Origin of the sequence: Pseudooceanicola marinus (assembly GCF_002786295.1) — a bacterium.
Classification (GTDB): Bacteria; Pseudomonadota; Alphaproteobacteria; order Rhodobacterales; family Rhodobacteraceae; genus Pseudooceanicola; species Pseudooceanicola marinus.
The window spans coordinates 1-55,029 of sequence record NZ_PGTC01000022.1 but is presented as its reverse complement, the minus strand read 5'-3'; the positions used below and the strand labels follow the sequence as shown (position 1 = coordinate 55,029).

Genomic DNA, 55,029 nt, shown 5'->3' with positions numbered 1-55,029 from the left:
ACCAAATCCTCGGCGCGCTGGATTTCGGACGGCAACTCCATGCAGGAGCAACTGCAGGAGGCTGGCTTTGAAACCATCCTGCAATACGCGGAAGACGATATTCCGAACCAGGTTGCGCAGATCGAGAACATGATCACCCGCGGCGTGGACGTGCTGGTGATTGCCGCCATCGACGGCACCACCCTGTCGAACGCCCTGGAAAACGCCTACTACGCGGACATCCCGGTCATTTCCTACGACCGTCTGATCCGCGACAGTGAATACGTCAGCTACTACGCCACTTTCGACAACTTCCAGGTCGGCGTGCAGCAGGCAACCTCGCTGGTGGACGGGCTGGAAGAACGCTTTGGCGACGGGCCCTACAACGTCGAACTGTTCGGCGGCTCTCCGGACGACAACAATGCCTACTTCTTCTACAACGGCGCCATGTCGGTGCTGGACCCGCTGATCGAGGACGGCACCATCAACATCGTGTCCGGCCAGATGGGCATGGACACCGTGGGCACCCTGCGTTGGGACGGGGCTGTCGCCCAGGCCCGAATGGATAACCTGCTGTCGGCCTATTACACCGACGAGATGGTGCACGGCGTGCTGTCGCCCTACGACGGCCTGTCCATTGGCATCCTGTCCTCGCTGAAAGGCGTCGGTTACGGCTCCGGCGACATGAAGATGCCGATCGTCACCGGTCAGGACGCCGAACTGCCCTCCGTGAAGTCCATCATCGCCGGCGAGCAGTATTCGACCGTCTTCAAGGACACCCGCGAGCTGGCAGGCGTCGCCGTCGACATGGTCGAAGCGCTGGTCGAGGGATCGGAGCCCGAGATCAACGACACCGAGACCTACGACAACGGCGTGAAGGTCGTCCCCTCCTACCTGCTGGAACCCGTCCTCGTGGACAGCTCCAACTGGAAGGAGATCGTGGTCGACAGCGGTTATCACCCCGCAGACGCCTTCGAGTAAGATCGGCAGCCCCGATCGCCCGCGGCCGGTTTCCGGACCGGCCGCCATGGGTCCCCCACGTTCATCGTGGCCCCTCCCCTCAAAGACTGCAGAAGGCAAAGCCATGACTTCTTTGCTTGAAATGCGCGCGATCACCAAGGAATTCCCCGGCGTGAAGGCCCTGGACAACGTCAACCTGACGGTGACCGAGGGCGAGATCCACGCCATTTGCGGCGAGAACGGCGCCGGGAAATCCACGCTGATGAAAGTGCTCTCCGGCGTCTACCCCGCCGGCACCTACGACGGTGAAATCCATTACGACGGCAAGCTGGCCCAGTTCGCGGACATCAACGACAGCGAAGACTTGGGGATCATCATCATCCACCAGGAGCTGGCCCTGGTGCCGCTGCTGTCCATTGCCGAAAACATCTTCCTCGGCAACGAGCGCGCGAAGAACGGCGTGATGGACTGGCGCGAGACCTTCCGCCTGACCGAAGACCTGCTGAAGCGGGTCGGCCTGGCCGAAAACCCGGGTACGCTGATCGACTCCCTGGGCGTCGGCAAGCAGCAGCTGGTCGAGATCGCCAAGGCGCTGTCCAAGGACGTGAAACTGCTGATCCTGGACGAACCGACCGCGGCCCTGTCGGAGCATGACAGCCAGGCCCTTCTGGACCTGATGCTGGAGCTGAAGGCCAAGGGCGTCACCCAGATCATCATCTCCCACAAGCTGAACGAGGTCCGCCGCGTCGCGGACAGCGTGACGGTGATCCGCGACGGCTCGACCGTATCGTCGATGAACGCCCACGAGGAAGAGATCACCGAGGACCGCATCGTGCGCGACATGGTGGGTCGGGACATGTCCGACCGCTATCCGCCGCGTCCGCACCGCGCAGGCGAGATGCTGATGGAGGTCGAGGACTGGAACGTCTGGCATCCCGAACATGCCGACCGCCAGGTGATCAGCAACGCGTCCTTCAACGTCCGCGCCGGCGAGGTCGTCGGCATCGCGGGCCTGATGGGCTCCGGCCGGACCGAGCTGGTGATGTCGATCTTCGGCAAGAGCTACGGCAAGAACATCTCGGGCAGCGTGAAGATGCACGGGGCTCCGGTGGATGTCTCCACCGTGGGCAAGTCCATCGACGCGGGACTGGCCTACGTGACCGAGGACCGCAAGTCGCTGGGCCTGGTGCTGGAGGAGACGATCCAGAAGAATATCACCCTGGCCAACCTGCCCGGCGTGTCGAAATCCGGTGTCATCAGCGAGGGCGAAGAGACCCGCGTCTCGGAAGAGTACCGAAAGGCGATGAACATCCGCACGCCCTCCGTCTTCCAGAAGGTGATGAACCTCTCGGGCGGCAACCAGCAGAAGGTGGTGCTGTCCAAGTGGCTCTTCTCCGGGCCGGAGGTGCTGATCCTGGATGAGCCGACGCGCGGCATCGACGTTGGCGCGAAATTCGAAATTTACAACATCATCAATGACTTGTCGGAACAGGGCAAGGGCGTGGTGATGATATCCTCCGAGATGCCCGAGCTTCTGGGCATGTGCGACCGCGTCTACGTGATGAACGAGGGCGCGCTGGTCGGGGAACTGACGGCGGCCGAGGCCAGCCAGGAAAAGATCATGTCGATGATCGTCACCGATGTCGTCGACGAGCCTGTCTCGGGCGCTGCGGAATAGGGAGTGGGAAACGTGGACCTCGCTGAAAAGACCAACGAAAGCGCAGGCAAGAGCCTAGGCGCCTATCTCGCCGGGCACCTGCGCGATTACGGCCTGCTGGTCGCACTGATCGCCATCATGCTGTTTTTCCAGGTGGTGACCGACGGCACGCTGCTGAAGCCTGTCAACATCACCAACCTGTTCCTGCAGAACAGCTACATCATCATCATGGCGCTCGGCATGCTGATCGTCATCGTGGCGGGCCACATCGACCTCTCGGTCGGCTCCGTCATGGGCTTCGTCGGTGCGCTGGCGGCGGTGATGATGGTGAACTGGGGCTGGCCGGTCTGGCTGACCATTCCCGCCTGCCTGGTCGCCGGCGTGCTGATCGGTGCCTGGCACGGCTACTGGGTCGCCTACTGGAAGATCCCGGCCTTCATCGTCACCCTCGCCGGCATGCTGGTGTTTCGCGGCCTGTCGCTCTGGTTGCTGGAAGGCCAGTCCGTGGGCCCGTTCGAGCGCTCTTTCCAGTCGCTCTCGACCGGCTTCATCCCGGATATCCTCGGGATCAACCGGCCCAACGGCACAGCGCTTCTGGCCGGGGCGCTGGCGGTGATCGGGATCGTCTGGATGGGCCTGAACCAACGTGCCCGCAATGCCAAGTACGGCATGGATGACGAACCGACGCTGTTCTTCGTCCTGCGCAACGTGATCGTCTGCGGCGCCCTCTTCTACGTGATGTACAAGCTCTCGGGCTTCCGCGGTCTGCCGAACGTGCTGGTCTCGATGGTGGTGCTGACGGTGGTCTATGCCTTCATCACCGAGAACACCACGCTGGGCCGTCGCATCTACGCCCTTGGCGGCAACGAGAACGCCGCCAAGCTGTCGGGCATCAAGACCGAGAAGCTGACCTTCCTGGCCTTCGTCAACATGGGCATGCTGGCCGCGCTGGCGGGCCTGATCTTCGCCGCGCGGCTCAACACCGCCACCCCCAAGGCCGGCTTCGCCGTGGAGCTCGACGTGATCGCCGCCGTCTTCATCGGCGGGGCGTCGATGTCGGGCGGCTCGGGCAAGATCATCGGGGCCGTGATCGGTGCCTTCATCATGGGCGTGCTGAACAACGGCATGTCGATCATGGGCATCGGCATCGATTACCAGCAGGTGATCAAGGGCCTGGTGCTTCTCGCCGCCGTGTTCTTCGATGTCTACCAGAAGAACAAGAGCTGACCCTGCGGCGGGGTGCCCCCCGCCCCACGCATCCCAATCGCCCGGGCGGACCGCCGCTCGTGCCACCCCCGTAGGGCGGGGTTCGACCCCGCCTTCGGCCCCCGATCCAACTTTGTCAGGACCCAGTGCAATGACGTTCAAACCTGCCGAATGGCCCCGCAAGCTAAGGTCCCAGGAATGGTATGGCGGCAACTCGCGCGATACGATCTACCATCGCGGCTGGATGAAGAACCAGGGCTACCCGCACGACCTGTTCGATGGTCGCCCGATCATCGGCATCATGAACACCTGGTCCGACCTGACCCCCTGCAACGGCCACCTGCGTGAGCTGGCGGAAAAGGTGAAGGCCGGCATCTGGGAGGCCGGTGGTTTCCCGGTCGAAGTGCCCGTCTTCTCGGCCTCGGAAAACACCTTCCGCCCCACCGCGATGATGTTCCGCAACCTCGCCGCCCTGTCGATCGAGGAACAGCTGCGCGGCCAGCCCATCGACGGCGCGGTCCTCATGGTCGGCTGCGACAAGACCACGCCCTCGCTGCTGATGGCCGCGGCCTCCTGCGACGTGCCCTCCATCGTCGTCACCGGCGGCCCGATGCTGAACGGCTATTTCCGCGGCGAAAGGGTCGGCTCCGGCACCCACCTGTGGAAGTTCTCGGAGGCCGTGAAAGCAGGCGAGATGACCCAGGAAGAGTTCCTGGAGGCCGAACAGGGCATGTCCCGCTCCTCTGGCACCTGCAATACCATGGGCACCGCCTCGACCATGGCGTCGATGGCCGAAGCCTTGGGCATGGCGCTGTCGGGCAATGCCGCCATCCCGGCGGTGGACAGCCGCCGCCGCGTCATGGCGCAGATGTCGGGCCGTCGCATCGTGCAGATGGTCAAGGACGACCTGAAGCCTTCGGACATCATGACCAAGCAGGCCTTCGAGAACGCCATCCGCACCAACGGTGCCATCGGCGGCTCTACCAACGCCGTCATCCACCTGCTGGCCATCGCGGGCCGCGTGCCGGGCGTCGACCTGACGCTGGACGACTGGGACCGTTGCGGGCGTGACGTGGAAACCATCGTCAACCTCATGCCCTCGGGGGAATACCTGATGGAGGAGTTCTTCTACGCCGGCGGCCTGCCTGTCGTGCTGAAGCGCCTGGGAGAAGCGGGTCTGCTGCACAAGGACGCCCTGACCGTTTCGGGTGAGACGATCTGGGACGAGGTCGCCGATGTGATGAACCACAACGAGGACGTAATCCGCCCCGTGGGACAGGGGCTGACGCCCCAGGGCGGCATCGCCGTGCTGAAGGGCAACTTGGCGCCCAATGGCGCCGTGCTGAAACCTTCCGCCGCGTCCAAGCACCTGATGCAGCACCGCGGCCGCGCCGTGGTTTTCGAGGATATCGACGACTACAAGGCCAAGATCAACGACCCAGACCTCGACATCGACGAGACCTGCGTCATGGTCCTGAAGAACTGCGGGCCGAAGGGCTACCCGGGCATGTCCGAAGTGGGCAACATGGGTCTGCCTCCGAAGGTCCTGCAGAAGGGGATCACCGACATGGTGCGCATCTCCGACGCGCGCATGTCCGGCACCGCCTATGGCACCGTGATCCTGCATACCTCGCCCGAGGCTGCCGCCGGTGGCCCCCTTGCGGTGGTCCGCAACGGCGACATGATCGAGGTCGACGTGGCCGGGCGCCGCGTCCACCTGGACATCACGGATGAAGAGCTGGTCGCCCGCCTGGCGGAGTGGAAACCGGCCCACGAACAATTTGAAAGCGGCTATGGCTGGCTGCACCAGCAGCATGTCGAGGGCGCCGACACCGGCGCCGACCTCGACTTCCTCAAGGGCTGCCGGGGCAATGCCGTCGGAAAGGATGCCCACTGATGGATATCGCACTCATCGGCATCGGCAAGATCGCCGTAGACCAGCACGTCCCCTCGCTCAAGGGCTCCCCCGACTGGGAGCTGGCGGCGACCGTTTCCCGCTCGGGCACGGTCGAGGGGGTCGAGGCCTTCACCTCCTTCACCGAGATGCTGGAGGCCCGCCCCGAGATCCGTGTCGTCTCCCTCTGCCTGCCGCCCGTGCCGCGTTTCGACTACGCGGCCAAGGCGCTGGCCGCCGGGCGTCACGTCATGCTGGAGAAACCCCCGGGCGCAACGCTGGCCGAATGTATCGCGCTGGAACAGATGGCCCGTGACAGGGGCCTGTCGATCTACGCCACCTGGCATTCACGCGAGGCCGACAAGGTTGCGCCCGCCAAGGCCTGGCTGGCCGACAAGACGCTGCGCTCGCTGCATGTCACCTGGCGCGAGGACGTGCGCCGCTGGCATCCGGGCCAGGATTGGATCTTCGAGGCCGGGGGGCTCGGCGTCTTCGATCCGGGCATCAATGCGCTGTCCATCGTGACCGAGATCCTGCCCGATCCGATCCACCTGAAATCCGCCACCCTGTCCTTCCCCGAGAACCGGCAGGCGCCGATTGCCGCCGACCTGGCCTTCCACCACCCCGGCGGCGCCCGGGTGACCTGCGACTTCGACTTCCGCCAGCAAGGCGAACAGACCTGGTCGATGGAAGCCCGTTGCGAGGAAGGCACCCTGCTGCTGACCAACGGCGGTGCCAACATGTACATCGACGGCGCGGAGCAGGGTGAACATCACTCGGGCCTCGATGGAGAATATCCCCGGCTCTACGCCAAGATGGCCGAACTGGTGCGCAAGGGCGGCATCGACATGGATCTGCGCCCGCTGCGCCATGCGGCCGACGCCTTCCTCCTCGGCCGCCGCACGGTGGTCGAGCCCTTCGATTTCTGATCGTCGCCCGAGCCCCTGACCCGAAATCCCTGAAAGGACCCGACAGTGAAAACGCCTCTGACCGGCATCCTCCCCGTTGCCCCCACCCCTTTCCTCGATGACGGCACCATCGACCAGGAGGGTATGACCCGCGTCCTCGACTGCCTGATCGACCAGGGTGTCGACGCCATCTGCATCCTAGCCAACTATTCCGAACAGTTCGTGCTGTCGGATGAGGAACGCCGGGTGCTGACCCGCCTCTGCCTGGAGCATGTCGCGGGCCGCGTGCCGGTGATCGTCACCATCTCGCATTTCTCGACCCAGGTCGTCGTGGACCGTGCCCGCGAGGCGCAGACCCTTGGCGCCTCGATGCTGATGATGATGCCGCCCTACCACGGCGTCGGCCTCGTCCCGCCGCCCGAGATGATCTTCGAGCATTTCGCCATGGTCTCGGACGCGATCTCGATCCCGATCATGATCCAGGACGCGCCGCTGTCGGGGGTCACCCTGCCGGTGCCGCTGCTGGTCAAGATGGCGAAGGAGATCGAGAACGTCTCCTATTTCAAGATGGAAACCCCCTTCGCCGCCGACAAGCTGGCGGCGCTGATCGAGGCGGGCGGCGATGACATCATCGGGCCCTTCGACGGCGAGGAAGCGGTAACTCTGCTGGCCGATCTGGACGCCGGCTGTACCGGCACCATGACGAGCGGCATGTTCGCCGAGAAGATCCGCCCCATCGTCACCCACTACCTGGCGGGCGACAAGGACGCGGCGCTGGCGCAGTGGACCCGCTGCATGCCGCTGATCAATCACGAGAACCGCCAGTGCGGGCTGCGCGCCTGCAAGGTGGTCTACAAGGAAGGCGGTGTCATCAAGTCCGATCACGTCCGCCATCCGCTGAAACCCATGACCGACCGCACCCGGGCGCGCCTTCTCCAACTGGCGTCCGATCTGGACATCATGGCGCTGTCCTGGGGCAAGTAAGGGAGTATCCAAATGACTTTCCACGGCAAACATCTGATCGCCGGTGAATGGACCGGCACCGAGGCCACCTTTGCCTCGACCCCCGTCACCGGAGAGCCGATCACGGTCTCCGCAGGCGATGCCACGCTGGTGGACAAGGCCGTCCAGGCCGCCGAAGAGGCCTTCTGGTCCTACGGCTATTCCAGCCGCGAAGAACGCGCCGCCTTCCTCAACGCCATCGCGGACGAGATCGAGGCGCGCGCCGAGACCATCACCGCCATCGGCACCGCCGAAACCGGCCTGCCCGAAGGCCGCCTGCAGGGCGAACGGGGCCGCACCACCGGCCAGATCCGCATGTTCGCGGATCACATCCTGAAAGGCGACTACCTGGACCGCCGCCACGACGAGGCGCTGCCCGACCGCGCGCCCCTGCCGCGTCCCGACCTGCGCATGATCGAACGTCCGATCGGCCCGGTGGCCGTCTTCGGCGCCTCGAACTTCCCGCTGGCCTTCTCAACCGCCGGCGGGGACACCGCCGCGGCTCTGGCCGCCGGCTGCCCGGTCGTCGTCAAGGGCCACGAGGCCCACCCCGGCACCGCCGAGATCATCGCCGAGGCCATCAAGGCCGCCGTCGAGAAGACCGGCACGCATCCGAGCGTCTTCTCGATGATCCACGGCGGCAGCCACGAGGTGGGCGGCGCCCTGGTCCAGCATCCGCTGATCAAGGCCGTCGGCTTCACCGGTTCGCTGCGCGGTGGCAAGGCGCTCTTCGATCTCTGCGCACAGCGCCCCGAGCCGATCCCCTTCTTCGGCGAGCTGGGCTCGGTGAACCCGATGTTCGTGCTGCCCGAAGCAACCGCCGCGCGCGGCGCCGCCATCGGCGAAGCCTGGGCCGGATCGCTGACCATGGGCGCGGGCCAGTTCTGCACGAACCCCGGCATCGCCGTGGTCGGCAAGGGCCCCGAGGGGGACGCCTTCGTCGCCGCTGCCAAGGACGCACTCGCGGGCACCGGCGCCCAGGTCATGCTGACCGACGGCATCGCCAGCGCCTATCGCGCGGGCAAGGATCGGTTCGATGGCCGCAACGCCGTCACCCCGGTGCTGACAACCGACAGCGACGGCCGCGAAGCCACGCCGAACCTCTACGAAACCGACGCCTCGGCCTACCTGCAGGACCACGCCCTCGGCGAAGAGGTCTTCGGTCCCCTGGGCCTCGTCGTCCGCGTCGACAACCTCGACGAGATGGTGACCCTGGCGAAGGGCTTTGAAGGTCAGCTGACCGCGACGCTGCACATGGATGACGGCGACGCCGATGCTGCCCGCGCCCTGCTGCCGGTGCTGGAACGCAAGGCCGGCCGCGTGCTGGCCAATGGCTTCCCGACCGGCGTCGAGGTCTGCGACAGCATGGTGCACGGTGGCCCCTTCCCGGCATCGACCAACTTCGGCGCCACCTCAGTGGGCACACTGGCGATCCGTCGCTTCCTGCGTCCGGTCTGCTACCAAAACCTGCCCGAGGCGCTGCTGCCCGCCGACCTGCAGGGCATCTGACGATGCAGGCCGCCCCGACGACCGACTGGATTGCCGCCGATTGGGGCACCTCCAACCTGCGTCTCTGGGCCATCGGACCCGGGGGCGCAGTGTTCGCGGAACGCAGCTCTGCCGAAGGCATGGGCGGCCTGGCGCCCGATCAGTTCGAGCCGGCCCTACTGCGGCTGGCCGAAGATCTTCTGCCTGCGGACCGCGTGACGCCGGTGCTGATCTGCGGCATGGCCGGGGCCAAACAGGGCTGGATCGAGGCGCCCTATGCCCAGGTCCCCTGCCCGCCCGCCGGAGGCGGCGCGCCGGTCCTCGCGCCGACCGAGGACGCGCGGCTCTCGGTGCGCATCCTGCCGGGCCTGTGCCAGTCCGGCCCTGCCGACGTAATGCGCGGCGAAGAGACCCAGATCGCCGGTTTTCTCGCCAATGAAGCCGATTTCGACGGCACCCTCTGCCTGCCCGGCACCCATACCAAGTGGGTCCGCGTGGCGGGCGGACAGGTGCTGTCCTTCCGCACCGCCATGACGGGCGAGATATTCGCCCTCCTCGGCCAGCATTCCGTCCTGCGCCATTCCCTTTCGGCCGATGGCGAGGCGGACGAGGAGGCTTTCGACGCCGCGCTCGCCACCGGTTTCGCCGCCCCCGCCGCCTTGGGGATGGAGCTGTTCTCGATCCGCCCCGCCTCCTTGCTGGAAGGGCTTGCGCCAGCCGCCGCCACAGCGCGGCTCTCGGGGCTGTTGATCGGGGCCGAACTGGCAGGGGCGCAGGACTTCTGGCAGAATCGCGACGTGGTGGTCGTGGGTTCGCCCCGGCTGACCCGCCGTTATATAGCGGCCATGGAACGCCTGGGCGGCACCGCCCGCGCCGCGCAAAACCCCGAGCTGGCCCTGAGCGGTCTCAAGGCCGCCCAGCTGTTGCCGCAGGGCTGAGGGGCGGCGCCCCCGCCCGACGAAGATGGCGCCCGGACACCAGGGGCCCGAAGAGGATGGCGCCGAAGCGCCAAGGGAAGGAGAGGCCATGCGCCGCAACATTATCGCCATTCTGCGCGGCATCACCCCTGCCGACGCCCTGCCCGTGGCCGAGGCCCTGGTCAAAGCCGGCATCACCTCGATCGAGGTGCCGCTGAATTCCCCCGAGCCGCTGATCTCAATCGCCCGCATGGCCGACGCCTTCGGCAGCGAGGCGCTGATCGGCGCGGGCACGGTTCTAACCCCCGGGGACGTGGCGGAGGTGGCCAGGGCCGGTGGCAAACTGATCGTGTCGCCCGATGCCAATGCGGAGGTCATCGCCGCAACCAAGGCCCATGACCTGGAAAGCTGGCCCGGCGTGATGACACCGACCGAATGTTTCGCCGCCCTGCGCGCCGGGGCCGACGGGTTGAAACTGTTCCCCGGTTCGCTGATCGGCCCGGCAGGCCTGAAGGCCATGCGCGCCGTCATCCCCGCCGAGGTGCCCGTCTATGCCGTCGGCGGCGCGGGTCCCGAGAACTTCGCAGAATGGGCCGCGGCCGGGGCCAGCGGCTTCGGCATCGGCACGGCGCTCTACACTCCCGGTGACGACGCCGCCACGGTCGGCGCCCGCGCCACCGCCATGTTGTCCCGCTACGACGACGTTTTTTCCGCATGAGCGCGACGGTCTTCGATTCCCGTCGCTGCGAGCTGGGCGAAGGCCCGCTCTGGCATCCGCTGCGCGGACAGCTCTTCTGGTTCGACATCATGGGCCGCAAGCTTCTGTCGCGGCAGGGCGAGACTCCGCTGGAATGGCGCTTCGACGAATACCACTCCGCGGCAGGCTGGGTGGACCAGGATACGCTGCTGCTGGCCTCGGAAACCGCCCTCTGGCGCTTCGGCATCGAGACCGGCACCCGCGACAAACTGGTCGAGCTGGAGGCCGACAACCCGGTGACCCGCTCCAACGACGGCCGCGCCGATCCGCAGGGCGGCTTCTGGATCGGTACCATGGGCAAGTCCGCCGAACCCGGCGCCGGCGCGATTTATCGCTACGCCGACGGCGAGATCCGCCCGCTCTGGACCGGGCTCACAATTCCCAACGCCATCTGCTTCGCCCCGGATGGCCGGACCGCCTATTTCGCCGACACCCCGACCCAGCGGATCATGCGTGTGGCGCTGGATGCAAAAGGCTGGCCCGCGGAGACGCCCGAGGCCTTCGTGGACCTGGCGCCCGAAGGGCTCTTTCCCGACGGGGCCGTGGTGGATGCCGACGGCGGCCTGTGGAACGCCCAGTGGGGCGCCGCCCGCGTGGCCCGCTATGCGCCCGACGGGCGCTTCGACCGGGCGATCGAGGTGGGCGGATTGCACAGCTCCTGCCCGGCCTTCGGCGGATCGGACCTGACCACGCTCTACGTAACCACGGCGCTTGAGGCACTGGAGGCGCCCGACGCGGCCCAGGGCAAGCTCTATCAGGCGCCCGCCGGTATCGCAGGCCAGCGCGAACACCAGGTGGTCCTGTAGTGCCCCGGCTCTTTGGAACGCGTCCCGACGGCGAAACAGTAGAGCAGGTCACGATCAGTTCCGGCGCGCTCACGGCCTCCCTGCTGACCCATGGCGCCACGCTTCAGGACCTGCGCCTGCAGGGCGTCGCCCACCCGCTGGTCCTGGGCTCCCCGCGGCTGGAGGACTACCTGGGCCCCATGGCCTATTTCGGCGCCACCGTGGGCCGTTACGCCAACCGCATCGCCGAGGGACGCTTCACGCTGGACGGCACAACCTACCAGCTGGACCGCAACGAGGCCGGCCGTACGTGCCTGCACGGGGGCCGCGCCGGTATCGCCCTGCGCAACTGGACGCTGGAGACCTCCACGCCCGACAGCGCCACCTTCGCGCTACTGCTGGACGATGGCGACATGGGCTTCCCGGGTCGATGCGCCGTCACCGTCAGCTACCGCGCGACCGGCACCGCGCTGGAGATCACCATGGAAGCCACGCTCTCGGCCCCCTGCCCGATCTCGCTGGCACATCACAGCTACTTCTCGCTCGATTCCACGGGCGATGTGACGGGCCAGATCCTGCAGATCGCCGCCCAGCACTACCTGCCGGTCGATGATCGCCTGATCCCGCTGGGCAAGATCGCACCGGTCGAGGCCACCCCCTTCGACTTTCGCACCCCGCGCGAGATCGGCCACCATGGCTACGACCACACCTTCTGCCTCGACCCAGACAGGACCGCCGCCCGCCTCACTGGGCGCGACGGCCTGGTGCTCGAGGTGGAAACGAATGCGCCGGGCCTGCAGGTCTACAACGCCGCGCATCTGCCCACCGAAGGGCTGCCCGGTCTCGACGGCCTGCGGTACGGCCCCCGTGCCGGGCTGGCGCTGGAAACCCAGGAATGGCCCGATGCGCCCAACCAACTGACCTTCCCCGACCCGGTGGTCCGGCCGGGAGAGGTCTATCGGAATCGCACGGTCTATCGTTTTGCACAGACGGCGCAGGCTCAGGGCTCGTAACCAGAGCGGCCGCGGCGAGAGCCATGGCAGAAGGAAGACCCTGATCGGGCTCCGCAGCCAGACCTCCGCCTCTGCCCCTCCCCGACGATATCGAGGCCTGTTCCGCCCACGGCAGATCCCTGTTCGGGTCTTTCGCCTCGAAGCAGAGCAACCTGCCGATCCGATACCCGATCCCGCGCTCCCCCGTGAGGATCAGCCGGGCCACCGTTCATGCCACGATTGGTGGGACCCAACGAAAGCATGCACGCCAAGTCGAGAGAAATCGGAGGAACCACGAGGGCCTCATCAACGCGCTGATGACCAAGGAAAAAGGCCGCACAAGGCGACCCATTCAAAACCACGGAATATGTATGGTGGCGGAGACGAAGGGATTCGAATGCGACGATCCGCGCGCTGAAAATGCCATATTTTTATGATGATTCTGCCACCATCGGCATTCAGTAAGGAGGCCGAATGTGTAGCAAATTGTGTAGCAAGCCGTTGAGCCTCTCTCGACGACAACAATCAAGAAAAGCAGGTGCCACGAATGGCGGGACTGATCAAGCGCGGGACAACCTGGCACCTGCGAATGCGCGTGCCGAAACGGTATCGCGCGGTCGCCGGGCGCAATGAGATTCACCGCAGCCTGGAGACCGACAGCGAGCGCCGTGCGCGGGAACTGCTGCCGGATGTGAAGGCGAAGCTGCTCGCCGAGCTCGACCAGATGACCGTCATCAAGGAACGCCCGGAGGAGGCCGACGCGTATCGCGCGGCACAGAAGATCGCCCAGGCCCGAGGCTTTGCCTACAGGCCGCTTTCCGACCTCCTGGAGGCGCCTCTGGAAGACGTTCTGGAGCGCGTGGAGGCATCCGCCGCCTATCCCGCGACAGAGGCTGCCAAGGCGCTCCTCGGCGCTGTGGAAGAGCCTGCTCTGCGGCTCTCCGGCCTCGTTGAAGAGGTCGAGCGTATCGCGGCCCACGACAATCGCTACAAGAGCGAGAACCAGATGCGCCTCTGGCGCAATCCACGCAAGCGCGCGGTCGCCAACCTGCAGGCTGCGCTCGGCGGGAAGGATGTGCTGGTGTCCGAGATCGACCACGCCGCCGCGTTGAAGCACAAAGCCTGGTGGCAGAAGAAGATTGCGGCCGAGAACCTCTCGGTGGAGAGCGCGAAAAAGGATCTCGCCAACATGGCCGGGATGCTGCGCCGCTACTACGAGAGCATCGCGCAACCTGATCCGCCGTATCCGTATCATCGTGTCTCGCTGAAGGATCGGCACAAGGCCGAGAGCCGGAAGCTCGAGATCCCGGTGGATTGGATTACCGAGAAGTGGTTTGCGCCCGGCGCATTCGACGGCACCAACGATGAAGCGCGGGACATCCTGCTGATCTCCGTCGAGACGGGATGCCGCCAATCGGAGATTTGCGACCTCCCACCGGAAGCCATCGTGCTGGATCACCCGATCCCGCATCTGCGACTGCGTTTCGAGGAAGGCGAGAACCGGCGCGAAATCAAGAACACGTCATCTGTTCGCGAAGTCCCGCTCGTGGGCGTTGCACTGGCTGCGGCCAAGCGCCATCCCGACGGATTCCCGCGCTATCGCGGGAAGAGCACTTATTCGGCCACGATGAACCAGTACATGCGAAACAACGGGCTGCTGCCGTCTCCGAAACACACTATCGGTGGTGTTCGGCACACGTGGGAGAGCCGGATCCTCGCTGAGACCAAGCGGATGGATGTCAGCGGCGAGATGATGGGTCACAGCGTCAAGCAGATTCGGAAGCGACCTGTCTACGGTGACGCTACGCCATTGCAGAAGCGGCAGGCCCTTGCCAAAAAGGTAATGCTGGCGGTGCCCGATCACTTGCGATGACCGTAGAGTATCGCCGGCATGCAACAGCCGACATGACCCGGATCTTATGGTATGCAGTTGCGTTGCTTCAGATGGCCGCTTGGAGCCAATAGTGAGTGATTCTAAATATCTGCACCAACGCCCGCCAAATCAAAAACAACGCACAGGCTATTGCGCGTGGCTTCACTGGCCGCCAGGAAGGAATGAAAGATTAGTAGAAAATCTTGAGCCATCAGCAGTTTCTAATACCACAGCGAACCTTGGGCCATTGAACGCCTCTTGCATAATTGCAGCGAATCTACCGCCACCAGTATCCACATAATCAACTTTGTTGCCAAATAAGTCTCTTCCTCTCTGAAAAAAACATGCCTGAACTTCCTGCAAGCTTGTGAACCTTTCTTCACACTTACTTTGTGAACCTTCATCCGTCTTATAGGGAACAAACAAGGAAACAAGGTATGCACGACTCTCGAAGGGCGGAATATTTTCTGGTAATGGCTGGACTGACGACGGCGCGTCAATCGGTGACAGTCGTTCACGCATCGCCGAATAATACACTGGTGCACCCTCTGTTGTAAGGAGAAATGCTTCGAAAGAAACAAGCGAAATGGAGCGCTCAGTGGGATTATGGACCCTGATCTTCCAAGTGACGGGACCAATAATAGGCTGATTTTCGCCGGTATCTAAATCGATCGCTCCAAATGGCTGGGCGTCCAGCCTCGCTCCCAGCTCAACTCGGTTTTCAGTCGTTAGGGTGATAATGTCTTTTTTCGGAGAAAATTCGTGCCAAGCTGTTGCTGCGCCCAGGCAAAGTGTTAGTATCACACCAATCGAATTAATGACTTCGTGTTTCATTCGTTCACCAATATGCAAAACGCTTAAGGGTGCTGTTGAGCACCATTAGCGATACCGTAGCCGCGCAGTTTTCGAAACGACTTTCGTTGGCAGCGAGCGGAGCGCCCATCACCGATGATGAAGGTCCGCTTCGTCCGCATAGCAGACGAACACGATTTGCGGCCCCCCACGATGGTAGTCCGAAACGTATCACGCCGCCCGGTGAGGGGCGGCGTGGTTGGCGATTTCGGTGGCTTGGAGGAGGAGGTCTTGGGTCTCTTCGAGCCGGGCGAGTTCGGTGTTGAACCGTTTCAGCAGGGGGAGCATCCACTCTTCGCCGCTGGTGATCCGTTGGGCGATTTTCGCCCTGGCATGGCGGACCCTGTCAATCTTGCTTTGCAGCGATGCGGTTGGTTTTTGGCGGATGTGGGCGGTATTGGGAGCCGCGGCCCGGGCGGCGTGTCTGGTCGACATGGCACTCCATGCCCCACCACCGCAGGAGCGCGGCTGGTTTCGGGGGACGGGGGCTGGGTGCTTACATGTCGGGTCTCCTGTGTTCGGACTGGTCATATAGCGAAGGCGATCGCATTCGGGTAGTTCGTGATCTGGAAACACTGCGTTCGCGGGTTTGGTTTGGCCCCGCGCACGTTCTGCGCACGGGGCAATGAGATCATGCATGGCCTTCGGCATCGCCGGACTTGCCTTGCGCCTCTTCGACTGCGGCGGCCTTGGCTGCTTCTTCCTCAGCCTTCCACTGGTCGACCTGCTCCTGCACCCGCTCTGCGACGCCTTCCGGCGCCTTGGCATGCTTGAACATCCGGCGACGGTTGGTGGCGGTTGCGAAGCAGCCGAGCTCGAAGAAGGTTTCCTCGATCTGCTCGGGTGCGGTTTCCGCGAGCCAGTCGAGCCAGGCATCGAAGGTCTCGGCGATGGCCATGCGGGCCTCGCGCTGGATCTTGTCGTCCTTGCGGGCCTGCTTGTCGGCGATGTTGCCGATCGAGACCATCGCCTTCTGCATGCGAGCCTGCATGGCGGGGGTCATCTCGAACTGCGACGAACGGGGCTTGCGAGCGGGTTTCTGGGACAGCGATTTCTTCATTTTGGATACTCCGATTGTTCGGTTGCGATGTCACCGGAGCCTTGGGTTTGCCGCCCGCCGCATCCGGCTTGCGCATAATGTGGAGTCGCAGATTTTTGTGCTTCAGCGGACGGAAACGGGAAAATTGCACTTGCCAAGACAAACGATTGAAAAGGCATAACTTCTTTTTCAATGCGACCTTTCTGGTGAAAGAATCCGAGCCTGAGCGCAGTCACTGCGGCTCCCCGGAGCGGGAGTTCGGCCCCTTCGAACGCCCCTTCGCACGCGGATCGAGCGCCATGATTTTCGCGGTCAGCGTGCGCCGGATCTGCGCGATCCGCTCCCGCTGGGCTTGCGGGAACGCGCGGGCGATCTCGAGGATGATTTCATCCGCGGCCCTGATCTCCGCAACCTCGGACGCGATGCGCTCTTGGGCCTTCTCGTCGGCCCTCGCACCGAGCCGCTTTGCGACTGCCCGGAATGCCTTGCGCGCGGCGGAAAAGCCGAGAGTTGCCTTCTTGACCGGTGGTTTCGTTTGGGAGGTCAGGTTTGCTTTGGCGCTCTTGGCCGGGCGTCCGTCGGTGTCGATCTCGCCCTCGGCCACCGCGTCGGCAAAGGCCAGGACGGTTGCCGCATCCTCTTCGCGTTCGACGACGTCGCGCTCGCGGGTCTCGACTTCAACGGCTTTCTCGGCGAGGCGCTGTTCCTCTTTCGCACGCCACTCTGCGGGTCGGACATGCCGCGGATTGATCGGCGGCGTCCGTCCATCGTTCAACGCGTCGCGGATGGCCTGCTTGCGTTTTTCGCCGCGCACCAGGCCGATTTCGCTGAACCATTCGCCGACGCTGTCCTGCGCAGCCTCATAGTCCTTGATGAGCGGATGGACCGAGGGCTGCAGAACCCGGCACTCGGTCCCGTATTTCCTGACGGTCGCGCGCGGCATGATGACAGCGTGGATATGATATGCCTGCTCGTCGAGATCGGCGCGGGCATGGATGACATCGTCGCCGAAGTTGTCGCGCAGCCAGGCGACGGCGCGCTCTTCGAACAGCTCCTCTTGGGAAGTGCTGAACTCGACGTCGCTGCTCTCGGTCTGGTCGAACCAGTCCTTGTTGGCGGTGAGGATCAGTTCGCGCATCGGTCCGTGGCGCGACGCCCGCCAGGGATCGCGGGGCCCTTCGATCCGCCGCTTCTCGAGATCCTTGCGACGGTTCCGCCGGTCGAGGTCCTCGAGTTCAGCCGCGAAGGTCTCGACCTTCATCAGCTCGATCTCGGCCCGGGCCTCCTCCGCCCAGGTCTCGGAGCCGATCAAGCGGCGGGGCTTCGGCTTGTTCCGGTCGATGTGTCCGAGGTCGCCGCCCTTGCGATAGCGGTGTGCCTCGTAGCCGCCGATATCCGTCGGGTCCATACCTTCGAACCGCAGGACCACCGGGTGCTTCTTGCTTGCCATGTCTGACCTCCAAACGTTGAGGTCAGAAAATGGGTTGATGTTTTCCCGCACCGGAGAAACCGACCAGACGCAGCCGCCAACGGATGTGTCGGGTCATTACTCACTAAACAGCCCGCACTCCGGCACCTGCGGTGCCTGCGTTCGGCCTGCCGTTCGCCCGGGGCGCCGCCCCGGAACCCCGCCCGCCGGGGGCGCCTGTGCGGCGGGCACTCCTGCGCGGAGAGCGGCAAGGTCATCGTTCCGCACTCCCCTTGCATCCCCTGCTCTCGGGGGAGCGTCGTTCCGCACTCCTCCCCCGAACCCCCGCCTGCTCGCAGGACCGTTCGCCACGCCCCTGCACCCCATGGTCGCCACCGATAGCGCGAAGCGGGCCGCGCGGGAGAAGAGAACGCTTTTCGGAGCGTCCTCATCTCCGGCGTGGGCCTGGGGAATAAGGGGCGGGGAGCTGCCGTTCGCTGCACCCCGCATGAATGACCAGGATGCGCAGGAAGCGGACGTTGTAGGATCCAGCCTCAGACGTCAGCTGCGCGCCGCGAGCCTTCCCGCGCGGGCCCGTTCTTGGATGCGAGCTACGCGCTTCGAACGGTCTTTGCAATGCAATGGCAAGCTCACGAAATTGAACCTCCAACCTATCGGCGGAGACGCCAAAAAAATTTCTCGCGAATGGACAACGGCTTGTAAAGCGCTGTCCGGCGCCGCAGAATGTCAAACTCTATAGAACTCCTTTTGCAACCCTGAGGGAAGCTGACTTGGCAAGACCACCGTACAATCTGCGCTTGGGCGGGAACACGCACCATCAATTTGAATTGCAATTTCCTTCATTCATAGATGTGCTTAGCCTAAGCTGCTCACCAATACTGTATTTCAATCGACAAAACGAGCTGATGAACGATCGTCACGCCAGTGGATCGTTCATGACTATCCGTGGAAGAAAGTTCCTTGTAACCGCCCGACATTGCCTTAGTGGCCGCGACGCCTTTCATGACGACCCTATGGACCGCAATTTATTCGAGCCGCATAAGATCAGAGTATTTCCCTCGCTTCGGGACGAACGTGGAAACGTGCGGCGGACAACGGCTGACATCATATTGCGCGATGACGATAACACACCTCAGTGGCTGGAAGACCCCGAGTTTCGCGCATTTAGAACAGATATCGCATGCGTCGAGATCCCAGAAAATATTCAGAACAATTTTGTTACCGTCGAGGAGGGGTATAGCGAGCCTGCATTATTCACCCACACGGGTTCAAGCTGCTTCGTAGTCGGCTTCCCGAGTAAAAATTTCGCTGATCCATATTTTCCCATCTGGAGAAGAGGTGCCATTGCATCAGAGCCAAGAATTCCAATTGACAACAAGCCCATATTTTTGATTGACGCAATGACAAGCCCGGGAATGTCCGGTTCATTGGTGGTTCAAAGGGAATTCGGACCCGCTGCGCTTAGGCAACCTGACGGGTCGCTTTCCACCAACGCCATGGCAGTCGTGACCACCAAAGTCATTGGTGTGTATGGCGGCCGAGTGGCAAACAGCGACGCATTGGGTGACATTGGCTATTGTTGGTACGAAAACAGGATTCGAAGTATCGCCAGGTAAAAAAAGCTAGCTTTGAGCGCATATCAGACCGCAGCGTCCAGCGTCGCGAAGGTCTGCCGCCCGGGCCATTCTCCACATTGGTGCGCAGCCCGTTGTAGAGTATACGTTCAACGGAGTTGCGCGGTCAGCCGGCCTCGATCGCGAGTAGTTCTAACGGCAGAGTGGCAGCACGCGACCCAAAGAATTTCGAGTTAATCATCTCTTATACATCTTCTCCTCCGCTGGCAACCCAACGGCACTTGCGAGCAACTCGTGACGCAGAACCCTTTGCTTTCTGTTATTGACTGCTTCGCGAGCCGCAAGCGCATACTCTTCAGAAACGTTCGAAGAAAACTCGTCGAGTTCTCGTCGCATTGCTTCAGAACCCCTCCTGGATACAACATCTAAATTCCAGAAAACCAGAACAAAGAGAGTGAAGGCATTCGACTTAGTCAGCCAAAAAGAAGCCTTATCGAAACCCATCTTGTTGATGAATGCGGCGGCTCTTTCGATGCCAGTCAAGAGTTCATCACGGAATGGAAAGTACTCGTCTGCGGCTTCCAGATACTCTCGCGGCTTCTCATTCCTTGGAAAGAAGCCAGAGTATACGGTGGAGAGAATGTTTAGACAGAACATGAGGTGAACCGATCTGGCAATCTCAAACTCTGTGAATATGCCTGATTGAACCAGCCACCTTTGAAATTGTTCAATTTCGAACTGAGCGGCCCAAGGAAGGAAGTCCTCGGGCATCAGTGGATGCAAGTCAACTTCATCTTCCTTCTCTGTGTCAGTGTCGATAACCCCAGACGGAAGGATGCCGCATGCGTATTTTGCGATGAGCATCAAGTCGACAGTCGCATACTCTGTCGACATCTTCTCAATAGCGGATAGAGCATAAAACGTTCTGTTTAGCCTCTTAAATATATCAATAATCTGCGGATCGCTAGCCTTCAACTCGAGATCAATGACTGGAATTTGATACCTTAGAAATTCTTCTAATTCCACCTCCCCAAGCTCATTGAACTTTTTCCCGTTAACCGAAAACAATCCATCAACAAATTCCTTGATGGCGTTTGTTCTCTGCTGCCCGTCAACCACGACAGAGCGGCTCTCTAGTGTTTCGACGTCAATTTCGCCTTGCGCAATGAATATTTGAGGAAACGGGAGGCCCAGCAAGATCGTTTCAATAAAATCCTTCTTGTGAACATCGCGCCAAACGAGGTTTCGTTGGAAGTACGGGCTCTTGATAAGCTTCCCATTTCTTAGGTCGGACACGATTGACACAAGGTCTCGAGAGCGAACGTGATATCTCAGCATATTACTTCCTAAACTTCCTGGTTGCGCCCGCCTGCTTGTTGGCAAAGGACAAAGCTGAATCGTACAACGCGAAGCTGATCTTCTCAAAATGGCTGGCAAAGTCACGCGAAATTCTGTCGGACGATTCTATAAAGCCGCGACGCGTCCTGACGTTTGGCAGGTGCTCTGTTCGAATGAGGCCCTTTCCGAATGCATAATCTCGGAACAACTCAAATGTAGACACCTTGCCTGTCACCTTTGGAAAAACGGATTGGTCGGAGAAGTTCTTTGAAAGATCGCGGACTTCAGACATGCAGCGGCAGAAAATCTGCGGGCTGATGATCGCCACGTCCAAATCCGACACCCCAGGCAGAAATGGGCTTTCGTCCCGAAACCTCCTCCCCCAATACGCGCTGCCGCAAATTCGCACATCTGAAATATCGGCGTAGACATCCGCCGCTATTCTTTCCTTTAAGCTCAGGTAGAGATCCGATTTATCAGCGAAATAGTGTGCCGAATCTAAGAGAAACTCCTCTCTTGCAGCTTTAACTGAGTTCATTGTCCCTCCATGCCCGCGTGAACACTGATGGGTCACAACCATGTGCCCTTGACCCACTGTGTGCACACAGAGCCTGTATCTGTTCAGTTGTGCAGGCAGAATGCAAGGCGCTTCATGCGCATAGTATGTGTGCTTGTGGCTCATTGTCGTGTTCTGCTTACCCTTGCGAGGCTTGGGTTGAAACGGAATTGCGATCATCTCGGCGTCTGTTGTAGGGAGGTAATCTGCTCCTCCACTGTTACCGAACGGTGCCGTCTAAATTCTTGGACCTCGTACCGCCGATCCGGGCCCAGACGTATGTAAACAGTCGTTGCTTCAAGCGCACACGTCGCCTACGGGCTGGCGGCACTTCGCCGCGTTTTGGCCGATCGTCCGGTTTGGGCTGAAACCGGTCATCTGCTGCGCCTGGCACGAACGGCAGCTCAGGGCCGTTCGCGCCTTTGTCAGTTTTGCAGCGCCTCTGTTTCGCGCCTCCAGCTGGGTTTCTGTGGTCTCCAATTCTCCACGAGCAGGTTTTGCCGAGAGGGACACCCTCTCGGCGCTCTCCCGTTTTGGCTGTCGTTCAGCTGCGCGGTCGTTGTGACGCGCAGCTGAACGACAGCCTCGAATAGACAGGCTTTTCCGCTGGCGTCGTTTCCCCACGCCACAGGAGGCCTTCATGTATCACCACCCCCAACCGTTCACGCCGGCCGGCAGAAACGCGCATCTCCAGCGCGGCGACGTCGTGCTGTTCCGCTTTCCTCTCGCCGAAGAGGATAACGAACCGGGCGCGCCGAAGTGCCGCCCCTGCCTGGTGCTCGACACCCTGACCGCAGGCGGCGAGCACTTCGTCGAGATCGCCTACGGCACCTCCGCCGATACGCGCGCGAACCGCGGCTACGAGGTCATCGTCAAGCAACCCGCCGCGCGCGAGACAGCCGGGCTGTCGAAGCCCACGCGGTTCGTGTGCGCGCGGCGCATCATAGTGCACGTCGACCACAGCGGCTTCCACGGCCGGTCTAAGGGACCGCAGATCATCGGCTGCCTTGATGAAGCCCTACTGGAACGGATGAACGCCGTCCGAGCGCGCATCCAGGCCGAAGCCGACATTGCCGCCTACTACCGCGAAGAGCAGCGGCGGGAAGAGCAGGCGCGCGAAGACCGCGGTTTCCAATAGGGAACCGCGCTCTCGCCGCTGCTCCTCCCTTTTCAATCAACACAAGGAAAGACCAATGGATATGCCATTCAAGTCCGCCTCCGAGATCACCGCCATGGCAGCCTCGTGCTTCCCGTTGGCGCGTGCTGCGGCAACCGGGATCGACCAAGACGTGCTCGACCTCATCGCGCCGAAGCCGAAGAAGGAGGCCAAGAAGCTCGCCGCGCTGCTGCGGGCCGGCAAGATCTTCGACAAGGGCATTCTGGCGATGCTGCACGAGCTCGTCGGCGTCCTCGACGCCGAGATCGCCGAGGGCACATACGTCGAGACGCGTTACGACCACAGCCCGGAGAACGTCTCCGACTACAAGACCTGGGGCCAGGAACGGCTCACAGCAGAGGCTGATCGCCTGTCGAACGCTCTCGCGGTGCTGATCGAACTCTACGCCACCCTCTCGGCGGTGCACGACATTTTGCGCGCCGAGAAGGCCCTGGAGGGGCTGCGCTCCGCAGCCTGATGAGACACGCGGGCCGGAACACCCGCGTCAGGGCGCGCCGACGACCCTTCTGCTGCTACAGATGTCGGCGCGCCTGCTTCACTTTCTGCTTCATTTCGGCGGAACGAATCCCGGAAATGTGTAGCAAATTGTGTAGCAAAGCCGACCCCGCCTGCGGGGATAAAGTGAGTTACCGCGTTGGTCTTGCTCGATATTTTCGGCCTGATAGGCAGCGAAAATGGCGGAGACGAAGGGATTCGAACCCTCGAGACGGTTTCCCGCCTACTCCCTTAGCAGGGGAGCGCCTTCGACCACTCGGCCACGTCTCCGCTGATGCGTATATGAGGTAAGACTCGGAGAAACAAGGGCTTTTTTCGCGCCCGCGCGAAGAATATCGGGGCTAGGATTTTCCTGCGTTTTCAGTCGGTTTTCCCGATACGACACAAGTTTCGTGACGATAGTGGCGCGAAATTGGCGCGTTTGTTCGCGCCATGTTCCCCTACGGTAGGTCAGGCATGTGCACCAAAGATGGAGAAAGAAAATGCGAATATTCCGCGGACTGAACCGGCGCAAATCGGCGCGCCGGTACTAGCCTGGCGCCCACACAAGATGTGTTTCGATCCGGCCTAGCTCGGCACAGGAACTATTCGCCGACTATAACATAATCCTCATGCGCGATAAGTCCGTAAGAAACCTGTCGTCTGGGATACCTGCACTAAGCGCCCGCGACCCTTTCAGCTCAGCACTAGGCAGTAAAACACTTCGCTCTGAACTCGCTAACGCCTCACCCGAATGGCAAGCCGAAATGCGACAAACGGAAAGACTGCGAAACGGACAACTGCGCGCGCCAGCACCTTTAAAACTAACTAGGGCCTTATCGAGGCCACAGCTCGGCCCTACCAAATGGGGATTTCATGTGTAGGCTCAGCGGATATTTCAGAACAGAGTTGATCGCACTTACGGGCTTGCAACAGGATCGACTCAACCGCATTAGCTCGCCTGAGGGGACGACCCCGCCCCTCGGCGGCAAGTGGCAAAGCGGCTATCTCAGCGCCGCCTGTAGCAGCAGGCTACCGAAATCTACAATCAGAGGCCGAAACCGCAAACATCCCCGGCAATCCTTGCCGTTCAAGCAAGGCCCCGAAGACACTCCGAACTCACGCTAAGCATCGCCGCCCTGAAAAATTTATAGGGGCGAATATTTAACACTAGAAACCGACCAAAATTCCGAGCTATCGTAGCTCGCAAGCGCCAGCCACAGCCAAATGACAGAAGCAATACAGGGCAATCATGTTTTCCAAAGACGACTTCCGATCAATTGCACAAGAGTTCTCATCAATACTTGCCGGGTTTAAGCTAGCACTAATCCTTATAAGCTATTTCGGGTTGGGATCCGTCGCAAAATGGGTTGTATCTCACTGGTACCCATTCACCCGGTGGGCATGGGATCAGTTGTGTCAATATCTTACACTCCCCTCCTTCCCAGACGTCGTCAAAGATAGTTTAACAGCGCTGATTTTTTTCGCCCCCCTCGGAATCACCGCCTTCGCGGAGTCCAAAAAAAGTGAAGCAGCAAGCAGAAATCTAACACACCAGGTTTCGGGAGCTTTTTTCGGCTTCCTGTTCTTAGCAATTATATGCAAAGACACCCTATCAACGATCGGCGCTGTTGTTCTGCAAGCATCCGCACCTGAATTCCTGTTGGACGCGCAGGATACTTTACGCAAAGCAACTCAGTTTATCAATGACATGCCTCGATGGACGTTTGCGGCCTTCATTGCTTCCTACGTCATATTCGTTGGGCTATTCTTCCGCGGTTTCGTCAAGCGCGGCAAAAATGTCGATTCCTTGAAAAGAGCAATCACAATCACGTCACGAGTGATGGTGAGTACGTCTTCAACCGCCGCACTGACGAGTGTGGCTGTGGGAATAGGCCTATCGATGGTTGGCGCCTTGTACGGCGCGGGCTTGGCGATATTCGTATCGGGTGCAATTATGCTCATAGTATTCAGCATACTTTCAGCTGCCGTTTTGATAGCGCCGAGAAAGCTCTTCATCACCGCTGGAGCTTGTTCCGCGTTCGTCCTAGCCGCACTTTTCTTTGACCTCGCCGTATGGGTAATAAAATTTATCGAGACTGCGCCCGCCTAACTCAAAATTTTCTTACCCCCCTATGGAGAAGCATGAAAATCTCGACAATTTCACCAACCCTTCTTATTCATCAAGGCGGTCAAAATCCCCTGGATTCGACAATGGCCACTTAGCGAAGAAGTCTTTGGGCAGGCTTACGTTTGACAAACCTATATCTTTTCTCATCGCCCGATAGAGCGCATCAACTGATCGAAGCATGCTTTTCGGGCTGGGCTGTGACGCACTAACTCTCTGAAATTCGCTTAAAGCTCTCAGTACTTCAGCCGACCCCCACAGCAAACAAAGAGACTTGAAGCGCATCATCTCCCTAACCAGCTCGGCATCATCTATAGCCTCGAGACCTAGTTCTTCCTTCTGATATAGCATCTGCCGCTCAACCTGAGCAATGAATGAAAAGTATATTTCCATTTTCTTCGGCCGATGTGCACTATCCACTTCGCGCTTTCGAATTCTATTTTGTGTGTAGAGAGCCCCAACCAGACCAACTACAGCTGTCACAAAAGCCACAAATAATGGAACATACTCATTCGGCTTCAGCTCGCTGGCGCCGGCAGCAACATACGCCACCAAGCGAAATGAAACCCAAGTCACCCCTAGAAAAGACAAAAGCATCACAGAAACAAATAAGAAAGTTAAAGTACGCTTCATAGCACCCCCCAGACTTCGAACGGATTTAGTCGATTTAGCCTACAGATTTTCCCAACGGGCTCCTCATAGGCAACCCGTAAACAGTATTCTTTCGTGGCTTAGTCGCTCAAGTCCATGACTCTTTCGACGACATCAGGTCAAAGGTATAATCAGTGGCAGGAGTGACAGCCACTTACACATTTTTCCTCATCAAGCATGTTGCCTAGAAGAGCCGGCACTTGTAGGAACTCGAGGCCTACTTGCAGCAGCCGGGCTCTCTATTTTCCACGAATTTCGCGCACTAGTGTAAGCGCCTCAGCCAAAGCCGGATTGTCGGCCCCCGGATCTACCGACCCACCCGCAGCCCCCAACACGTAGTCCGCACCGCTCGGCTGCGCCTCGATCGACTGCCGCGCCGACCGGAAAGCACTCAGACCCGCGACAACATCGCCCGCCCGCACACCGCGGATCTTCTCCGCCTCGCGCGAACCGAAGTAGAAGGCCACGATACCGCCCAAGATGATCCAGAGCGGTTCAGGAACCGCCGCAAGCGCCGCCATGCGGACGGCGAAAGCGGTCGGATCCGCCATTGCAAAGCCGAAAAGTGCCAGCACCGAAAGCGCGAAGAAAGGCCGCACAAGAGCCTTGATGCCGCCGACGAAGCCACTCCCCCGGCCCTCCTCAGCCGCCGCTTGCACGGCCGCCAGTCTGCGAGCGTGGGCGCGCTGATCCGACGCCTCAGCGTTCGGCCGGAAAGCCTCGACCGTCTCAGCCACCACGTTGCGGCCGCCGCCGAAGAGCGCCCCCCAAATGATCTGCATCAACCCCATTTCGCGATCCTCCCGCGATGCTCCGCCTCCGTCAGATGGAAACGGGGCGAAATGAACTCCTCGGCGCGACGGATCCAACCGCCTTTCCCCCCATCACGCCGGCGCGCGTACTTGCGCATGGCCGGCCGGCGGTCGCCGATCGCGTAGTAGTAATTGCGCCGTGCAATCCCGTAGGCATCGACCAGGCGCTCCCCGACGCGCGCGAAGATCTTGGCGGCGGCGGAGGCGGTCGCCGGGCCAAGGGCACCATCCACCGCCAAATCCGCGCCAAGCTCATTCAACACCCCTTGCAGGATCTTCACCGCGTTCGCGCCGGCATTGACCTGCATGTCATAGACCGTGGGTTGCAGGCCGGCCGGCAGGCGCGAGATCCCGGCGCCGTGGTAATAGTGAGCCTCGAAGATCTCGGCCGCCTTCGCCGCCGTCAGGCGGCGCACGTCGTCAACATCAACGTCCCCGTCCCCGTCGAGATCGAGACCGAGACGCCGCATCGTGCCGATCGTGACGCCATAATTCGTGGCTCCGCCCAGATCGTCCGGGTCGTTAACGAAGCCGCCTTCGCGGGCGATGATCCCCGCAGTGATTTCGCGCACCGTCTGCATGGCGCTTCCTCCTCGCGCAAAAGAAAAGGGCGCGCCCGAAGGCACGCCCGTTGCGTTCTCGCTGTTGTGGCTTCAGCTTCTGCCGAGGCCGCGCTCTATCGCGCCATCGAGCTTTGCCTCGAGCCGCACGCGGGCCGCCCGGTCCTCCTCGGCAGACTTCGCGATCGACCCGACCGCCTGCTCTAAGAGCGCGATCTTCCTATGATTGGTCAGCACCGTGCGGACGATCCAAAGGCTCGCGGCCCCGGCGGTAGCAACCGCCCACGACACGGCCGAGGCGGCCGCCTCCCCCGAGACCTTTTCCGGCAAGCTCACTCGACGCCCTCCTCGATCTCAGCCAAAGCCGCGCGCAGGGCATCGCCTGCCGCATCGACCTCGACCTCGAAGCCGTAGGGGTCGGAAACCGCGTTGATGCGGTCGCGATACTTGCGCCGCACACCCGAAGCGATCGCCGCCACTTTCTGGAATGCCTGCGCGCGGGCAAGGATCTCGTCCGCCAGTTCGGCCACGTCCTGCCCGGTGATCGAAGATTCGAGCGAAAGGGCCTCGGCATCCTCGGCCGAGATCTCGCCCGAGACATAGGCGCGGGCGGCCGCGACCTTGCCATTCCAAGCGGCGCGCTCAGAATACGGGATCCCCATGACCAGGGGCGCAAAGGCCAAATCCTCGATCCCGTCCTCGAGGGCCGCGATCGCCTCGTCGGCCGAGGCATAGCGCGGCGGGTCCGCCGGATCCGGGGGCGGCACATAGTCTGCAACCGTACCAACCGCGCCAGAGGCAACGATCGAATGCAGCAGCGTGCCCGGGTCGATGTAGATCTCGCAGCCCGTCAGCTGGTTCATCGCCAAGATGCCCCCCTCGGGGTTCACGACACGAATATTCTCAAGGTCAGTCGACATGATATGTCTCCCCCATCCCGTTCGCATTGGCCGTCAGAAGCTCACCGTTCGTCTTGAACTGCGCGTAGCGGATCCTCGGGGTAACTGAGGAGGCGCCCGAAGCATGGAAAGTGAGAAGGTCACCGGGCGCGACTGTGACATCCACGGTACGCACCCCCGACCCGGAGTCACCGAAGATCACAGAGCCGTTTTTCCGCAGACCTGAGTTAGAGGAGCTGTAGCTAAAAACCACACGCACCGTCCCAAAGTTGAAGATCTGGCGCCCGAAGGTAAGCGAACCATTCGACGACCCCTCAATTTCCGCAAGAGACCACCGAAGAACGTCCCCCGCAGAAATCTCCGAAAACGTGGCAGCGGGCAGCAGCCGGGGGGCGCCCGCCGCGCCCCCCATCATCGCAGCCGGGTTAGTATCAAGACGCTCGACAAGGGAAGCCGTGAGCGGGGATCCCGCGTCCTTCTCCCCCGATCCGATCGCCAGATAGTCCGGTACGTTCTGGACCATAATTCCCCCTACTGAATGAGAGCGCAGGGGCGGCCATCAGGTAAAAGCCCCGCGTCATTTCCGATGAAGGCCCCGACCGGATTATCCGATCCGTCGCCCTGATAGTCCGGCACACCGTCTTCCTGAATGGCGGTCAACGTCCCCGCCAGGGTCGCATCCTCGGCCGTGAAGTGAACCTGTCGCGTGCCGCGTTTCGGCTCAGCAGAGGTGACGACCCAAAGGCGAAGATCCCGTGATCCGTCCTCGGCCTGAATGTCCTCCGATGACAGGATCACCACAGATCCGATCCCGATCGCGGCCGCGTCCCGATCCAGCAAGGCAAACTTGGCCTCGCTGGTGCCCATGCTGTAGCGCGCCAGAATCCGCCCCGTGGTTTCGGCCGCAACCGCACGCGCTCCGATATAGCGAGCCATGATTGTCCGAATGGCCGGCGCTCCGAATGTCGCCTCGGTCTCATATCCGAGATCTGCCGAGACAAAGCCGCGCCGAAAATCGTCAGGGTTCTTACCCCTGCCGTACCGCTCGCGCGGCTCATAGTAGACCCACGCTTGCGACACGCGCCGATCGGGGAAATCTCGCACCTCGAGCGAGCCGCCTATGATATGACGTTCCTCAGTGAGCACGGGGGCCGCGTTGACCATCGGCTTAACAGCCCAGAGCCGCACCTTGCGCGCCTCCCCATCGAACCATTGGCAAGCCTGACATTGCTCGAGGATCTCCCCGATCAGCGGCCCGGCGTCGAGTGGCTCCGAAATCAGCCCATCCAGGATGTATGGCGCGAGGTAGTTCTCAACCTCGGCCGCCCACTCATCAAGTGGCAGATAATCCGCTGGCATCGGCGTTTCGCCATAGATCAAGGCAAGCCCCTGATCGACTGAGAGGCCATCCAGACGAAGACACCGCTGCACGCGGTCGCCGGCCCCATGGTCGGACGCGGCAGATCCGTCAGCCCCTCGCACCAGCCCCGAAAGCTCGAGATAGCCCTCGGCGTTTATGGCCGCCGAGGTGTAGGTGACGATCTCGTCACCGATCCGCACCTCGCCCTGCACAGGGTAGTCATCCAGCGAGGCGCCCGAGATCTCGATCGCTGAGGCAACGGCATCCGTCGCCTCGCGCAACTCCCCCGGCGAAAGCTGCGGCACCTTGAGACCCTCGGCCCGCACCTTTTGCAGAATGTCAGTCAGATTCATGACCACTTCGCCACCCGAGCGGTCGATCCCGTCCGTCATCATGTCGGTGCGAACGAAGGTGGAGAGCGGCTCGCCGTCGAACCCCTCGAACACCGAAACCACCATACCCGCGCGGGCGAACTGATTTCGGGCCAGCCAGCGCCCCCAATAGGTGCCGACAAGGGGCGCGCCACGCTGCGCCCGGTAGGGATCGACCAGGTAATCCGAATGTTCGGCATCAAGGAAAGTCAGCCGCCCAGACCCCAGCAGGCCAAAGGGGTTCAATCGCTTGTCCGCGCCCGAGACGTTGATCTTGGGACTGGACAGGCTGACGCCCTCGAGGAGCGGCACAAAGAGCAGATCATCAGAAGGCCGGCCACCACCAGGAAAGCAATAGTAGAGCATGAGCGGCGCGCCGGCCTCATAGCTCGGCACGGCTCGGCAGGTGCCGCGCGTACGATAGCAAGGCGCCGCAGACGGGTCAGCCGCACACCCACCGACCCCGAAGGAATGGGCGCACCGGGGCTGCTCGATCCGCACGACTGTTGCCGGCCTAGCCGCAAAGTTCGGATTGTCAGGCAAGGTAGATCTCCGCCTTGAGTGACCAGGAATGCAGATCGGCCTGCCCGGTCGGTGCCGGCTCGGCCACGTCGCCGAAGACCCAACCCAGGAACGTATCGCCCGGCGCATCCTCGGGCCGTTCAGCGATCACGAACCAGCCGAGCGCGAGCGCATCCCGAAGAGCCGGCATTTCAGATCTCGTGAACTCCTCCGCCAGCCACGGCCAGGAGAAGGAGCGAGAGCCGCCGGCACGATCGAGGACCATCCCGAGCGGCTCCCGCCGGGCCGACGTGATCGTACTCACGCGGCGCAAGCCGACCACCGGAGCCGGCGGCCCCTCGGCCCATCGGCTTGGGCTGTCCATGGCGACGGCCCGGCCGCCACCGAAGAACCCGACAGCAGAGGCGGCCGCAGCGCCGCCGCTTGCGTGGATGAGAAGCGATAGCGACACCAGCGAGCGAGGCGGAAAGCAAACCAACAGAGGCCGATTGTCCGCAACCGTCTGCCGACCAAGGATTTCGATCACCGCCCCGCCCGGCTCTTCGCCTTCGATCGAGATCTCGGCCCCGGTCACGCCCAGATCATGAGCCGCCACAGTCACGGCGTCGATCGTCACGGCAGCCCCTAAAGACAGATCCGCCCGCGCCACGGCGGAGGGATTGACCACGCGGCCGCGCTCATGAAGGAATGCGGAGGTGATCGCCTCAGGATATGTGGCGTCGCCCGCTATCGCCATATTCGACCAGGACACCCCGACCGGTACGGCGCAAGCGGTCGCTGGAAGGATCCGGGCACTCGAAAGCGCCCGGGAAAGATCGCCGGCCATTGCGCCGGCGCCGATATGAAAGCCCATGGTCAGACCCTGTAGACGTTGAGATTGGCGCCTTTGACCCCTTTGTCTCGGATCATTTCGAGGAGGCCCATTAGCTGATCCTCTCCGAACCCGCCGCCGGACCCGCCGGACAGGTAGACGTTCATATTGGGCGAGGGCGTTTCCGCCACCGCACCAGCGCCACCGCCGGCCGGGGAACCCCCGCCCGCCGAAGCCGACCCACCACTGCCGCCGATCTGTTGGGACGCAATGGATGCGATCAGGCCGCCAGTCTTGACAGCCGAGGCCGCTGCAAACGTTGCCGCCATCGGCGGCCCGCCGATCTTCATCCCGTGCTTCCAGGCCGAGACCGCCGCGCGGTAACCATCGACAGATGCCTCGGCGATCGCCGCCATCTTGCCGAGCTTGAAGAGCTTTTTGTTTTCGGATGACATCATCGAGGCGAGATCACCGAAAACGCCCTGCATCGCCGACAGTTTCGCCGCCCGCTCGCGCTCATCAAGCTCGCGCATAGCCTCGGCGTAATCTTCCTGAATACGCCGTTTGGTATCTGCGTACTCTTGTTCGGTCGCGACTTCCTTTTCACGGTATGCCGCAAGCTCCTCAAGGCGCCGCAGGCGATCCTCTTCGACGATCTCCCGCTCAGTCGCCAGGGCACGGCGCAGGGCTTCAAATTGCTCGCGAGACACGCCCCCGCCACCACCGGCGCCAGCGCCAGATCCAGCGCCGCCGTAGGGATCCACCCCTGCGGGTCGGGACGGAACACCCGGAGGGTCATTGTCATCAGGCGATACTTTGATCGGATCCAGAGGGATCCCATAGAGATCATTGAGCCCGGGATCCGCTGCCGAACGGTTCATCGAATCCGCAACCGGATCCCCGCTGCCCCCCTCCTCGCCGAAGCCCGACGGAGCGAATGCGTCCGGGTTCACGCCGCTGGTCGGATCCCGCATGAAATCGACCAACTCTTTCGCCTCGCCCAGCTTGACGATCAGGTCCGAGATCTTGCCCAGGGCCTTGCCGATCGCCGGCACGAAGACCTCGGCGATCACCTCGGCCGCCTTCTCGAAGCTCTCCGAGTTTTCGAGAAGCGACCTGTTCAGGCTGGTGCGGATCGTGCTGGAAATATCGCGGAAGCGACGGTCAAGCCGCACAGCAGCGTCCAGCGTGGTCCGACTCATGACACGGCCCGACTCCTCGGCCGCATCGCCGAGGCGGCGCATTTCGGCGCCGCCATTCCGAAGCAGAGGGAGGAGAGCGGTCACATCCGAGGCCATGGCCTCAAGATAGAATGTCATCTGCTGTTGATTGGCGCCCGCCCGCTCGATCGTATCGACGTAAAGTTGCAGCGCCTGCGGCCCGGAAAGACCCTCAAACTGTTTCGCAGTCACGCCCACCAAAGGCGCGATCTGCTCGAAAAAGTCCTTCATCGGACCGCCACCCGTGGACATGAAGTCGCCCACGCGATCATTCACATCCTTCAGAATGTCGGACAGCTTATCCTGCTCGATGCCAAAGGCCACCGATGCAGCGGCCCACCTCTGAAATTCGGTCGTGCTGGCGCCCGCGACCTCCGCCAGGCGCACAACTTCGGTCGCCGCTGCGGCCGCACTACGAGACGCAGCGGCGGCACCGCCTGCCGCTGCCGTCATGGTGGCCGAGATGATACCCCCGAGGCGGACCAGGCGGCGGCCGTGGACGCTTGCCCGCTGCGAAAACGACGCGAGCTCTTTCGAGCCCGAAGCGAGACCACGGCGCAGGGGCGAAATATCCGCCCCGACCGAAATCGCAATGTCACCAACGGTCGTACTCATTCACGCCTCCCGGGCGCGATCCGCCTCCTCGGCCGCGATCGCATTTTTCAGAACGTTTTGAAGGCGACGATCGCGCGCGGGATCCGCTCGGGTCTCGGGCGGCATCTTGGCGTCGATCAGCCACCACACCTCACCCGGCGCCAGTTGTCGCCACTCGAGCGGCCCGACCCACCCCTGCCCGACAACCAGGCAGAAAAGGGTCTTGACCAGCGAGCGAGCGGACCCGCGATCTACTTTTCCGCGCCGGCATCCTCCGCCTCGAACTCGCGCGAAAGCGCAGGCGAGACGATTCCGATAAGCTCGATCGTCAGCGCACGCGCAGCCGAGACCTGCTCGAAATCACCCTTCGCAAGCGCGCCGTCGATCGAGAGATAGATCTCCTCGTCGGTCACACGCTTGCCCATGTGCCGCAGCGCGGCACCCAGGCACTGCGAGATCTTGACGAAGCCCGGGCCGCTCGGGCGGGTCAGAACCTCGATCGCCGCATCCGAGGTGCCGTGCTGCAAGATCTCTTCGATCTCGGCAACCAGGGGAAGGATCCCACGGGCCGGAATGGTGATCGTCTCCCCACGCCATTGCAGCGTGACAGGCTGGAAACCATGCGCCGCCATCAGCTTGCACCGGCAGCGGTGAAGGTCCAATCGCCGTCGCTCATCAGCGTGGCCGAGAACTTCACAGCGTCCCCGAGCGGTGCATCCCCCGAATAATCGTTCATGAAGAACTTGCCGGAGATCACCCCCCACCCGGGAAACTCGAGCGCAGCATCATCCAGGAACAGATCCGCCGCCGGGCCGACGCCGATCGCCGCCAGGCGATGATCGTCCTTGTGGAAGCCCGAGACCGAGATCTCGAGCGCATCAGCGGAGACCTTGCCGGGCACGAAGGTCTGCCGGCCCTTACTGGAACTGTCGGTCCAGCTGATCGCCGTCGCCGACCGCTTAAAGCTCTTCGCTTCCATCGCGGCGAACGTGGTGCCGCCGAGCTTAAAGATAACGTCTTCGCTTGCACCGGGCATGAGCGAACCTCCTTTGATCGCGAGCAGGGCTCGCGGCTTGGGTTGAGTTGGAAAGTGTCGGGGAGGCGGTCAGCCCGTCTCGCCGTAGCAGACAAGCGCACGGTAGTCGCAGACCCCATGCGCTTTATCGACCACCACCCTTGAGGCGAGGCGATGCAGCAGGACCACCTTTCCGCGCGGGAGCGTGAGATTTTCCTGCCGGCGGTGAAGCAGGCCCTTACATGCGCCCTGAATCGCGCGCAGATCGAAAAGCGAACCGGGCACGTTCCAGACGTGCAGGCGAAACGCTATGTCGTCGCCCTCGGTCCCGCTGGTCGACCAATCGCGAATGTCCATGTCGCCGATCTCGATCGCGGGCAGTCCGGCCAGCGCCGAGGCGTCTTCCGCCTGCGGCATTTCATCGACGATCTGGATCCCGTTCATTTCAGGGGCAGCAGACAGCAGCGTAAAGAGCGCGCGCTGAAACTCGCCAGCGTCATTTGGCATTGGCCCTCCTCTGCCGCTTCAACGCCCGCTTGGCGGCGGCGATCAGCTTTGCCTTGAACACCCGATCGAGGGTCGCCGGCAACTTCTGCTCTTGGCGCCGAAGCGCCCGCATGAAGACGCCACGACCGGAAACCCCTCCATTCCAAGGGATCCCCTTCTTGCCCTTCCGGCGCTGCAACCCCGATCCGTAGAAGGCCCGGGTGCCGTATTCGATGAACCGCCAATAGAAGGCGTCCGGGCCGACAACCACGTCCGCACGAGCATAGCCGAACCGAACGCGCCGGCGCTTCACCTTGATATTCTTGCGCAAAGTGCCGTGGCGCTTCGGAAGGGTCTCTTTCAGATCCTTGCGGATCTCGCCCGCCACGCCGCCGATCGTGGCGCGCATCAGGTTTTCAGCCTCGCGCGGGGCGATCTGCTCGAAAACAGCCTGCATTTCAGCCGTCCCGCGGATCTCGAGTTTCAGCATCGTCAAACCTCCCCGGCCACCGCAGAAACCTTGATGTATCGCGCGCGCGCTACCGGCGTGCCGATAGAGACCACTTCCCAGGCTCGCCCATCCCAGACGATCCGATCGGCTCCGCGCACATCAGAGCGGGCGCGCAGCGTGAAGACTGCGGATTGAACCAGGATCTTCCTACCCCGCGCCTCTCTTTCGGTGGACCCGTCGAGAGCAACACGCGCCCAAGGCTCAGGATCGTCAGCGAAGGCAGACCAGGTTTCCCGCCGGCCGCCGGCGCCGTCCGGCTGCTCGACCTTCCGTTCCAGCCGGATCCGCTGATCGAGGGCGCCGATCATGTCACCCACCGCCGTTGATGCAGGGCGATCAGCGCCTTGGCGCTATTGGGCACCGGCGAAACGATCGTCCCGATCACAACGTCCTCGCGGACCTCATAGCGGTGCGCCGCGATCAACTGGACCGCGTGCCGCAGTGTCGGGGGCACATTTTCAGGCCCCGCCCCGTAGCCCGCCCGATAGATCACTTCGACCGCATCATCCCGCGTCGAGGCTCCGCCCACCGCCTCGGGCAGGATCAGGATCTCACCCGAGTTTGCCTCCACGGTCACGATCGTCGCGGGATCCACCTCGAGCGGCTCACCATCGGCACGCTTCACCACCAACCGGACCACCTCAAGGAGCGGCCCCCGTTCGATCCGAATTTCGCGCGAGGCAGGATAGGGGCACACCTGCCGGATCTCTTGCGCGACCAGGGCAAGCCCGGAGCGCGCCTCAACCTCCTCCACCGCGACCGCGAGGATCCCTTGCAGGAAATCATCCTCGGCAGTGGAGGTCACGCGCAGGTGCGCCTTGAGGGCGTCCAGGCTCACCGCCGGCACGGCCGGGGCCTGCACTTGTCGAATTGCCATGTCAGGCCCTCCCTGTCAGGATCACGCGGCGGGCGAGCCGCCCGCACCATCGTCGCCGGCCGAGCCGCCTGCACCATCTTCACCGGCCGAACCGCCCGCGCCATCATCGCTGGCCGAACCGCCCGCGCCATCGTCGCCGGCCGAAACGCCCGCACCATCGTCGCCGGCCGGAAGCTCCACCTCGGCACGCTTTGCACGCCGGGCAACGGCGGCCGCCTCGGCAATCGGCTGCGCTTTTTCCATCGTCATCCCGCGCGAAGCCTTCACAGCCAGCCCGCCCTCGATCAGGTCATCCGCGATCGCCGGCGCCAGCGACACCACGCGGCCCGGCTCGATCGAGAACCCTGCCCCCGCCGCAGACACGACCGGGAACACATCTTTCTTGCTCATCTGCACCCCTCCGGGATCAGTTGCCAGAGGAAAGGGCGGCCGTCGCCGCCCCTTCCTTGCCTGTCAGGATCCCGAGGATCAGGCGGCCATCTGAAGCGACTTCACCGCGCGAAGGTCCGACAGCGCGCCGTCGATGCGATGCACCCCCGCAATGCCCAGGTTGGGGAAGAACTTTTCGCGCGCGATGCCCAGAAGGGGGGCACCGACCCGGCGCGACACGTACTTGCCATGATCCCCGAAGGTCATGACCTTCTTCCCGGCCCCGATCTTCTCCATGTCCTGATTCAGGCGGACGGTGTAGCCGTTCAGCGTCGGCGGCACGCCTTTGGTCAGATCGCCCTCGCGCCACATATAGTCGCCGTTGGCGTTCTTCAGCTTGCGCACCGCCAGGCGGGTCTTGTCGTGCATCATGTAGCCGCACTTGGGGCCGCGACGGTACGCGGGATCGACCTCCGCCTCGATCTCGAGGATATTGTCGGACGTGATCGCCGAAGAGGAAGCGGTCGTGAGACCGACCTGCGCGGCCGTCACCAGGCCCAGCGGCTGGCCGCTGCCGGTGCCCGTGGTCAGCCAGACATTCGCGCGCCGGGCCAGGCGCTCGCCGATCAATTCGCCGAGGATCTGCTCCCAGGCAAAGCTCGAGTCCTGCGCAAGCTCGAAGGACCAGGGGAGCCAGGCGGACGTGACCGTGAAGGCCGACAGGTCGGTTTTGCTCAGCACCGCATCGGGGCCGGTCCCGGCGGCGTCGCCCTCGGTATGGGCGTCTGCGGGGTTGCCGGTATCATCCACACCGGGGATCAGCACCGCGCCGCCCGAGGCCGTGTTGTAGTCCATCACCCAGGTCGCATCCGTCATCGGCCCCCAGATCGCCAGCGCCTTGACGATGAAGTCGGCCACGGTCGAGGGCACGGTATAGCCGCCGGCCGGACCACTGGCGCCCGTTGCGGCGCGGTTCTCGGCCCGCACCTGACGCGCCTGCATTGCGGCGCGCGTCTCCGGCTCCACGGCCGACAGGTCGAAGCCGGCGGCCAGCGCCGCGCGGAAATGCTCGCGATATTCATCGCGGCCGTCGGCGCCCGGGTCGAAACGCTCGCCGGCGCCGGTCGCACGGCGGCTTTCACGTTCCCCGCGATCGAGGCGCTCGCGCATTTCGGCGGCGGCCTCCTCGGTTTCCGCAAGACGCTCGAGGCGATCCGCCTCCGCCTTGAAGCGGTCGAAATCGTCCATGGCGGTATCGAACTGGCTGCGCAGCTCGGCCGCGCGCTCGGGCGACGTGCCGTCGCGGTCGGCTTCCTCGAGATAGCCTTGGGCCTCACCGTGAACCTTCATGGCCTTCTGGCGAAGCTCAGCGATTTTCTGCGTCATGGCAGAACCTCCGATAGGGGGCGCCCTCCCCTCGAGGGGCGCCAGGATTGAACGAAGAGGGGTGCGAAAGAGAACGGCGCGGATCTTCACCCGCGCCGTTCCCGCTTTCGATCAGTTGGGATCAGAGCCCGGACAGGCGCCCCCGGCGGCGCATGGCCGCCACATGCTCCCGCCGGCTCGCCTCGCGCCCGGCCGAGAGACCGGCGAGATCGAGGCCCCGCAGAGCAATCTCGGTGCCCGCGTAGCCCGGGGTTGTCACGATCGCCACGTCGAGCAATTCGACCTCTTCGATCGTGCGCAGCGCCACGTCGCGCGTCTCATCCCAGGTCGTGCGCGTGGCGTGGAAGGCGAAGGACATTTTCGACAGATCGCCCCGACGCATTTTCGGCACGATCCGGCACACGTCGGGATCCTCAGGGTCCAGATCGCTGCCGATCCAAAGCCCGCGCTCATCCTCGCGCAATTCCAGAGTGCCCGAGGTCGTGCGCGCCAGAGGCAGCCCCCGGTGATTGACCAGGAAGGGCACGTCATCGCCCCGCGACAGCGCGGCCGAGAAAGCCCCCGGCGCGATGCGCTCCTCGAAATAGCCCGCCATGTCCTCAATCTGGTTGAAGACGGCCGCATAGCCCTCGACCCGCACACCCTCGCTACCGTCGGCCGCGCGCAGTTCCGGGCCTTTGAGGCTCATCCTGATCTCGCGCGCCTGACCGTCGATCCGATCCCGCAAACTCTTGGTCATTGCTGCCCCTCGCCTTGGTTGGTTGGCGCCGCGCCCGACGGCCCCGGCAACGACGTAATCGGCAATGTGCCGGATTGCATGAACAGTTGATCGCCGCCTTCGCGCGGGCCTTCGCCTCGAAGGGCGCGCCCCTCATTCGGCGTCATCTGACCCGACCCGATCGCGCGGGCGATCGCCTCGATCCGATCGCGGAAAATCCCCCGCGTCATCGCTTGCAGGTCGTATTCGACCGAAAGGTCCGTATCCCTGCCGAAGAGCTTGAGCGAAAACTCTTGCCCCGCCTGCATCGCGCGCGAGGTCAGCGTGTGCTTGACCAGGTGCAAGTCCTGCTGCTCGGTGTTGGCGTAGGTGCCTTTCGACAACTCTTGCAGGAATACCGGGGGCAGGTTGAAGATCCGGGCTACCTGCTGGACCGTGAAAACCTGCGTCGGGACAAGCTGCATCTTGTCCGGGTCGGACCCGAGCCGCGTGAGCTTGAACCCGGCCGGGATCGGCATCACCGGCCGCCCCTTTTCTGCGGCCTGACGGGCGGCGCTCGCCACATCATCGGCCGCGCGTTGCGCCGCCTCACCGGAGCCATGCGGCCCCTCCAGGACATAAGGCGGGATGCCGTTTCGGCCGAACGTGTTGAGCGCGTATTGCGCCGCGTTCGTGCCCTGCCGGATCGCCGAGGCGCAGGCCGTCACAGGACAGACGGAGGAGATCCAATCCTCTTTCCGCTTGAACGCGAGGTCAAACACCTCCGAAGCCTTGTAGGTGATCGGCTGGCCGTCGGCACGGGAGTAGTCATAGAACAGCCGGCCGCGACGATCACGGCGCGGCGAGGTCCGAAGATACTCCATCGGGAAAAGGTTGACCGGATCCCCCCTGGCGTCCCGCTCGATCTGCACATAGCCCCGGCCGCGCGAGAACTGCGCACCGTGCATCAGCTTGCGAAGATCGAAGGCGGTCGCCTCATCGCTGGCGGCCTTTCCCAGAAGCGCGGCGACCGGGTGATCCTTCACCTCGGCACCCTTCTGCATGACGCGCACCGGCAACGCGGCGAGCGTGCTGGAAAGGAACTCGACGGCCGAGAAGACAGGGGGCAGGGTCATCGCTTGCTCAAACGAAACTGCGGAACTCAGGTCCGAGCCCCCGATAATTTCCATGATCGCCTCATAGCCGGGGCCTTGCACGGCCGAGGCCGTAGCACCTAGGGCCGAGCGCGCCTCGGCATCGCCACGATCGCGGCGGAACAACTTTAGCCCCATGAGCCCCCCATAGTGAAATTCGGATCATCCCAGGGCGACGAAGGCCCAGCCGATCGCTCGCGGCAAAGAGCCATCCCGACCCCCATCGCAAGCGAGACCATCCCGTCAATCCGAACGTGAGCCTTTTCCTTGTCGAACATCCGATAGCCGGAACGGTTTTCGGCGTAGGTCACGCCGGCCGCCATGCTGTCCAACAGCGGGTTAGGATCGACCTCGAGCCGCCCGTCGCCGAGCGCCTCCTCGAATTGGTTGATCGAGTGAGGCATCCAGAGGAATACCTCGCCCTGCCCCTCGGGCGCGTTCGGATCCTTCTCGAGGATCCGCTTCTGGAACCCTTGCGGGTGGATCACCACCGGCAGAGAGACCCCAAGATCCGCCAGATTGTCGCCGAGGCGCTCAAGGCCGTATTGGTCCCCCGCGATCGCCTCGGGCGCGAACCGCGCGTTGATCGAGGCGAGGGCCTCGGCAAGCCAGCCATAGTGCAGCCGCTCGCCCGGCACCGCCTCAACGTGGCCGGCCGCCGCCCACTGGTCATAGGGCGCCTGATCCCGTGCCGCGCGCGCGCGAAGGGTATCCTCCGGGGTCCAGATCCAGGTTTTCGCGGCCATTCGCTCGCTGCCCTTGGTCGCATCAAGCAACCAGACCAGTGAAAGCGCGGTGAAGTCGCGCGTTTGCGACAGATCTAGCCCGCCGAAGCAAGGCACGCCCGAAGCGATCAGCGCCTCAAGATCAAGCGGCTTTTGCACCGCCGCCCAGGTCTCACGCTTGATCGCGGCCGTGACCGATTGGGTCCATTCGCAAAAATGCAGCCGGGCGATCCCGTTGCGCTTGCCAGGCATTTGCCGCGCCTTCCTCACCTCACCAGCAAGAAAGGTATCGGTCAGGATCTCGCCGAGGCACGGGTTTGCCTTGATCCAGCAAGAGGGATCTTCCTCCCAATCGTCGCCGTCATCCAGGCTGCACACAAAGGCGAAGGTTTCGTCATCCTCGATAGTGCCCGTCACGACGTTGACCGCGTGCGTGTGTTCCTCGTAGCAGATCGACTTGCGATCGGTGCCGGCGTTGGTCGCCATACAAAGCAGCGGCTGCTCGCGGAACTTGAAACCCCGCTCGAGCATGTCGATCACATCGCGGTTCTTGTGTTCATGAACCTCATCGCAAAGGGCACAGTGCGGACGCGGCCCCGACTGGCCGTCATCGGCCGAGATCGGCTTAAAGAAACGGCGATCCCCCCGGCGCCCCCGGTAGGAAAGCTGCCAGACCGGATCTTTCCCGTGCGACTTGATGCGGCGCGAGAGGCGCCGCGATTGCTCCACCGCTGCAACGGCATCGCGAAACAGAACCTGCGCCTGATCCTTCTTCGACGCCGCTGCGTAGACCTCGGCCGCCGACTCGCCATCAGAGACCAGCATGTAAAGCCCGATTCCGGCCAGCATAGGCGACTTGCCATTGCCCTTGCCCTCTTCGTCATAGAAGCGGCGAAAGCGACGGCGCCCCCGGCGGAGCGGATCCACATGATCCGGCGACCACTTCCAGCCGAAAAGGGAGCCGACGCGAAAAGCCTGGCTCGGATGAAGATGGAACGGCTGCCCGGTGAAACGGCCACCATTCAGGGCCAGCATGTCGGGAAAGAACCGCACCGCCCGCATGGCCGCAGGAAGATCCCAGACCAGGCCACGCGCCGAACCGTCGCGCAGATCGCGAAGGTGCCGGCGCGCGGCCGCCCGAATGTAGGGGCCGGCGACGATCTCGCCTGCGGCCACCTGCTGCGCCCAGGACGTGACCGGATCAACCTCCGCCGGAACGCGCGGGCCGATCTCGATCGGATCCTCGGTCATGTGAAATACTCGCCCCCGTCTCCGAAGTCGAAACCCATCTGCCCGCCGCCCGACAGGCCCCGCTCACTAGCCGGCGTCATGCCGAACTCATTGGCGAGGGCTCTGATCTGGCGGAACGTTTCGTTAAGCTGGCCCACCTCGGGCCGCGCTTTGATCTGCTTTCCCTGCCGCCCTTCCGAAACGTAGGTCTCGCCGACCTCCTCCAATTCCGTCAGGATCCGCTCATGGCGCTGGACAGTTCGGGTCAGTTGAAGGAACATGAAAGCGTTGCCATCGTTCAGCCGATCGCGGGTCGGATGACAGAGCGGAAGGGCAAGGCGCCGGAAGACCGCACGGGTCTCGGGCGAAATCTGGAACGGGCCGAGGCTCTCCTCGATCTCCGCCAGCTTCGCCCGCGCCCGCTCCTCCAGGTTGTGAGCCGTGGCACCATCGGGCGCCATCGGGACGACAGTATCAGACGCGGGTTTGCGGCCCTTCATTGTCTCCCTCCTCGCGTGGCTTTCTCAATTCAATTCCAGATTTCCACGCAAAAAGGCTCTGCCATCGGTCCTCACCGGCCCCGATTTTCTTTCGGACCCACCCCCACCGTTTCGCGCGGAATTTTCACGCGCGATTGGCAGGGTGCGCGGGGTCGATCGGCCAGCCGTCCAACCCTCGGGCTTCCGAGTAACCCCTGATCTCCTCACGCTGCTTGTGCCGGTCGTGGTGCGGCTTGCAAAGCGTTTGCAGATTGCCGGGGTCGTGGAAGAGGGCATGGTCGCCCTTGTGCGGGATCTTGTGATCGACGATCAGCACGCGCAGTTTCGGGGCCGGCTGCGGGTCGCCACCCGGCAAGAGCGCCCCGTCATTGACCACGCCATCGCGCAGACACCACTCGCAGAGCGGCTTGGCGGCGATCTGCGCCGCGCGCAGGTGCCGCCATGCCGCCGTCCGATACAGGTGGCGCCACGGCCGGGCCTCATACCTCGCCATCAGATTTCCATCTTGTGAATGATCGAGGAGGCGGGCGGAGGGGGCCGGTCAGGCCGGCCCCGACACCTGATCGGCGCCGCGCCCGCAGTTCCTCGGGATGGGGAGGTCTCTACCCCGGCGTATTGCCAGCCCGCAACAAAATCGCGGGCCGAGTATTCCTAAGCGCGATCGAGCCGCGCACCGTGGCCGCACCGATCCGCCACATGCCGCACCGTCTCCGCGAAATCATCGGCCAGGATCTGACCGGCCGCCGCCTGTTTGGTCCAGCCGTGCCGGCGCAGGATCTCGGCGAAGGGCAGCCCCTCGATTGCCACCGCATCCCAGAGATCAACAGCGAGGATCTGCCTCCGCCCAGGCGCGCGCCGGCGCGGGACCAGAACCGGCCGGGCCGGACCCTCAGTGAAGCGGCCGAGGCCACGATGCCAGCGCCAGTGATTGACCAGCCCGCGCACTGCATCAACAAAGGCGCGATCTTGAAGCCGCGCCGAGATACCGCCATCGGACGGGCCACCGCCGCCGCCGACACGCTCGGCCAGCATGTCAGCGCCGCGCGCAACGCCCAGACGCTCCACGGCCGAGGCGTAAGCCATGACCACCAGGCGGCGACCATCATCGACCTGATACCGGGCCAGCGCAGGCGGCACCCGCCGCTCAGCGCGGCGCACGGCCGAGGCGCCAATATCGACCGGCACCAAGTTGACCGCCAGCGCCGCGAGCGACGGGGCCGGCCGCTCACCGTCGCCCCGACCCACACCGGACCGCCGATCCGCTGCCGCCCCGATCACTTCCAGCGTCAACCGCCCCACAAGGGCGCCCTCACTTGTCGGAATGTTCCACATCCCCGATCCCTCATCTTGTGACAGGGCAAGTATCCATCACAAAATTTAGTGAATACAGCCCGAAAATCAGGGATCGAAACCAGATGAAGGGATTGACTAGGGAACGTCTACCCAGCGCAGCCCCGCAATATAAATCAATCCTTCCAATGCCTTACCTTAGATCAGGGATCGACGGGATTGAAACTTTCAGGGCTTCGCACGCGGCGATTTCAGGATTTCCGCCACCCCGCGCCCCGCCCGTGTAGAGAGAGCGCCCCGGAAATCTCGATCCCGTCGATCCCTCAGGGCGGCAACCCATTGTCTAGGCTCGCCTTTCTCATATCGTCAGGCTTCCCGACATTCCCTCATCAATCCCTGCAAGGGATTGACTGGCGATGCGGGCGAGCTTTGCAGAAGGGGGGAGCGGGGGGGAACGGAACGCAAAGGGGCCGGAGCGCACCGCCCCGGCCCCCGCCATCACCTGACGATCCCTGCGCCGTGGCGCCTATGCCGCCCGAGCCTCCAGCACCCCGGCCGCATGGTCGCCCCACTGCTTCGCCATCGCGGCCGCCATGCCAGGAAAGAACTTGCTGCGGATCTTCCATCGCTCGGCACCGGGGCTGGCCCGATGCACGGTCGAGCGCGCGATCGTGCCATCAAGAGAACCCGTGGCCCGGAGCTTTGGCAGGCCGCGAAGCCAAAAACAGGTGCGCTTACGCTCATTGTCAGGGCCGGCCGGGTCGCTACCGAATTGCCAAGGCTGGACCGATTGCGACGGGGGGCGATAGTTTCGAATGCGCTCTTTCGCGTGGCCGTGCATCACGGGGTTTTCAACCGCTACGCAGGGGATATGCGGCACGTTCCAGACATCCGAGAACAAGGCCGCGCCCTCATCCAGCTCGCGCCACATTTCCGCGAGAGATCGGCCGCGCGGAGGCGCCGACAGCCAGCGGACGCCCGAGTTACAAAGCCGCGTGCAAGGCGGGTGCATCACCGCCATCAGATCCCAGTCATCCCGCATCATCACGTCGCGCACGTCGCCCATGATATGCCGATTGGTGGGCGTATCGGCCGGCAGCAGGTCACAAGACCAGGCATCATGCCCGGCCGCGAGAAAGGCATCCCGTACCGTGCCGCTTGTCTCGCAACCGATCAGAACTTTCGCCATGTCAGATCCTCCTTTGGACCTGACCAATCATCACTAAATTTTGTGATTGAACAACAAAATTAATGAAATCGATAGCTGCTTACCATTGAACGCCAACATCCAACGATTTCCGAGCAGATAAGACAACTTGAACCTGCACCATTGATTGAACAACGTTAACAAGTTACGCGAAAATAAATTACCCCCTAAGGTACTGAAATCTTTATATTTAAATTGTAAAGGCGAATTTTTACTGCACCCATATATAGACAGTTGGCGCGGAAACGCACACAGTCTCTGTAGTGCTTGATATAGTACTGAACCAAGCCCTACCGATCGTCGCCAATCTGGCCTCGGTCGTAGGCCTGGCGATCACCCTGCGAATGCTTCTCAAGAAGTAGCAGGGCAATCCCAGTCCATCGCACCGGCAGACAGAATTGCACCCCTGCGCCAGTGCTTAACCCACCCAGGAACGGAGGCAGTCATTGGCTGCCTCCACCGCCGGTGGACCAGAAAACGTCCCAATGGGACTTTTTCCTCGAAATCACTCTGCCCTCATTGTTGCCCCTTTCACAACCCCTTTCGGGTAATTGCGGGTAATTGCGTGATAAGACGTGACCGGATAACGGTTAGCTACGGCCCGATGACGGTTAAATGCGGCCGGATGCGGCCAAGTTGCCACAATCCCCAGATCCCCTAAATCGGACAACGGAATTCAAGACTTAGCGGAATTCTGGAAGAGCCCCCAAGATCATCGAGCAACGCACTAGCTACGCAAGGACCAGGCCGGAGGACAGGACGGCGCCCCGTCAGCCTCTCCATATGCTCAGCCGCCTGCGCCTCGGCCGCAGGCCGGCAATCATGGCAGAAGGAGATCCCCCGGTCGACACCAGAGGGAAGATCGCGAATCGCCCCCGGCCGCCGCTTGGCGAAGGGGGGCGAGGGGGATCCGCAGAACTGGCACTTGCGAACCGGGCCGTTCACCTCAGATCCCGCTTGTCCAACCAACCCGGCCCGATGTTGCGCCGCGATCGCAGATCTGCGGCCGCAGCAACAGTGAGCGCGATGCCACGATAGCCGGTGTCAGACACCTTGGCGGCCGTGAACCGCGCGCCGCTGTCTGGGTGCTGCATGATCTCCGATCGCGCCTTGATCTGAATCGAGATCTGCCGCTTGCCCCAAGGTTCATTGCCCGCCCGCTCCTGCCAGGCTTGGAACGCCTCGACCAGATCCCGCGCGGGGGTAAAGAGGGCCGGATCTCCGGTGATCTCGCAGGCGTCCAGCAGGAAGCGGCGCAGCGGGTCAGAATGCTCACGATATTCGGCCGTAGCCGCCAGCACCGATGCAGGGATTTTGAGCCCGTCGCGCAGGTAGTCCAAAGCCCCACCGATCAGCCATTGCAGGATCCCCGCGCGCTCCTCCCAGAGTTTCGCCGGCAACCCCTTATCCACCTGATCGTCCGGGATCTGCTCCTCGAAAGGGACCAGCAGCACACGCCGCCAGATCCCATCATCCCCACCCCGAATCTCGGGCTTGGCATTGCCTGAAATCGTCAGCTTGAACTCAGGCGTGACCTCGACAAATTCCTGCATCATCCGGCGGATCAGGATCGGCTCGCCGCCTGTCAGGGCCTTAACAAGGGCCTCCTTCATCTTCTGCCCGTGTTCGGGTTCAGAGGCCCGCACCATGCGGGCGCCGGGGATCCGCACAAGGTCCGGGGTCGCGTCGGATCCCTTCCGCTGTTCGGAGCCAGTAAGAGTTTCGATCGGCACCGTTGTCGCATAGTCGGACATCATCTTCGCAATCACGTCGATCAGCGTTGACTTGCCGTTCCGCCCCGAGCCGTGCGCAAAGACCAGCTTTTGTTCCCCTGTCAGCCCGGTCAGCGAATAGCCGAACCACCGCCGCAGGAAGTCGCGCCGATCCTGATCTGGCTGGATCCGCTCGACAAAATCCTTGAAGAGTGGGCATTCCGCGTCGGGGTCGAAATCAACCGGCATGATCTTCGAGATCATATGCTCGCGCCGGTGCGGCTCGACATGGCATTGCCAACGATCGCTCCCGACCACGGGGACCAGCCGGACAAGCCCGGTTGCGGTATTGATAGCCAGCGGATCGACGTTTAGCCGATCCAAAGGGGTCGCGACCTCGATCGACGCCTCGGTCAGCATGTTGTTAATCTTGGCCGTGTCGCCGGCCGCTTTCGCATGGTTGGTGTGCGATCGCCGGCGCGAGGCCAGCGCCTTGCGCGCGGCGGTTGCCTCGTCCTCGAGGAGGGCGATCTCTGCAAGGCGCATCAGGTCGGCCGAGGACCGCTCGCCCTTGTCTTTTGCGAGGATCTTGGCGCGCTCCTTCTTTACGGCATCGAAGGCGTCCAGGGCCAGCCGCTCCTCCTCGCTCAGGGCCACGAAAGGAACCTCCTCGAGGATCCGGCCGCCGACACGCTGCGCGAGGGCGCGGATCTTCACCTTGTCCTCGTCCAGGCGCCAGACCTTGCCGGTCCAGACATGCCAACCGACACGCGGCACGAAGAGCGACCGCTCGCGGCCGCCATAGAGCAGGAAGCGCAAGCCGTTGCCGTAGTCATTCAGCGAGTATTCGGAACCGATCTCCTCGGGCGGCCGAGGATCTTCCGGGGGCGCGGCATCGGCCCCGCCGTAGTGACCGCCTGCGCCGAATGCCTCCGCGCCCGCAAAGGCGTCACGGATCTCTTGCGTGCCGTCCATCACTTGCCCCTCAGAATGTCATTGAAGTCTCGCCCCTCGCCCGGATCCACGATCCGACCGACAAGCCCAGGCACCGACGCGCGGGCACGCTCGATCCCGGCGCGCAGCTTGGCCGAGGTCATCGCCGGCGCGCTGTCGCCATCCCGAAGGAAGAAAAGGCGATCGACCCAGGGCGGCGGCACCCAAGCGTCGGAGTCGGACATGTCGGGCTCGCCCGACCACCTCACCCCCGGCCGGTCGAGCATAATGCCGGACATATTGCCGAGATCTACCAGCGCCCAGAAGTTCGCCGGCCCGATGGGATCGACCACCATCGCGGAAAGGGTCGTCTCGATACCCTCCCCGGCAACCAGAGCGCGGGCACTAGACCCCGTGGCGCCGAGGCGGATCGCGCCGCCCTTCTTCGCGCCCCGAACCATTTTCGCCGGCAGGCGCTCGCCGGACGGCGACCTGATTTCCGCCTTGAAATCAAGATCCGGCCGGGACAGGTCCAGCCAAGTTTGATGCACCGCAACCAGCCGATCCGACCGATCGAGGATCCCAGCGATCATGCAGGGGCCACGATGCAGCGTCTCAAGGCGGCCGCCGATCTTCTTCACGCAGGGATGATCCGGCAGGAAGCGCAGGGCGTCGGGGGCGCGGGGAAGCCGAATGGACCGGGCGGCGAGATACTGCATCACGGGCGAACCGTCGGCCGGGCTGCTGCGCTGCCAGATCTTGCGCGCGTCGCCGATCGCGTGGGCGCGGTAGCGCGCCGCCTCCTCCTCCTGCGCGCGCTTCCGATCGGCCGCCGCCCTGCGCCGACGCTCGATCTCGGCCGGGTCAACCTCGACTCTCTCGCCTTCGAGGAAGGCAAGGGCCGACGGGAAATCACAGCCAAGCACCAGGCGCACAAGCGCGATCCCATCGCCTCTGGCTCCGCAGCCACGACAGTTGAACACGCCGCGCGCGGTATTCAGCGCAAAGCGATCGCGGCCACCACACGCCGGGCAAGGCCCCGCACGCTCCGAATGCGTCACCCGCTTGAGGTCTGCAACACCGAGGCGATCAGCGATCTCACCGATTGGGCGTGCTTGCGCCAAAGCGAGGCGCGGATCTTCCGAACGATCGAGGGTCACAGGTAGTCCTCCGGCTTGAGATCCGGTAAAGCGGGCACGGTTGAACCGGGCCGGCGGCGCAAGGCCTGCCAAGCCCCCCGCGCCGTGTCGGCCTTGGGGCCAGACGCGAAACACGCCAGACAGCGAATGTAGAAATAGAGATCCGCAAACACGCCCTGACTAAAAAGCCAGCCCCCTCCTGCGCCGCAGAAGGGACAGGCATCATCCGCTTCCTGGTGGTCTTCCATGGCAAGCGGCCTCAGAAGGGTATTTCGTCATCAAGGTCACGCGGACCGTCCGCGCACTGCCCGCCAGACGCTCCGCCAGCGCCCGAGACATAGCCGCCGCCGGCACCATAGCCCGACGCCGCGCCACCACTGCTGGCACTTCCGCCCTGCCCTGCATCGCGCCGGTCCAGCATCGTCAGTTCCGACACATAGGGCCGCAGGACAACTTCGGTCGAGTAGCGATCAGCACCGCTCTGATCTTGCCACTTGCGGGTTTCGAGCTTGCCCTCGACATAGATCTTGCTGCCCTTCCGCAGATACTGCTCTGCCAGGCGAACCAGCGGCTCGGAGTGGATCGCGATCGAGTGCCATTCAGTCCGCTCACGGCGCTCCCCGGCATTGCGATCCTTCCAGCTTTCCGAGGTGGCAATGCTCAGGTTACAGACTCGCCCACCGTTCTGGAACGTGCGGACCTCGGGATCGCGGCCCAGGTTGCCGATCAGAATTACCTTGTTAACGCTTCCCGCCATCAGGCCGCCCTCTCTTGCTGTTCGGATTGGCCGGGCAACACGAAGCCCGGAGCATTGATGACCAGGACGGCACCGCGCCCCCTGATCGTGCGAAGCTCCACAGGCAGTCCCGCCCTTGCCAACTTCTCGCGCACACGCCGCAGAGCCATTCGCAAATGATCTCTGCCGGGCAGCTCCCCGCGATCGACGCGAGCGCCCATCATCGCGCGCAACAGCAGCGAGGTCGGCACGACGGCCCCCGCCGATCGCGCAAGGCGGTCGGCGACCGCCAGTTCCTCGCGCGAGAACCGGCAGCCTAGAGCCTCCCACTCATCGCGGATTGCCGGGTCTGGATCGGCCGCGACAGCCTCGAACCAGGACAGCAGGGCCTCTCGCGCGCGCGCGTCAATGCGGCCCGAGAGGATCGCCCGGATTTCTGGAATGCGAGGAAAGGGATCAGCCTCGACCGGCAGCGGCGGGCAAGGCGGGGGCGCGGGGGCGCACGGCGCAGCCTCGAGGAGGGCAACACCCGCAGCCGAAATCCGCCAGCGCGCGAGGCGGGGCGAGCGCCCTGCCCCTTCGATCAGACCGGCCGCCGCGAGGCGCTGCACCAGTTCGGCCGAGGTGATCGCGACCACCTCAAGCGCACCACCCTCGGCACGCATGACCGCAGCCCTCTCCGCCTCGGCTTGGACCGCGAGAATGCTTGACGGCGCGGCCAGTCGCCGCAGGATCCGAAACGCCTCGACCGAGGCCCCGCCAGTCAACGGCCCACCCCCCGGCCGGCACGCTGCACAAGCCCCATCAGCGGGCGAGACGGCAGCGCGGCCGGCGCATCCAGAACCAGCCGCATGAAAGCAGCTGCCATTTCCTGTGCCAGCAGTTCCGCGCTTTGACCGGCCTCGATCGCCAAGCCTTCCAGGGCTTTTCGCTCGCGCGGGGTCATCCGCGACAGGGCACTATTTTCGCGAATGCTGTTCATTCCCGGCCCCCTTCCTGCTCGGCAGGGGCAAGGCGCCGGATCGCAGCCTCGACACTAGCCGCCGCACCGAGGCGAAAATCCGCGTCCCCGCTCCGCAGGAACTGGCCGAGGGCGTTTTTTGACAGCCCAGCCTCGACACTGACCCTCGAATGCGCCAAGCCGTGGCGCTTCAAGTCACGGCACACTCGCTTGCGAAACTCTGCCGGGCTCGGCAGATGGTCGCTAATTTTTTCGTCTTGTCTCGCCATTCGATCCGCCCTTCGCATCACAAATTTTAGTGATGGTCACAATATATTGTGACAACAAGCGGTCAAGGCGGAAAATTGGGTAGTCTCGCTTACAAGGTCTGGAAAACCTGACTCGAGTGGGTCAGAAAAACTTGCTCTCAATCACATTAATCTGTGATAGGGTGCAAAAATTCATACGGAGAGAGAGGGTTTAGCGACCATGACAACCACCCCGGCCGCTAAGGATAGTCAGCTAGAGACAGCGCGGCAAAATCTCCGCTTGGCAATCGCTATCCGAGGCACCACGGCTGCCCAGGTCTCGCGGGAAGCCGGGTTAAGCGTGAATGCGCTCAGCTATTTTCTGAAGGGGAACGGGTCGATCTCATACGCTGGAATGCTCGGCGTTTGTGAGGCTCTTGAGGTGCCGATCGGCCTTCTGCATCATCCCAACACCATCACTCCCGCCCGCCTCGAGCTACATTCCACCTTGAGAGAACTGACTAGCGAAGAGGTCGACGAGGTTGCGCGGGCTCTTGAACGGGATCCGTCCGGCTCTTCTCTTTGAAGGCTCGAATACGATCGACGAGACGCCCGAGCTGATCCTCGGTCAGCCCGGCTGTCAGATTGTGGATATGGTCGATCCCTTGGTCTCTCACTCGCTCGGCCATCTATCGCAGTTCCCCTATCCATGCCCCAAAAGTTCAATAAGCGCCAAGGCTTGCGTGCATCAAGAGTTTTGTGACGCTTCATAGCGACGCCCCATATGTCACAAATTTTTTTGACAGTCACTAATTTTTGTGCTCTCTCACTCCTGCCAAACGTAGGAGGCAGGACGCATGAGCACTTCCGAGAATTTGCAGACAGCCTTTGTCGCCCTCTTCGTCAGCGGAGGATCAGCGATCGCCACATCGGCCGGCGCCGGCCTCCGCTTCTGGCTAACCGGCGAACCGCCGGCCGCCGGGGCTTCCCTTGGCGCGGCCCTCATCTACGGCCTACCTGCGGCAATGCCGGCGCTTCTCGCCGCAGCCCACTTCCTCGACAGGATCGGCGCATGACGGGCACGGCATTTGATCCCCGCTCCGTCCTTGAGGAAATCCCCCTCTCCACGGATCAGGCCGTGCAATGGCTCGCGGAACGCGGGATCGAAACCAGCCGGTCCCAACTCGACAATCTGAGGGCATCCGGCGAGCTTCCATTTCTGCGTGTCCGGGGGCGGTGCCGGATCATGTATAGGCGCGAGGCGCTGGCCGAGGCGTTCATTCTCGAGGAGGTGCGAAAATGCCCCTTAAACTCACCAAGCGCCCAGATCGGCCGGGCTGGATCATCCGCGGCACAGTTGCCGGAAAGCGCGTTCACAAAAGCGCTGTCTCTCATCGAAAGCGGGAAGCGGCCGAAGAGGCACGCCGCCTCGAAGAGAGGCTAATCGCGCGTGCGTCGCTCGGGACCGGGGCGACCCTGACCTTCGCCGAGGCGGCACTGACCTACCTCGAAAGCGGCGGCGAAGGGCGCTTCCTGCCGCCGATCCTCCGCCACCTCGGCGCCGAGTTTCTCCTCTCAGACTTGACGAATGAGGCCCTGACCGAAGCAGCCAGGGCCATCTATCCAGCCGCCAGTCCGAACACCGTGCAGCGGCAACTCATTACGCCGGCGCAAGCGGTCTATAATCTGGCGGTAGACGACGGCCTCGCCGCGCCCAGGAAGTTCCGCAGGCGCGGAAGGCAGAACCGGCGGACCGACTGGTTGACCCCGGAGGAAGCCGAGCGCGTGATCGAGATCGCCCGGGATCGCTTTCCCCACATCCTGCGCCCGATCGCGCTCATGCTCGGCGGAGGGTGCCGAAGCTCGGAAGCCCTCCAGGTCTCCGCTGCTGCCTTCTACACAACCACCGGCGAGGCATGGCTTGCCAATACGAAGAACGGCCACCCGAGAATGATCCGCCTTCCTCGGCGCGCGCTAGACCTCGCACTTGAGGAGCGCTTGCCCGAGATCGGCCCGATATGTCTGACCCCCAAAGGAAAGCCATATGTGATCCGAAAGAACGGCGGCGGACAGATGAAAGGCGCCTTTGACACGATCCAGGAGGCGGCCGAGATCCCCCTGCGGCTTACACCTCACGTCCTGCGCCATACGTGGGCGACATGGTATCACGCCCAAACAAAGGACTTTGGCACGCTCCTCGATCTCGGCGGATGGGAACGCGCGGACGTTGCGAACATCTATCGCAAGATCGCGCCAGAGGATCTAGGGGATAGGCTTTTTGCGCTAGGATGGGATTTCAACAGAAATCACTTTCGGAGCTTCTCGCCGCTAGGAAGAGAACACTCAAACGCTTCATCGCTCGGGATTCAGGATGCATATCCTAGCTGACTAGCTTTATCGTGACTGGCGCATCACCGCTCGGAATAAAGCGTAGATGATCTTGAGGTCTGTGATGAAGGAAGCCTTCTTGCTATACTCTTCATCGGGCGAGCCGAGGCCGGATGAACCTTGAGCGCCCATCGCTGCCAAGGCCCAAGTCCCAAACAAGCCCGGGGCGAAAGCACTTTGAGCGCGGTGACTTTTTTCAATGTCACAAGCACTGACCGGGCGCGGACCGACAACCGACATATCTCCCTTTAGCAGGCTAAAGATCCACGGCAACTCATCAAGTGCCGTCACTCTCAGGAATTGTCCGATCTTAGTGACCCTCGGGTCATTCTCTAGCGGCACTCCACACAGATAGCGGTTCATCTCTAGTGGGTTCGACGACAGGTAGGCCGCCAGTCGCCCTTCACAGTCCTCATGAACTGTGCGGAATTTTCGGGCATAGAAAGGTCGGCCATTCTTACCGACCACTCGCACCCTAACAAACGATGATCCATCCTCGCGCAAGGTCAAAAGAACCCAGATAGTCAGTATGACGGGCAAGATCCCTGGCAAGAAAAACGCAGCGAACGCAAGATCAAACACGCGTTTCTGGCGTGCATATTTTGAGCTTGCAGCAGAGGACCTTCCGACCTCCCGAGAAATCTTTGGAGCTCCAAAGAAGAAGAGTGAGAGTGCGTGCCATGCCTTGCCGGTGATCTCTGGGATATCGTCCAGATGCGAGAGCCACTCTTCCTCTAGAGCCGCGGAATGGTCTTCACTCACTCCTGCCGCCGCGCGCCGGATCAGCTTCACGCAAATTTTCGGCACGAAAACCTTAATGTCATCAGCCAAGATTCGCGAAGCCGCAGCCAGCAGCACCGCTCCAATTGCCGCAAGAAGCATAGTCACATAATCTGCGAACATCAGCTATTCCCCCCGAAGCTCTGCGCAACGTCTGGCGAGGGTTTCAAGGTTGGTTTCAAAACGCGTTCCCGCTCTTGCAAGGCCCGAATTCCATCTCCGGAAATCCGATAGTACCGGCGCCTCGGGCGCCCTACCTCCTTCGGATCAACGTCCTCCCACCTTTGCTGGAGCAATCCACTTTGGTGCAACTTAATCAAGAGTGGATAGAGGGTCCCGGAGGCAATCGAAATCGCTCCGCATATTTCGTATCCAGAGAACTCCTTGTCAGGCCGATGGCTTAAGAATGTCAGCACATCGTAGCCGCGCCCAGAGATCTTTCGTAAAGACATGCCGCCCCCCTCATAACGTGGTTAACGACTCTATATCGAAAATCTACATAGGGTGCAACCTGGACCAAATCGAAGCTCTGCTATCAATCATTGGCAGCACCCACCTTCTTTCCACACAGGTGAGTTGTACCCACTAGGGCCTGGCAAGACACATGAACGCCCCCCATCCGTGCCTCTGTTGGGCACCAAGGCAGCGGCAAGGGTGAGAACATGGACAGCTCATGAGCTCGGTCAGGCCACGCTCGGTCGCGCCACGCGCGCCGGCAGTTCGATCACCTCTTCGGCTTCGCCCGTGACCCGGCGGGCCGGGATCGTGGCGACACTCTCCCAGAGCGGCCAGGTCGCCCCGTCCGCCTCGACGGTCGCATAGAGCGCCGCGCCCGTGCCGAGGCCCTGGTAGGGCATCTGACCGAGGATCGTGATGCCCAGGGCTGGATCAGCCGCGAGCGCGGTCCATTGGGCGACCTGCGCCGATGTCAGATTGGCATAGAGGCCGGCGGGGCCGTCATTCGCCTGGCCGGGGTTCGGGTAACTGGCCGTCCGGGCCATGCCTCCCGCGACGCGGGCGCCATCCTCGGCGATGACGCCAGGCACATTCTCGGCCAGCCAGGCGATCAGGGCTTGCTCATTGGCGATATGGATCAGAGTTGCGGTGATGCTCATGCGGTCAGTGCCTCCATGTCAGCGACGGTGTAGGCTGCGGCGGGAGCGATCCAGAGTTTGGCAGTGGTCAGAGACAGGGGCTTGCCAGCCCCGCCTGCATCCCGAGCGCCGAGGTGAAAATCAGAAAGTCCGGCTGGATATCCGACCGAGGCCACCGTCCCGGCGGTTACGCCGCCGACAATGAACGCCATGTTATCCGGCTCGAACCTCACCGCGAACTTCGCAGGGTCGCCGGGCGGAACGACAGGCCCGTTTATTCCTTCGCCCGCCCCGGCGGACGTCTGTAGAGCGCGGATCACACCGTTCGCGGTATTCTGGAACACGGTGAGGCGGTTGTTCACGTCGGATTGGATGGTGAAATATGGCGGGAACGGCTCATTGGTTCCGTACATTGCGCCGTCGAAAAACACCCAGACGCCGCCCGACAGGTCGAACCCCGACAGGTCCGAGTTGAAGAGCTCCGGGGCAGAGGTCACCGCGCTGCCTTCGGTAATGACCGGCGCCGTTCGAATAGGCGTAGCCGTGAGGTTCGCGGCCGCCATGTGGTAGCTGTACGCGCTCTGCTCACCCATAACCGAAAAGTAGACGGCGGTGGCACCAGCGGGCTTACCCACTGTCATGGAAAGCTCATTCCAACCGGGGTCGAGGTCGAAGTCTTGCTGCCCACCCGTGAACCCGGCACCATCGCTGAAAGGGCGGACAGCAACGGTCTGAGGCCCGTCGACGTGCGCCTCGAAAGAGTACGTGATCGGAGTGCCGTCCGGCACAGCAGTCACGTCGACGAACTGTCGCAGCTTTTGGTCCCC

General features: G+C 62.8%; 61 protein-coding genes and 1 tRNA gene (1 of these 62 only partly in view). 19 read left to right on the top strand and 43 right to left on the bottom strand.

Features of this window, described 5'->3' with window-relative positions; all coding sequences use genetic code 11:
• The 12 genes from chvE to CVM50_RS17305 form a co-directional block, all read left to right on the top strand.
• A protein-coding gene (gene chvE, locus CVM50_RS17360; RefSeq protein WP_085889912.1) for a multiple monosaccharide ABC transporter substrate-binding protein crosses the window boundary here: on the top strand, positions 1-960 show its 3' portion. The gene continues 93 nt to the left of window position 1, outside the view; the window shows 960 of its 1,053 coding nt (coding positions 94-1,053); its start codon lies beyond the left edge, outside the window; the stop codon is at positions 958-960.
• A gap of 103 nt (positions 961-1,063) precedes the next feature.
• Entirely contained in the window at positions 1,064-2,617 is a 1,554-nt protein-coding gene (gene mmsA / locus CVM50_RS17355) for a multiple monosaccharide ABC transporter ATP-binding protein (RefSeq protein WP_085889775.1), read from the top strand.
• A gap of 12 nt (positions 2,618-2,629) precedes the next feature.
• Positions 2,630-3,823 (top strand): multiple monosaccharide ABC transporter permease, encoded by a 1,194-nt coding sequence (gene mmsB, locus CVM50_RS17350; protein WP_085889774.1) that lies wholly within the window; start codon positions 2,630-2,632, stop codon positions 3,821-3,823.
• Positions 3,824-3,953: 130 nt separating this feature from the next.
• Positions 3,954-5,699, top strand: coding sequence for an L-arabinonate dehydratase (araD, locus tag CVM50_RS17345; RefSeq protein WP_085889773.1), 1,746 nt, complete (start codon positions 3,954-3,956; stop codon positions 5,697-5,699).
• Entirely contained in the window at positions 5,699-6,625 is a 927-nt protein-coding gene (locus CVM50_RS17340) for a Gfo/Idh/MocA family protein (RefSeq protein WP_085889772.1), read from the top strand. Before araD ends, CVM50_RS17340 begins: the two co-directional genes overlap by 1 nt.
• Positions 6,626-6,670: 45 nt before the next feature.
• The gene (locus CVM50_RS17335) at positions 6,671-7,588 is read left to right on the top strand and encodes a dihydrodipicolinate synthase family protein (RefSeq protein ID WP_085889771.1); all 918 of its coding nucleotides are present in this window, start codon (positions 6,671-6,673) and stop codon (positions 7,586-7,588) included.
• A 12-nt stretch (positions 7,589-7,600) separates the two neighbouring features.
• Positions 7,601-9,115, top strand: a complete 1,515-nt coding sequence (locus CVM50_RS17330) for an aldehyde dehydrogenase (NADP(+)) (RefSeq protein ID WP_085889770.1) — start codon at positions 7,601-7,603, stop codon at positions 9,113-9,115.
• 2 nt (positions 9,116-9,117) lie between these two features.
• Positions 9,118-10,032, top strand: a complete 915-nt coding sequence (locus CVM50_RS17325) for a 2-dehydro-3-deoxygalactonokinase (RefSeq protein WP_085889769.1) — start codon at positions 9,118-9,120, stop codon at positions 10,030-10,032.
• 88 nt (positions 10,033-10,120) lie between these two features.
• A complete protein-coding gene (locus CVM50_RS17320; protein WP_085889768.1) occupies positions 10,121-10,729 on the top strand; it encodes a 2-dehydro-3-deoxy-6-phosphogalactonate aldolase in 609 nt (202 codons plus the stop codon).
• Positions 10,726-11,574: an SMP-30/gluconolactonase/LRE family protein gene (locus CVM50_RS17315; protein WP_085889767.1), complete on the top strand. Its 849-nt coding sequence runs from the start codon at positions 10,726-10,728 to the stop codon at positions 11,572-11,574. The genes CVM50_RS17320 and CVM50_RS17315 overlap by 4 nt, the downstream gene beginning before the upstream one ends.
• A complete protein-coding gene (locus CVM50_RS17310) occupies positions 11,574-12,566 on the top strand; it encodes an aldose epimerase family protein (RefSeq protein WP_085889766.1) in 993 nt (330 codons plus the stop codon). Before CVM50_RS17315 ends, CVM50_RS17310 begins: the two co-directional genes overlap by 1 nt.
• Before the next feature lie 526 nt (positions 12,567-13,092).
• On the top strand, positions 13,093-14,418 hold the full coding sequence (locus CVM50_RS17305) for a DUF6538 domain-containing protein (protein WP_085889765.1): 1,326 nt from the start codon (positions 13,093-13,095) through the stop codon (positions 14,416-14,418).
• A gap of 162 nt (positions 14,419-14,580) precedes the next feature.
• Here CVM50_RS17305 and CVM50_RS21495 read toward each other — a convergent pair whose 3' ends face one another.
• From CVM50_RS21495 to CVM50_RS17290, 5 genes are all read right to left on the bottom strand, one after another.
• Positions 14,581-15,252 (bottom strand): hypothetical protein, encoded by a 672-nt coding sequence (locus CVM50_RS21495; RefSeq protein WP_143515646.1) that lies wholly within the window; start codon positions 15,250-15,252, stop codon positions 14,581-14,583.
• A 189-nt stretch (positions 15,253-15,441) separates the two neighbouring features.
• Positions 15,442-15,705, bottom strand: coding sequence for a hypothetical protein (locus CVM50_RS17300; protein WP_085889764.1), 264 nt, complete (start codon positions 15,703-15,705; stop codon positions 15,442-15,444).
• A 196-nt stretch (positions 15,706-15,901) separates the two neighbouring features.
• Positions 15,902-16,330, bottom strand: a complete 429-nt coding sequence (locus CVM50_RS17295) for a hypothetical protein (RefSeq protein ID WP_085889763.1) — start codon at positions 16,328-16,330, stop codon at positions 15,902-15,904.
• Positions 16,327-16,545, bottom strand: a complete 219-nt coding sequence (locus tag CVM50_RS21490) for a hypothetical protein (protein ID WP_143515645.1) — start codon at positions 16,543-16,545, stop codon at positions 16,327-16,329. The genes CVM50_RS17295 and CVM50_RS21490 overlap by 4 nt, the downstream gene beginning before the upstream one ends.
• Positions 16,542-17,759: a plasmid recombination protein gene (locus tag CVM50_RS17290; protein WP_085889762.1), complete on the bottom strand. Its 1,218-nt coding sequence runs from the start codon at positions 17,757-17,759 to the stop codon at positions 16,542-16,544. Before CVM50_RS17290 ends, CVM50_RS21490 begins: the two co-directional genes overlap by 4 nt.
• Before the next feature lie 749 nt (positions 17,760-18,508).
• Here CVM50_RS17290 and CVM50_RS17285 point away from each other — a divergent pair.
• Positions 18,509-19,354, top strand: coding sequence for a S1 family peptidase (locus tag CVM50_RS17285; protein WP_232618283.1), 846 nt, complete (start codon positions 18,509-18,511; stop codon positions 19,352-19,354).
• 195 nt (positions 19,355-19,549) lie between these two features.
• Here CVM50_RS17285 and CVM50_RS17280 read toward each other — a convergent pair whose 3' ends face one another.
• Both CVM50_RS17280 and CVM50_RS21485 read right to left on the bottom strand, forming a co-directional pair.
• Positions 19,550-20,650, bottom strand: a complete 1,101-nt coding sequence (locus CVM50_RS17280) for a DUF262 domain-containing protein (protein ID WP_085889760.1) — start codon at positions 20,648-20,650, stop codon at positions 19,550-19,552.
• 1 nt (position 20,651) lies between these two features.
• A complete protein-coding gene (locus CVM50_RS21485; RefSeq protein WP_143515644.1) occupies positions 20,652-21,188 on the bottom strand; it encodes a hypothetical protein in 537 nt (178 codons plus the stop codon).
• A 658-nt stretch (positions 21,189-21,846) separates the two neighbouring features.
• Between CVM50_RS21485 and CVM50_RS17270 the strand changes: the two genes are divergently transcribed.
• Positions 21,847-22,344 (top strand): hypothetical protein, encoded by a 498-nt coding sequence (locus tag CVM50_RS17270; protein ID WP_085889758.1) that lies wholly within the window; start codon positions 21,847-21,849, stop codon positions 22,342-22,344.
• A 55-nt stretch (positions 22,345-22,399) separates the two neighbouring features.
• A complete protein-coding gene (locus CVM50_RS17265) occupies positions 22,400-22,840 on the top strand; it encodes a hypothetical protein (protein ID WP_085889757.1) in 441 nt (146 codons plus the stop codon).
• A gap of 218 nt (positions 22,841-23,058) precedes the next feature.
• Here CVM50_RS17265 and CVM50_RS17260 read toward each other — a convergent pair.
• Positions 23,059-23,148: transfer RNA gene (locus tag CVM50_RS17260), tRNA-Ser, on the bottom strand.
• 961 nt (positions 23,149-24,109) lie between these two features.
• On the opposite strand from CVM50_RS17260, the gene CVM50_RS21480 reads away from it, so the two are divergent.
• Positions 24,110-24,970 (top strand): hypothetical protein, encoded by an 861-nt coding sequence (locus CVM50_RS21480; protein ID WP_143515643.1) that lies wholly within the window; start codon positions 24,110-24,112, stop codon positions 24,968-24,970.
• A 63-nt stretch (positions 24,971-25,033) separates the two neighbouring features.
• Here the strand turns inward: CVM50_RS21480 and CVM50_RS21475 are convergent, their stop codons facing one another.
• The 31 genes from CVM50_RS21475 to CVM50_RS17115 all read right to left on the bottom strand — a co-directional run bounded on the left by CVM50_RS21475 (position 25,034) and on the right by CVM50_RS17115 (position 49,734).
• Positions 25,034-25,618, bottom strand: a complete 585-nt coding sequence (locus CVM50_RS21475; RefSeq protein WP_143515642.1) for a hypothetical protein — start codon at positions 25,616-25,618, stop codon at positions 25,034-25,036.
• 257 nt (positions 25,619-25,875) lie between these two features.
• A complete protein-coding gene (locus tag CVM50_RS17250; protein WP_085889755.1) occupies positions 25,876-26,427 on the bottom strand; it encodes a holin family protein in 552 nt (183 codons plus the stop codon).
• Positions 26,418-27,029, bottom strand: coding sequence for a holin-associated N-acetylmuramidase (locus tag CVM50_RS17245; RefSeq protein ID WP_085889754.1), 612 nt, complete (start codon positions 27,027-27,029; stop codon positions 26,418-26,420). Before CVM50_RS17245 ends, CVM50_RS17250 begins: the two co-directional genes overlap by 10 nt.
• A 72-nt stretch (positions 27,030-27,101) precedes the next feature.
• The gene (locus CVM50_RS17240; protein ID WP_085889753.1) at positions 27,102-27,344 is read right to left on the bottom strand and encodes a hypothetical protein; all 243 of its coding nucleotides are present in this window, start codon (positions 27,342-27,344) and stop codon (positions 27,102-27,104) included.
• Positions 27,341-27,928: a serine/threonine-protein kinase gene (locus CVM50_RS17235; protein ID WP_085889752.1), complete on the bottom strand. Its 588-nt coding sequence runs from the start codon at positions 27,926-27,928 to the stop codon at positions 27,341-27,343. The genes CVM50_RS17240 and CVM50_RS17235 overlap by 4 nt, the downstream gene beginning before the upstream one ends.
• A complete protein-coding gene (locus tag CVM50_RS17230) occupies positions 27,918-28,430 on the bottom strand; it encodes a hypothetical protein (protein ID WP_085889751.1) in 513 nt (170 codons plus the stop codon). The genes CVM50_RS17235 and CVM50_RS17230 overlap by 11 nt, the downstream gene beginning before the upstream one ends.
• An 8-nt stretch (positions 28,431-28,438) precedes the next feature.
• Positions 28,439-30,004 (bottom strand): hypothetical protein, encoded by a 1,566-nt coding sequence (locus tag CVM50_RS17225; protein WP_157792219.1) that lies wholly within the window; start codon positions 30,002-30,004, stop codon positions 28,439-28,441.
• Between the two features lie 169 nt (positions 30,005-30,173).
• On the bottom strand, positions 30,174-31,013 hold the full coding sequence (locus CVM50_RS17220; RefSeq protein WP_085889749.1) for a hypothetical protein: 840 nt from the start codon (positions 31,011-31,013) through the stop codon (positions 30,174-30,176).
• 2 nt (positions 31,014-31,015) lie between these two features.
• Positions 31,016-32,806, bottom strand: a complete 1,791-nt coding sequence (locus CVM50_RS17215) for a hypothetical protein (protein WP_143515640.1) — start codon at positions 32,804-32,806, stop codon at positions 31,016-31,018.
• A complete protein-coding gene (locus CVM50_RS22185) occupies positions 32,807-32,935 on the bottom strand; it encodes a hypothetical protein (RefSeq protein ID WP_269778395.1) in 129 nt (42 codons plus the stop codon).
• A 101-nt stretch (positions 32,936-33,036) separates the two neighbouring features.
• Positions 33,037-33,417, bottom strand: coding sequence for a hypothetical protein (locus CVM50_RS17210; protein WP_085889747.1), 381 nt, complete (start codon positions 33,415-33,417; stop codon positions 33,037-33,039).
• Positions 33,417-33,821: a phage tail tube protein gene (locus tag CVM50_RS17205; protein WP_085889746.1), complete on the bottom strand. Its 405-nt coding sequence runs from the start codon at positions 33,819-33,821 to the stop codon at positions 33,417-33,419. The genes CVM50_RS17210 and CVM50_RS17205 overlap by 1 nt, the downstream gene beginning before the upstream one ends.
• Positions 33,822-33,890: 69 nt before the next feature.
• Entirely contained in the window at positions 33,891-34,307 is a 417-nt protein-coding gene (locus CVM50_RS17200; protein WP_085889745.1) for a DUF3168 domain-containing protein, read from the bottom strand.
• Positions 34,297-34,776, bottom strand: a complete 480-nt coding sequence (locus CVM50_RS17195) for an HK97-gp10 family putative phage morphogenesis protein (RefSeq protein WP_085889744.1) — start codon at positions 34,774-34,776, stop codon at positions 34,297-34,299. The genes CVM50_RS17200 and CVM50_RS17195 overlap by 11 nt, the downstream gene beginning before the upstream one ends.
• Before the next feature lie 2 nt (positions 34,777-34,778).
• A complete protein-coding gene (locus tag CVM50_RS17190; RefSeq protein WP_085889743.1) occupies positions 34,779-35,105 on the bottom strand; it encodes a head-tail adaptor protein in 327 nt (108 codons plus the stop codon).
• On the bottom strand, positions 35,102-35,674 hold the full coding sequence (locus CVM50_RS17185) for a head-tail connector protein (RefSeq protein ID WP_085889742.1): 573 nt from the start codon (positions 35,672-35,674) through the stop codon (positions 35,102-35,104). Before CVM50_RS17185 ends, CVM50_RS17190 begins: the two co-directional genes overlap by 4 nt.
• 21 nt (positions 35,675-35,695) lie before the next feature.
• The gene (locus CVM50_RS21770) at positions 35,696-36,064 is read right to left on the bottom strand and encodes a hypothetical protein (protein ID WP_085889741.1); all 369 of its coding nucleotides are present in this window, start codon (positions 36,062-36,064) and stop codon (positions 35,696-35,698) included.
• A gap of 78 nt (positions 36,065-36,142) precedes the next feature.
• Complete coding sequence (locus CVM50_RS17175; protein ID WP_232618282.1) at positions 36,143-37,519, bottom strand: phage major capsid protein; 1,377 nt, start codon at positions 37,517-37,519, stop codon at positions 36,143-36,145.
• Between the two features lie 31 nt (positions 37,520-37,550).
• Positions 37,551-38,168 (bottom strand): HK97 family phage prohead protease, encoded by a 618-nt coding sequence (locus CVM50_RS17170; protein ID WP_085889739.1) that lies wholly within the window; start codon positions 38,166-38,168, stop codon positions 37,551-37,553.
• Positions 38,165-39,406: a phage portal protein gene (locus CVM50_RS17165; protein WP_157792218.1), complete on the bottom strand. Its 1,242-nt coding sequence runs from the start codon at positions 39,404-39,406 to the stop codon at positions 38,165-38,167. The genes CVM50_RS17170 and CVM50_RS17165 overlap by 4 nt, the downstream gene beginning before the upstream one ends.
• A gap of 2 nt (positions 39,407-39,408) precedes the next feature.
• The gene (locus tag CVM50_RS17160) at positions 39,409-41,256 is read right to left on the bottom strand and encodes a terminase large subunit (RefSeq protein WP_085889737.1); all 1,848 of its coding nucleotides are present in this window, start codon (positions 41,254-41,256) and stop codon (positions 39,409-39,411) included.
• Complete coding sequence (locus tag CVM50_RS17155; protein WP_085889736.1) at positions 41,253-41,735, bottom strand: P27 family phage terminase small subunit; 483 nt, start codon at positions 41,733-41,735, stop codon at positions 41,253-41,255. The genes CVM50_RS17160 and CVM50_RS17155 overlap by 4 nt, the downstream gene beginning before the upstream one ends.
• Positions 41,736-41,859: 124 nt before the next feature.
• The gene (locus tag CVM50_RS17150) at positions 41,860-42,228 is read right to left on the bottom strand and encodes an HNH endonuclease (RefSeq protein WP_085889735.1); all 369 of its coding nucleotides are present in this window, start codon (positions 42,226-42,228) and stop codon (positions 41,860-41,862) included.
• 158 nt (positions 42,229-42,386) lie between these two features.
• Positions 42,387-43,067, bottom strand: a complete 681-nt coding sequence (locus tag CVM50_RS17145) for a hypothetical protein (protein WP_085889734.1) — start codon at positions 43,065-43,067, stop codon at positions 42,387-42,389.
• 484 nt (positions 43,068-43,551) lie between these two features.
• Positions 43,552-44,214 (bottom strand): hypothetical protein, encoded by a 663-nt coding sequence (locus CVM50_RS17140; protein ID WP_085889733.1) that lies wholly within the window; start codon positions 44,212-44,214, stop codon positions 43,552-43,554.
• Between the two features lie 959 nt (positions 44,215-45,173).
• A complete protein-coding gene (locus CVM50_RS17135) occupies positions 45,174-46,919 on the bottom strand; it encodes a DNA primase family protein (RefSeq protein WP_085889732.1) in 1,746 nt (581 codons plus the stop codon).
• Positions 46,919-48,037 (bottom strand): DUF7146 domain-containing protein, encoded by a 1,119-nt coding sequence (locus tag CVM50_RS17130; RefSeq protein ID WP_085889731.1) that lies wholly within the window; start codon positions 48,035-48,037, stop codon positions 46,919-46,921. The genes CVM50_RS17135 and CVM50_RS17130 overlap by 1 nt, the downstream gene beginning before the upstream one ends.
• The gene (locus CVM50_RS21465) at positions 48,034-48,264 is read right to left on the bottom strand and encodes a hypothetical protein (RefSeq protein WP_143515639.1); all 231 of its coding nucleotides are present in this window, start codon (positions 48,262-48,264) and stop codon (positions 48,034-48,036) included. Before CVM50_RS21465 ends, CVM50_RS17130 begins: the two co-directional genes overlap by 4 nt.
• Before the next feature lie 11 nt (positions 48,265-48,275).
• Positions 48,276-48,773 (bottom strand): single-stranded DNA-binding protein, encoded by a 498-nt coding sequence (gene ssb, locus CVM50_RS17125; protein WP_085889730.1) that lies wholly within the window; start codon positions 48,771-48,773, stop codon positions 48,276-48,278.
• Positions 48,773-49,417, bottom strand: coding sequence for a helix-turn-helix domain-containing protein (locus CVM50_RS17120; protein ID WP_143515638.1), 645 nt, complete (start codon positions 49,415-49,417; stop codon positions 48,773-48,775). The genes ssb and CVM50_RS17120 overlap by 1 nt, the downstream gene beginning before the upstream one ends.
• Positions 49,418-49,515: 98 nt before the next feature.
• Positions 49,516-49,734, bottom strand: coding sequence for a hypothetical protein (locus tag CVM50_RS17115; RefSeq protein WP_085889728.1), 219 nt, complete (start codon positions 49,732-49,734; stop codon positions 49,516-49,518).
• 447 nt (positions 49,735-50,181) lie between these two features.
• On the opposite strand from CVM50_RS17115, the gene CVM50_RS17105 reads away from it, so the two are divergent.
• The 3 genes from CVM50_RS17105 (at position 50,182) to CVM50_RS17095 (ending at position 52,328) form a co-directional block, all read left to right on the top strand.
• Positions 50,182-50,526 (top strand): helix-turn-helix domain-containing protein, encoded by a 345-nt coding sequence (locus CVM50_RS17105; RefSeq protein ID WP_085889726.1) that lies wholly within the window; start codon positions 50,182-50,184, stop codon positions 50,524-50,526.
• 271 nt (positions 50,527-50,797) lie between these two features.
• Positions 50,798-51,016, top strand: a complete 219-nt coding sequence (locus CVM50_RS17100) for a hypothetical protein (RefSeq protein WP_085889725.1) — start codon at positions 50,798-50,800, stop codon at positions 51,014-51,016.
• A gap of 223 nt (positions 51,017-51,239) precedes the next feature.
• On the top strand, positions 51,240-52,328 hold the full coding sequence (locus CVM50_RS17095; protein WP_085889724.1) for a tyrosine-type recombinase/integrase: 1,089 nt from the start codon (positions 51,240-51,242) through the stop codon (positions 52,326-52,328).
• Between the two features lie 6 nt (positions 52,329-52,334).
• Here CVM50_RS17095 and CVM50_RS17090 read toward each other — a convergent pair whose 3' ends face one another.
• The 4 genes from CVM50_RS17090 to CVM50_RS17075 all read right to left on the bottom strand — a co-directional run.
• A complete protein-coding gene (locus CVM50_RS17090) occupies positions 52,335-53,231 on the bottom strand; it encodes a sugar transferase (protein ID WP_085889723.1) in 897 nt (298 codons plus the stop codon).
• The gene (locus CVM50_RS22275) at positions 53,231-53,560 is read right to left on the bottom strand and encodes a PadR family transcriptional regulator (RefSeq protein ID WP_085889722.1); all 330 of its coding nucleotides are present in this window, start codon (positions 53,558-53,560) and stop codon (positions 53,231-53,233) included. Before CVM50_RS22275 ends, CVM50_RS17090 begins: the two co-directional genes overlap by 1 nt.
• A 231-nt stretch (positions 53,561-53,791) precedes the next feature.
• Positions 53,792-54,223 carry a hypothetical protein gene (locus CVM50_RS17080; protein WP_085889721.1) on the bottom strand — a complete coding sequence of 144 codons (432 nt, stop codon included), beginning with the start codon at positions 54,221-54,223 and terminating at the stop codon, positions 53,792-53,794.
• The coding region (locus CVM50_RS17075) for a hypothetical protein (RefSeq protein ID WP_157792097.1) at positions 54,220-55,029 on the bottom strand (810 nt) is incomplete at its 5' end. The genes CVM50_RS17080 and CVM50_RS17075, both read right to left, overlap by 4 nt.

What these genes read in the sequence shown, in the direction of transcription:
- mmsA (WP_085889775.1), top strand. Translation starts at nt 1,064, where the DNA reads ATGACTTCTTTGCTTGAAATGCGCGCGATCACCAAGGAATTCCCCGGC.
- araD (WP_085889773.1), top strand. Translation starts at nt 3,954, where the DNA reads ATGACGTTCAAACCTGCCGAATGGCCCCGCAAGCTAAGGTCCCAGGAA.
- CVM50_RS17340 (WP_085889772.1), top strand. Translation starts at nt 5,699, where the DNA reads ATGGATATCGCACTCATCGGCATCGGCAAGATCGCCGTAGACCAGCAC.
- CVM50_RS17330 (WP_085889770.1), top strand. Translation starts at nt 7,601, where the DNA reads ATGACTTTCCACGGCAAACATCTGATCGCCGGTGAATGGACCGGCACC.
- CVM50_RS17325 (WP_085889769.1), top strand. Translation starts at nt 9,118, where the DNA reads ATGCAGGCCGCCCCGACGACCGACTGGATTGCCGCCGATTGGGGCACC.
- CVM50_RS17320 (WP_085889768.1), top strand. Translation starts at nt 10,121, where the DNA reads ATGCGCCGCAACATTATCGCCATTCTGCGCGGCATCACCCCTGCCGAC.
- CVM50_RS17315 (WP_085889767.1), top strand. Translation starts at nt 10,726, where the DNA reads ATGAGCGCGACGGTCTTCGATTCCCGTCGCTGCGAGCTGGGCGAAGGC.
- CVM50_RS17305 (WP_085889765.1), top strand. Translation starts at nt 13,093, where the DNA reads ATGGCGGGACTGATCAAGCGCGGGACAACCTGGCACCTGCGAATGCGC.
- CVM50_RS21495 (WP_143515646.1), bottom strand. Translation starts at nt 15,252, where the DNA reads ATGAAACACGAAGTCATTAATTCGATTGGTGTGATACTAACACTTTGC.
- CVM50_RS17300 (WP_085889764.1), bottom strand. Translation starts at nt 15,705, where the DNA reads ATGTCGACCAGACACGCCGCCCGGGCCGCGGCTCCCAATACCGCCCAC.
- CVM50_RS17295 (WP_085889763.1), bottom strand. Translation starts at nt 16,330, where the DNA reads ATGAAGAAATCGCTGTCCCAGAAACCCGCTCGCAAGCCCCGTTCGTCG.
- CVM50_RS17290 (WP_085889762.1), bottom strand. Translation starts at nt 17,759, where the DNA reads ATGGCAAGCAAGAAGCACCCGGTGGTCCTGCGGTTCGAAGGTATGGAC.
- CVM50_RS17280 (WP_085889760.1), bottom strand. Translation starts at nt 20,650, where the DNA reads ATGCTGAGATATCACGTTCGCTCTCGAGACCTTGTGTCAATCGTGTCC.
- CVM50_RS21485 (WP_143515644.1), bottom strand. Translation starts at nt 21,188, where the DNA reads ATGAACTCAGTTAAAGCTGCAAGAGAGGAGTTTCTCTTAGATTCGGCA.
- CVM50_RS17270 (WP_085889758.1), top strand. Translation starts at nt 21,847, where the DNA reads ATGTATCACCACCCCCAACCGTTCACGCCGGCCGGCAGAAACGCGCAT.
- CVM50_RS17265 (WP_085889757.1), top strand. Translation starts at nt 22,400, where the DNA reads ATGGATATGCCATTCAAGTCCGCCTCCGAGATCACCGCCATGGCAGCC.
- CVM50_RS21480 (WP_143515643.1), top strand. Translation starts at nt 24,110, where the DNA reads ATGTTTTCCAAAGACGACTTCCGATCAATTGCACAAGAGTTCTCATCA.
- CVM50_RS21475 (WP_143515642.1), bottom strand. Translation starts at nt 25,618, where the DNA reads ATGAAGCGTACTTTAACTTTCTTATTTGTTTCTGTGATGCTTTTGTCT.
- CVM50_RS17250 (WP_085889755.1), bottom strand. Translation starts at nt 26,427, where the DNA reads ATGGGGTTGATGCAGATCATTTGGGGGGCGCTCTTCGGCGGCGGCCGC.
- CVM50_RS17245 (WP_085889754.1), bottom strand. Translation starts at nt 27,029, where the DNA reads ATGCAGACGGTGCGCGAAATCACTGCGGGGATCATCGCCCGCGAAGGC.
- CVM50_RS17235 (WP_085889752.1), bottom strand. Translation starts at nt 27,928, where the DNA reads ATGTCGACTGACCTTGAGAATATTCGTGTCGTGAACCCCGAGGGGGGC.
- CVM50_RS17230 (WP_085889751.1), bottom strand. Translation starts at nt 28,430, where the DNA reads ATGGTCCAGAACGTACCGGACTATCTGGCGATCGGATCGGGGGAGAAG.
- CVM50_RS17225 (WP_157792219.1), bottom strand. Translation starts at nt 30,004, where the DNA reads ATGCTCTACTATTGCTTTCCTGGTGGTGGCCGGCCTTCTGATGATCTG.
- CVM50_RS17220 (WP_085889749.1), bottom strand. Translation starts at nt 31,013, where the DNA reads ATGGGCTTTCATATCGGCGCCGGCGCAATGGCCGGCGATCTTTCCCGG.
- CVM50_RS17215 (WP_143515640.1), bottom strand. Translation starts at nt 32,806, where the DNA reads ATGAGTACGACCGTTGGTGACATTGCGATTTCGGTCGGGGCGGATATT.
- CVM50_RS17210 (WP_085889747.1), bottom strand. Translation starts at nt 33,417, where the DNA reads ATGGCGGCGCATGGTTTCCAGCCTGTCACGCTGCAATGGCGTGGGGAG.
- CVM50_RS17205 (WP_085889746.1), bottom strand. Translation starts at nt 33,821, where the DNA reads ATGCCCGGTGCAAGCGAAGACGTTATCTTTAAGCTCGGCGGCACCACG.
- CVM50_RS17200 (WP_085889745.1), bottom strand. Translation starts at nt 34,307, where the DNA reads ATGCCAAATGACGCTGGCGAGTTTCAGCGCGCGCTCTTTACGCTGCTG.
- CVM50_RS17195 (WP_085889744.1), bottom strand. Translation starts at nt 34,776, where the DNA reads ATGCTGAAACTCGAGATCCGCGGGACGGCTGAAATGCAGGCTGTTTTC.
- CVM50_RS17190 (WP_085889743.1), bottom strand. Translation starts at nt 35,105, where the DNA reads ATGATCGGCGCCCTCGATCAGCGGATCCGGCTGGAACGGAAGGTCGAG.
- CVM50_RS17185 (WP_085889742.1), bottom strand. Translation starts at nt 35,674, where the DNA reads ATGGCAATTCGACAAGTGCAGGCCCCGGCCGTGCCGGCGGTGAGCCTG.
- CVM50_RS21770 (WP_085889741.1), bottom strand. Translation starts at nt 36,064, where the DNA reads ATGAGCAAGAAAGATGTGTTCCCGGTCGTGTCTGCGGCGGGGGCAGGG.
- CVM50_RS17170 (WP_085889739.1), bottom strand. Translation starts at nt 38,168, where the DNA reads ATGACCAAGAGTTTGCGGGATCGGATCGACGGTCAGGCGCGCGAGATC.
- CVM50_RS17160 (WP_085889737.1), bottom strand. Translation starts at nt 41,256, where the DNA reads ATGACCGAGGATCCGATCGAGATCGGCCCGCGCGTTCCGGCGGAGGTT.
- CVM50_RS17155 (WP_085889736.1), bottom strand. Translation starts at nt 41,735, where the DNA reads ATGAAGGGCCGCAAACCCGCGTCTGATACTGTCGTCCCGATGGCGCCC.
- CVM50_RS17150 (WP_085889735.1), bottom strand. Translation starts at nt 42,228, where the DNA reads ATGGCGAGGTATGAGGCCCGGCCGTGGCGCCACCTGTATCGGACGGCG.
- CVM50_RS17145 (WP_085889734.1), bottom strand. Translation starts at nt 43,067, where the DNA reads ATGTGGAACATTCCGACAAGTGAGGGCGCCCTTGTGGGGCGGTTGACG.
- CVM50_RS17140 (WP_085889733.1), bottom strand. Translation starts at nt 44,214, where the DNA reads ATGGCGAAAGTTCTGATCGGTTGCGAGACAAGCGGCACGGTACGGGAT.
- CVM50_RS17135 (WP_085889732.1), bottom strand. Translation starts at nt 46,919, where the DNA reads ATGGACGGCACGCAAGAGATCCGTGACGCCTTTGCGGGCGCGGAGGCA.
- CVM50_RS21465 (WP_143515639.1), bottom strand. Translation starts at nt 48,264, where the DNA reads ATGGAAGACCACCAGGAAGCGGATGATGCCTGTCCCTTCTGCGGCGCA.
- ssb (WP_085889730.1), bottom strand. Translation starts at nt 48,773, where the DNA reads ATGGCGGGAAGCGTTAACAAGGTAATTCTGATCGGCAACCTGGGCCGC.
- CVM50_RS17120 (WP_143515638.1), bottom strand. Translation starts at nt 49,417, where the DNA reads ATGCGTGCCGAGGGTGGTGCGCTTGAGGTGGTCGCGATCACCTCGGCC.
- CVM50_RS17115 (WP_085889728.1), bottom strand. Translation starts at nt 49,734, where the DNA reads ATGAACAGCATTCGCGAAAATAGTGCCCTGTCGCGGATGACCCCGCGC.
- CVM50_RS17105 (WP_085889726.1), top strand. Translation starts at nt 50,182, where the DNA reads ATGACAACCACCCCGGCCGCTAAGGATAGTCAGCTAGAGACAGCGCGG.
- CVM50_RS17100 (WP_085889725.1), top strand. Translation starts at nt 50,798, where the DNA reads ATGAGCACTTCCGAGAATTTGCAGACAGCCTTTGTCGCCCTCTTCGTC.
- CVM50_RS17095 (WP_085889724.1), top strand. Translation starts at nt 51,240, where the DNA reads ATGCCCCTTAAACTCACCAAGCGCCCAGATCGGCCGGGCTGGATCATC.
- CVM50_RS17090 (WP_085889723.1), bottom strand. Translation starts at nt 53,231, where the DNA reads ATGTTCGCAGATTATGTGACTATGCTTCTTGCGGCAATTGGAGCGGTG.
- CVM50_RS22275 (WP_085889722.1), bottom strand. Translation starts at nt 53,560, where the DNA reads ATGTCTTTACGAAAGATCTCTGGGCGCGGCTACGATGTGCTGACATTC.
- CVM50_RS17080 (WP_085889721.1), bottom strand. Translation starts at nt 54,223, where the DNA reads ATGAGCATCACCGCAACTCTGATCCATATCGCCAATGAGCAAGCCCTG.